The sequence below is a fragment of the Candidatus Hydrogenedentota bacterium genome, from assembly GCA_019695095.1.
Classification (GTDB): Bacteria; Hydrogenedentota; Hydrogenedentia; order Hydrogenedentales; family SLHB01; genus JAIBAQ01.
The window spans coordinates 1-57,671 of sequence record JAIBAQ010000006.1; the positions used below are offsets into that span (position 1 = coordinate 1).

Below are 57,671 nucleotides of genomic sequence, written 5' to 3' on the forward strand. Positions count from 1 at the left end.
TTCGCGTCGTTGCCGCGAATCTCACCCCAGGCTGGAGTCTGCCGTGCCTACGGCACTCCGGAGAATGAGACGCGGCGAGTCATTGCGGCAGGGGGCTAACGTGTCCTCGTCACGCCATGGAAGAGACCGCGCCACAACAAGCTATGGTTGTCTTGCGCGGGTTTCTCAGGGCAAACAAAATCAAAAGAGAGGAGGGAATCGCTCCCCTCCTCTCTCGTGTAAATTGAGTTTCGGTGCCGGTTACATCTTCTGCATCATCTGCAGGAATTCGGAGTTGCTCTTGGTCTTCTTGAGTTTGTCGACCAGGAGTTCCGTGGCTTCGGTGACGCTGAGCGGGCTGAGCACTTTCAGCAAGAGCCAGATGCGCTGCAACTCGTCGTCGTTGACCAGCAGCTCTTCTTTGCGTGTGCGCGACTTGAGCACGTCGATGGCCGGGAACACGCGTTTCTCCATCAGGCGGCGGTCAAGGTGGATTTCCATATTGCCCGTGCCTTTGAATTCTTCGAAGATGACGTCGTCCATGCGGCTGCCGGTTTCGATGAGGGCCGTCGCAAGAATCGTCAAGCTGCCGCCTTCTTCGATGTTGCGCGCCGCGCCGAAGAAGCGCTTTGGACGTTGCAGTGCGTTTGCGTCGACACCACCCGACAAGACCTTGCCGCTGGCCGGCACGATGACGTTGTAGGCGCGGGCGAGGCGCGTAATCGAGTCGAGCAGAATGACCACGTCGCGCTTGTGCTCGACGAGACGGCGCGCCTTTTCGAGCACCATCTCGGCGACCTGCACGTGGCGCTCTGGCGGTTCGTCGAATGTCGATGCAATCACTTCGCCCTTCACCGAACGCGACATGTCGGTCACTTCTTCGGGGCGTTCGTCGATGAGCAGCACGATCACGTGCGCTTCGGGGTGGTTGATGGTGATGCTGTTCGCAATCTTCTGCAGCAGCACGGTCTTTCCGGTAAACGGCGCGGCCACGATCAATCCGCGCTGGCCCTTACCGATGGGAGAGATCAGGTCCATGATGCGCATGGCCGTTTCTTTGGGTTCGGTTTCCAGGCGCAGCCGTTCGTTGGGATGCAACGGCGTCAGGTTGTCGAACAGGACGCGTTCGCGGGCGACTTCCGGGCTTTCGTAGTTGACCGCCTCGACTTTGAGCAAGGCGAAGTAGCGTTCGCCTTCTTTTGGCGGACGGACATGGCCCTGAATGGTATCGCCGGTACGCAGGCCGAACTTGCGGATTTGAGAGGGAGACACGTAGATGTCGTCGGGGCCGGGCAGGTACGAATACGAACCCGAGCGCAGGAACCCGAATCCATCGGGGAGGATTTCGAGCGTACCTTCGCCGTACAACGACCCTGTCGCTTCGATGCCCTGTTGCAGGATTCGGAAGATGAGATCCTGCTTCTTCATGCCGCTGTAGCCTTCGACGTTCAGTTGGCGCGCGGCTTCGAAGAGCTCTGCCATCGTCATCTTTTTGAGATCGGCGATGGACAGTTCGGGGCCCGTCCGTTCGATCATCTCGCCATTCTCGCCTTCCAACTCGTTGGCGACATCCAACACGGGTTGGTGGCTCCGGGGGCGGTCGCGATTAGGGCGTCCGCCTGGGCCGCGCCCACCGCCGCCTTGTCCGGGACGCCTCATGCGATTGTGCGATTTCGATTGGGGTCGGTCGTGCATAGTTCTCTCAGCCATTCAACATCCTTTCGTCGCCCCGAGCGACAATAGGCCCACAGGCCTTTGGTTCCTTTTCATTCTCCCCAGTAATCCTCAGTGTATTTCCGCCCAATTCGCGCCTACCCCAACGTCTACCTTCAGAGGAACACTCAAGGTAACGGCGCCTTCCATAATCGTTTTCATCTTTTGGGCCGTCTCGTCCGCCGTATCGGCTGGAGCTTCGACGACCAATTCGTCGTGCACTTGTAAAATCATTCGGGCTTCCGAGTCCCGCAAGACTTCGTCCAACTGGACCATTGCCAGTTTGATGATGTCTGCCGCGCTGCCCTGCACGGGCGTGTTCATCGCGACGCGTTCCGCGGCTTTCCTGACGCCCACGTTGCTGCTGGTCAAGTCCGGCACATACCGGCGCCGGTTGAGCAATGTCGTGACGTATCCATCCGCGGCGGCGTTAGCCAGCGTTTCGGCAATCCATTCCTGAATACGTGGATACTTCGCGAAATACTGCTCGATGAAGCGCGCGGCCTGCGCGTTTGCGATACCTAGGTTGCGGGCAAGACCAAACGCGCTGATTCCATAGACGACGCCGAAATTGACCGCTTTGGCTTGCCGCCGCATTTCCGGTGTGACCAATTGGGGCATCACGTCGAAGACTCGCGCGGCTGTTTCCTGGTGGATATCCGCGTCGTGTTCGAAGGCTTCGCGCAAATGTTCGTCGCCGGACAGGTGGGCCAGAATCCGTAATTCAATTTGTGAATAGTCGGCAGAGATTAATCTGTGGGACCGGTCGCCTGGAACAAATCCCTCTCGAATGCGCTTGCCGATTTCGGTCCGAACCGGGATATTCTGCAGATTCGGGTCGCTGCTGGACAGGCGGCCTGTCGCCGCAACGGCCTGATTGAACGACGTATGAATACGCCCGGTTTCCGGATGTCTCAGTTTGGGAAGCGCCTCGATGTAGGTGCTCCGCAACTTCTCGAATGTGCGGTACTCCAGGATCTTCTCAGGGAGTGGATGCTCCCTCGCTAACTCCTCAAGGACTTCGACGTCTGTCGAGTATCCCGTTTTCGTTTTCCGGAGCGGTTTGAGCCCCAGCTTTCCAAACAGAAGTTCCTGCAATTGCTTGGGGGAATTGATCTGAAACGGCTCACCGGCCGCCTCATATATCTCGCTTTCCAGGGACCGCAGCCGCCCTTCAACTTCTCGCTGCAGACCCGCGAACACGTCGAGGTCAATCGCAACCCCCGTCATCTCCATCCGCTTGAGCACGCCGATTAATGGAAGCTCGACGCGTTCGAACAGGTCCATCAGTCCCCGTTCGCGAAGGATCGGACGGAACGTATCCCCCAGCCGTCCTGTCACATCGGCGTCTTCACTCGCGTACGCGCAGGCTTGATCGACGGGAACCTCGTCAAAGGTTATGGTTTTGGATCCCTTGCCGATTACGTCGGAGATAGGGATGAGCTTGCGCTTGAGGTAGTGAAGACTGATTTCGTCTAGATTATGCCTCAGCCGGGATGGGTCTGTCAAATAGGATGCAACCATCGTATCCAGGCGAATTCCGCGAATTTGGACCCCGGCGCGTTCGAGCACAATCAGGTCGTATTTGATGTTCTGGCCGATCTTCCCGATCGATTCGTCTTCAAGAAGCGGACGCAAGAGATCGAGCGCACGCTGCATTGGTATCTGCTCGGCGGGTCGCCCGGTGTTGGCCAGCACGGACATCGCCATGAGGGAATGCCCCAGCGGGATGTAGTAGCCAGTATTGGGCTTGCAGCTCAGCGATATGCCGACCAAGTGCGCGCGCATCGGGTCGGTGTGCGTCGTCTCCGTATCGACGGCGAATTCACCGGCGGCCCGCATTTCGGCGATGGCCGTCTTGAGCTCGTCTTCTGTGAGAATCAAACGGTAGTCGAGTTCCTCAACGGTGGCCGCTTCGGGCAGGTACTCCTGGAGCAACGATTGAAACTCGAGGTTGCCAAACACTTCGACTAGCTTCTCGCGGTCAGCGTCGCGCCGCGCACAGTCCTCAATACTGACCTCCAGCGGCACATCGGTCTTGATGGTTACGAGCTTGCGGCTGAGCATTGCTTGATCGTGGTCTTCCAGCAAGCGTTCCTTTTGCTTGCCTGAGATCTCGTCGATGTGTGCGTAGATGCCCTCGATGGTGCCGTATTTTTCGAGGAGGGTACGCGCGGTCTTGGGTCCGATGCCGCGCACGCCGGGAACGTTGTCGGCGGTGTCGCCCATAAGGCCGAGTGCTTCGACCACGCGCTCGGGGGGCACGCCAAAGCGCTCTCTAACCTCATCGATACCGATCCATTGGCCTTCGTCTTCCTTGTTCGGATCGAACACGGTAACGGAATCGGTCACGAGCTGGAGCATGTCCTTGTCGCCGGTCACAACGGCCACGCTAAAACCCGCTTCGGCTCCCTGGCGCGCGAGCGTTCCGATGACGTCATCCGCTTCAACTCCCGGCTCCATGAGCAACCGGATGTTGAATGCCTTCACGACCTCGTGCATCAGCGGGAATTGCGCGCGGAGGTCTTCGGGGGTCTCCGGACGCGTCGCCTTGTATTCGGCATACATATCGTCGCGGAACGTCTTGCCTGGGGCGTCGAACACCACCGCGATATGGCTGGGATCGTGTTCGCGCAGAATTTTGATCAGCACGCGCGCAAACCCGTACACCGCGTTGGTGGGGACCCCTTTCGAGTTGGTGAGATTGCGAATCGCAAAATACGCCCGGTAGGCGAACGCGCTGCCGTCTATGAGGAAGAGCCTGTCAGCCACGGGTGGCATCCCGCGCGACCGCTAAGACGGCCAATGCGGCGCGTTTGCTGGCGCCTGGGCCTCCGATTTGGACGCGCACCTTGTTGAGATCTTCAATCATCTGGTTCCGCCTGGGTCCGTCTTCGAGCAATGCGAGGGCTTCGGGCAATATCGATTCCGCGGTTGCCGCGCCTTGTATGAATTCGGGCACGATTCGCTTTCCCGCCAGAATGTTCACCATACCGATGTGTTCGACGTGCACCAGCAGCCGCGCCAAGGCGTATGTGACGGGGGCCACCTTGTACATCACGATCATGGGCACGCCCAGGAGCGCCGCTTCGACGGTAGCCGTACCAGACGCGACAAGACAGAATCGGGCGCCGCCGAGCACTTCGTAGGATTTTCCGACCGTCGTCTCAAGAGGGAAATCCCCGGCCATGGCACGAACTTGCGTTTCGCGTTCCGCATCTACGCACGGTACAACGAACCGGGCATGGGGATATCTGTCACGTATACCACGGGCGACGCCAATCATCACACCCAGCAGGCGACCGATTTCCTGTTCCCGGCTTCCGGGCAGCAGGCCGATGGTCAGCCCGTCGCGGTATTGGCCAGTCAGCGTCAATGAGGCCAGGTGATCGACCAGGGGGTGCCCCACGTATTCGCACGACACACCCGCATTCCGATAGATGGCTTCCTCAAACGGAAGGATGACGAGCATCTTTCGAACGATTTGAGCGATGGTCTTCACGCGTCCCTTTTTCCAAGCCCATACCTGGGGGCTGATGTACCAAACGACCGGGATGCCCAATCGTTTTGCCTCGCGCGCGAGCCGAATGTTAAACCCCGGGTAGTCCACCACCACAAGACAATCGGGGCGTTCCCGTTCCAAGCGCGCCACGGTGTCGTTGAAGAGCGTGCGGATGAATCCCAAATGCCGAACGACCTCGACAAACCCCATGATGGCGTGTTCCGCGAGATTAAAATCGAGCCGCATGCCCGCATCGGCCATCTGACGCCCGCCTACGCCCGCGCATTCGACGGAGGGATCTTCCTCTCGCAGGGCGCGAATCAGATTGGCCCCGTGTATATCTCCCGAGGTCTCGCCTGCGAACAGATAGATTCGAGTCACGATGGTTTCCGAATGGATTCGACGACACGCGTAGCCAGGCGCAATGCGGCCAAGGCGTCTTCGCCGGTTACGACGGGACGTTGCCGCGTGCGCACACAATCGAGAAAAGACGCCAGCTCACGTTTTAGAGGTTCGTCCTTGTGAACTTCCAAGGGTTCGACCGTAATGAGCTCCATGGGCGACATGCCCGGCTCGAGCTTACCGGCCTTCTTTTTGTAAACGATGACTTCCTGGGCGCTGTAGTCGGTGGAGACGTACATGTCTTCGGCGAAGATGCGGATCTTGCGCATGCGCTCCATGGACACGCGGCTGCTTGTGATATTGGCCACACAACCCGACGCAAAACGTATGCGGGCGTTTGCGATGTCTTCCAGTCCGGAGAATACGGAAACACCCACGGCATCGACGGAGGCCACCTCGGAGCGGACGAGCGCCTGCACAATTTCGAGATCGTGAATCATCAGGTCCAAGACGACACTGACGTCGTCTCCGCGATTGGGATAGGGGCTCAGGCGGTGGCATTCGATGAAGCGCGGTTGAGTGACCGCATCCATCAGGGCGACGACCGCGCCGTTGAATCGTTCGATGTGCCCGACCTGCAGCAGACGTCCCGCGCGATTGGCGGCGGCAACGATCTCCTCCGCTTCCAGCACCGAGGCCGCAATGGGCTTCTCCACGATGATATCGACACCCGCTTCGAGCGCCTTCAATGCGACGGCATGATGAAAGCTGGTCGGGGCGGCTATCGACAGGGCATCGACTCCCGCTTCCAGCAGGGCTTCAATGGAGTCGAAACCCTTTGTCTGAAAGTCTTCGGAGGCTTTTGTCCTCTTGCCTTCGTCAGGGTCGGCAACCCCTACGAGCTTGACGTTGGGTAATGAGGCATAGATGCGGGCATGGTGATAGCCGAGGTGGCCTACGCCGGCCACGCCGGCGCGAACGGTGTTCATACGAGTGTCCTTCAGGCGGGCGCCACGAAGTGTTCCGGGTTTACGTTCCTGCGGCCGGTCAGGCCGCTATGGTTACGGCGTGATGCCGCGAATCGACTTGCCGATGAAGTCCAGGAGATAGCTGCGTTCGTCGCTATCTTCCACGGTGGCTTCAATTTCGTGCGTGGCCTGGGTCGTGTTGAGGCCCGAACGATACAGGATCTTGTACATTGCCTTGATGCGGGCGCGGGACTCGTCGGTCAGGCCATTCCGTTTGAGGCCAACGACGTTCAGACCGCAGCATCGGGCCGGGTTTCCGTCCACCAGCATATACGGCAGCACGTCGTGCCAGATGCGCGTCATTCCGCCGACCATTGACATGGTTCCCACAACACAGAACTGATGTACGGCGCTGAGGCCGCCGATGTTGGCCCGGTCTTCGACGCGCACGTGCCCCGCCAGCGCAACGCTGTTGGCCATGATGACGTTGTTGCCCAACGAGCAGTCGTGCGCGACATGAGAATTGGCCATGAGGAGGCAACCGTTCCCGATGGTGGTGATTCGGTGCTCGTCCTCGTAGCTGCTCATGGTGCTGGCGCTGATGGTGACGTATTCCCGGATCATGTTGCCGTCGCCCAGTTCGCAGCGTCCGATGAATTCCGACTTGTGTTTCAAGTCCTGGCAACGGACGCCAATCTGCGCTCCCGCGAAGAAGACGTTGTTCTTTCCGATGATGGTCCGGCCGTCGATCACGCAATGCGGGCCGACCACGGTGCCAGAGCCGATGCGGACGTGGGGTCCGATAATGCTATACGGCTGAACTTCGACGCCCTCGTCCAACTCCGCTTTGGGATCGACGATGGCCGTAGGATGTATCTTCATACGTTGAAAACTTCCCGAATTTGCCGGTCACTTGCCCCTGTCATACGGTCCGCGGTACGCGGCCCCATCCGCGAACTGTCCCGTTCCCCAACGTGCGGACTCGTATGCCGTGCCAATTGAACGAGTGACGCCGCCGTCATTGCCCGTTCCCGACGGACCGGACACCCGCTGACGCTGCGTCAACACCTTGCACATAACTCCTGGATGCACCGTTGGACTTGGGATTGTGTACCGGGACATCTTAGGAGGTCTGTTAGGCTTGGGTAGCGATGGAATAACACAATTGGCCGTAGAATTCAAGCCGACTATCCAATCTCGGGCTGATGTAAGGGTCCTTTTGGTCCGAATTTTGACAGAAACGCGGGACCCCATTTCGCGGCTTCGGGTTGGCCGGAAGTCCGCAATTTGCACCGGCACGATTGAGCACCGACGCAAATTGCTCACGTGCAAGACGTTAAGGTTATGCCATGAGGATTTCTCGCGAACGCATTGGTTACGAAAGGGGATCAAGAGTGTTCGTGAGAAATCCGGGGAGTTGTTGCCTACCGTGTACAGGCGATCGAGCGGCGTTCGCACGTATCAAATGAAAGCCACCCGGGGAAATCTCCGCCGGGTGGCTTGATTGCTGTTTATATGGGGTATGAGGACTTAGCGTCCGCGATAGCCGCCGCGGTCTCCGCCGCGTCCGCCGCCGCCGCCACCTTCAGTCTTCGGTCGGGCTTCGTTCACGCGGAGCGAACGGCCACCCTGTTGTTTGCCATCAAGCCCGCTGATTGCTGCCTGAGCTTCTGCTGCATTCGGCATCTCGACAAAACCGAATCCTTTGGACTGATTCGTGAACTTGTCGAAAATGACGCGCGCGGAGTCAACCCGGCCGAACGCCTCAAAGTTTTGCCTCAGCTCTTCCTCTGTTGTGGAGTACGGCAGATTGCCCACATAAATGTTCATCACGCGATCCTTTTCCTTTTCTTAAACCAAAAGACATTCCACGGGTTCAGGACTACTGTGGTAGAGGATTGACCAAGGATGAGCATTGAGGTAGGATTCACGTCAAGCAGGACTTTGATAGCAATCAACACCAATAGTCACGAACACCAGACGCCCCCACGGCGTCTCTTCATTGGATGTTATAGCACACGTCTTTCTTTCTAGCAAGGCTTTTTTCACAGATTGAGACCCCTTTATCCCAATCGTGACCGGCTGTTTTGCTTTGAAACCGAGGGGAGCCGTCTGTGGGGGAAAAGCAGTGGTCTACGCTGACACCTGCATCGCTTGCATAGTCTGGAATTCCCGCAAACGCACCCAGACGCGTCGGGCGACCGTTGCGTACACGAGCCTTCCAGCGAAAGGGAAGGTAGTCCTACGTACGCAGAGTGTGTTCCCGAGAAGTCCTCATGGCATAACTCTAACGTCTTGCACGTGAGCGATTTGCGACGGCGTTCCGGCGCTGCAAATTACGGCACGGTCGCAGGGCTACTCCTGGGAGGCGGGCAAGTGACGCCGAATCTGGGCCACGAGTTCCGCGGGCGTAAACGGTTTCAGGACCAAGGTGGCGGCGCCGGCGTTGATGCTTTTGACCAAGGCATCGTGACTGTGGGCGGAGGAGAGCGTGAGCACCGGGATATTCTGGGTTTGCGGGTTAGCTTTAAGTTGTTCGCAGACTTCGTACCCGCTCATCATGGGCATCATGATATCGAGCAATACGAGATCCGGTCGCTCGGTTTCGGCCAAGTCGACGGCGCTGATGCCATCATAGGCGCTCACGACGTCAAATCCCTCGGTCTTGAGGGCGCGCGCAATCAGCATGACAGTATCGGGTTCATCATCCACAACGAGGATCTTCGGCGCTTTCACGGGCCTCCTATCCCGCAACCTGCACAAGGATGGCAGGGTGCGAATACGCGAATCCTACACTCCACACTTCAGTTTCGCCTCGTCATGGGTTGCTGACCGCCCCCTTGCCGGCGAAGCTGCTCACTTACGGCGCTTTGGCGTTCCCCCAATCCGAATATCGATCGTATGCATTCGGGTGCGGCTGCGTTTTGCGGGGGTAGACGACCTCTTTGCGTATAGAGGACGAGTCTCCTGCCGCTCGATCTGTTTTTGCAGCAACTGCACCCCGTGGTCCAAGAACCCCTCGGGATCGTCCGCGACGCGGACAATTAATCCGTCGACGGGCGGTGACAGCGGTTCGTTGAATTGTTCGTCGCGCATCAATTGAACGGAGACTTCCGTTCCCACGGGAAAGCTCTCCATCATCCGTATGCACATTCCGTAGGGCGTAATGTTGATGATCACGCCTTGGGTAAACAACTCAGCCGCATCTTTCGGCCACATACGGCAGGGCCTGCACGTTTCCGTGCGCTGTGCGCGGCGACGCCCCCGACGCAGCGACTTATTGTCGTCGCTCAGGAACATTTCGTCCGTCATAAGGAGACCTCGTAGTTTCCTCTACGTCCTGACTGCAATATCGGCGCACCTCGTCCGGGTATCTCTCGAACTCGCGCGAACATTGCTGACCAGCAGTCGTTTGCGAGACTTGCAGCGAACAACAAGGCCGTTCCCCGCAAACGGAATGCGTTCGCGAGAAGCCCTCCTGGCATAGCCTCAACGTCTTGCGCGAGAGCGATTTGCGCCGGCGCTCAGTTAGGCCGGTACGAATTACGGGCCAGACTTTTGCCGGTCATACTTTAACACACCATGCACCGCGTTGTATGCCATTAACTTACGAGCTTCTGCAAATAACCCGGACTTCTCTTAGCGCGGCATAGCCGCAACCAAAGGGTTGGCAATTTTGGATTTTAGATTTTCGATTTTGGATTAAAGAGAAGTGGGGCACGGTCAGGACATGGGGTGCAGTGGGGCGCGGCGTTGAGTCTCCCGAAGAGTGCCTGCGACTCATCTTCCGCGAAAGAAACGAGGAAGTTGCCAGATAGTAGTACGAACACGCAGATGGCCATCTCGTGAGGAATATGTTTGCGGGTTTGGGGCCAAGACAGAGGCAGTTCTCCACAAACGCTTCCGTTGTTGGACGGCCCGCGTTGGAATTAAATGGCTTTGACTCGTAAACTGACCCAATGCGAATCATGTGCACATCGCGCCGCGTCTGCTCCATGATGGCGGCATCTTTGCTGTTATTTGTGTACGCGTTAAATGCGCACGCTCTGCAACTGCCTTTGTTGGGAATCGGGGGCGAAAAGGAGGATCCGCGCGATACGGCGTTTGCCGGGGCCGCGCTGACTCCCGCCGCGGAAGGCGTTGTGTGGGGAAGACCGTTGGACGCCGGCCCCATCCGCGTCTTGTTTCTCGCGCCACGATTTACGATGCGGGATGCCAGCGAACTCTTACGACGGCTCGACGTGGAGCTGATTCCGGTTTCCCTTTGGAGTGACACGCAACTTGGCCAACCGGAGAACTCGGGTCCAGCCGTTGCGGGATGCTCAGCCCAAGAGACGTTGTCCCGCCTTCATGACGCGCTGCAACGCCGGATAGACGTAATCGTCGCCGCGGATTTCGATTTCCACGCGCTGCCCCAGGAAGATTTTGCCGCCCTAACGGAGAAAGTGCGGACAGGGACGGGTTTGCTTCTCGCCAACCATCAATATGATGCCCCTGAACACGTGATGCAGTTTCTCAACGCGCTCACGCCGGCGGAGGACGGGGACTACGTGACGCGAGGGGTTGGTGAGTCGTTGTCGCCGGAATGGCGCAAGGGGCTCGACTTTGTCGTGCTTGAGCATCACGGCGAGGGCCGAGTTGTCGAATTGGACTACTCCGGTGGCCGCCCGCTTTCGCACTGCCTGCTGCCGGTGCTCGAGAACCCGACGCTTGCCGAGCCCGAACATCTGGATACCTACCTTTCGCTAATCGCGCGGGCGGTGCGGTGGTTGGCAAAGCGCGAGCCCGCGGTTGCGGTGGAGTCCATTACGGCCTTGGCGCCCGCGGCTCCGAACGAGGCGGAAATTCCTCTCAACATTGCGGATGAGCCCGCGCAGGTGCCGCAGATGACTGCGCGTTCGCAGTACTTCCGCCCGTATGAGCTTCGGCTGCGGAAACCTGCCGAGCGCGACTACTTAGTGCGCTCTCAATTGAGGCAGCCAGGCCGAGCGCACCCCTTTGAGATCATCTACAAAGCGATTCTGCACAAGGGAGAAAGCACCTATCGGCTGTACGCGCCAGCGACTTCGGGCAAATTCTACATGGATGTTTGGCTGCTGGATGGCGAGAAGGTCGTGGAATGGCATACGGAAGCGATCGAAGTCGAAGGACGTCCATTCATCATCAAGGCCCGAGTCAGCAAGCCCCTCGTGCAGACTCAGGATACGCTCGGCGTGGAAGTGGCGTTGCTGTCGAGTCCACGGCCGTGCACGATTCACGTGCGGGCCATCGATTCGCTGGGGCGGCTGGTTGCGCGCGCAACAGAGACCATCGATACAGGCGTAACCGTCGCGCAAGTAGCGCTCAGTCTTTCCGATCTGCTTACGACCTCGTTAAAGATAGAAGCGTATGCAGTGGATCGAGAGACCTCGGAAGTGGGCGATTGGGATTTGAGGCAGGCGGCCTTCGCGTGCGAGTACGTGCCGGTGCGTCTCCCAATCGATCCCGGGGACTTTGCGTGGGGGGTCGTGGAAGACGGTTCCGCAGAGTACAACAAGCGATACGCGTACAGAACGCTGACCGAATTGGGTGTGACGTATGTCGATACTATCGGCAATGAAGTCGCCACGGGGGTTCTGGGACGGGCGGGTCTGCGTTCGTTCGCTCGCGTAACGCAATACCTTCCGGATAGTCCGGCCATCGATTTGGTTCGGCAGCCTTGCCTGAACGATCCGCGCTTTGTGCAGTCGGACACGGATTCGCTCACTTCGATGGCCACCGCGTTGCGCACACAGGGACTGGCCGGTTACTCCATCGGCAGCAGGAATACGCTCACCAAGAACGATGAAGATGTCTGCCATTCACCGGAATGCGTGGAGGCTTATTGGAATCGGCTTCAACAAACGTACGGCGGCTTGGAGCACGTGAATGCGAGGTGGGCGACGTCTTATCCCGATTGGGATTCCGTGCGGCCGCCGTTGCGCGATGCGGCGGCAACCTCGGGGAACTACGCGCCGTGGGTAGATTTTCGCGCCAGCATGAATGCGGTGTTTGAAGACACCCACGCACGTGCGCGCAAAACCTTGCGCAACGTCGATCCGCGCGCGTGGGTCGGATTCCGCGCGTATCCGAACGCGAGCGCCTTGCAGGGATACGACTGGGGGCGTTTGACGCCGGCGATGGACTGGATGACGGTCGACCCCGATCCCGTGTCTGTTGAGCGCGTGCGCTCGTTCAAGCGAAAGGATGCGTCGGCTGGCATGGTGTTGGACTACGGCGCGCATGAAAACGATGCGGTGTGGCAACGATGGGAGCCGTGGTACGCAGTTCTGCACGGCTTCGGAACCGTTTGGTATCCAGGCGCACTGGGGTCGAGCGCATACGCCAATCGGAACGTGCTGCTCAGTCCCGATGGCAATCCGTTGCCGTCTCCTTCCCCGGCATTGCCGGAAATCGAAGCGATACAGGGAGGAATCTCTTCGCTTGTTGCACAAGCCGAGAGGATGAACTCAGGGATCGCCCTGTTCGACGATGCCGCCAGCGAGATTCTGAGTTATGTAGAAGGCGAATCGAGTGGCCATAGTCAAGACGAATTGCTGGCGTTCATGGAACTGATCCATGGGCTGGGGTACCAATTCGATCTCGTAAACGACGAGCAGATCGCGAACGGGGCATTGAGTGCGTATCGAGTTCTCGTGCTTCCGAAAGCCCGCGCGTTGAGCAACAAGACCGTGGAAGCGATCGCGCAATTTCACCAACAGGGCGGAAGCCTGATTGCCGGGTACGCACCCGGCGTCTACGACGAGCACGGCCTTGTTCGGGCCGGGAACCCGTTGCCTGCTCTGTTTGGGGCAGCCATTTCCAAACCGGGGACGTGGACTCCCCCATCCAATGGCGAGGCCTCCGTTTCGCTCGACGAAAAGACATTCAATGCCAACTTGGAGGGCGCGATTGCCGAGACGGGGCTGCAGGCGCAAGAGGGAATCACGCCGGGCGGGACCGCGGGTGAGACTCCGGTGTGGTTTGTCCGGCGCGGCGAGCAGGGAGTCGCGGCGCTTCTAAATCACAGCGTAATACCGTGGCAAGCGAAGCCCGCGGGGGGCGACGCGCTGCTTCGCGCCCTGTTGCGCGCAGGGGGAGCGGAGCCTGTGGCCGAATTCGCGAAGAAAGGGACGAGGCTGTTTCGGGGAGAGGTGGTTGGGTACCGGCTGGGCAACGTGCGCATTTACGGCGTGATCGCGCGGCCGGATGCCGGCGAACAGAAGCTACAAATGAAGCTGGACGATCCGGGCGCGGTGTTCAACGTGCGAACCGGCACGCGAGTGGTGCGCCCCAAGTCGATGACCATGTCGCTGGGCGCGGGCATGTCGGAGGTCTACGCTTCGCTGCCGTATGACGTGACGGGGCTCGATTTGGAAATGCCGAAGAGTATGGTTTTGGGAGAACGCTTCCCGATGGTGTTCAAGGTCAATGCGCGCAAGGAGACGCCTAGAGTTCACGTTATTCACGTCGAGCTTCGTTTCGTTCAGGGCGACCAGGAAACGCTGTTGCGGCATTACACAAAAGACGTTGTGTGTGCGGAGGGAACGGGCAACGCCTTCATCCCGTTTGCCTTGAACGAACTGCCGGGAGTCTACAAGCTGACGGCCCGCGATGTTCTGTCGGGCAAGACCGCGGAGACCATCATTCAAGTGCTGAAGACGGGCGAAGTCATCAACGGTCCGGCGAACCTGATGTAATGTAGTTGAGAGGAAGAGAAACGCGCGCATGTTGGGTTCCATTCATCAATTGCACTATCTGCCGTGGCTGCGGTACTTCGAGAAGATCGCACGCGCCGGCGTGTTCATCGTGCTCGACAACATCCAGTACAACAAGAATGGCTGGCAGAACCGCAATCGAGTCAAGACGCCGTCCGGTCCGGTGATACTGACCGTTCCCGTACACGCGCCGCTGGCTTGTACGCTCGATGAAGTTGGTATAGACAACTCGCAACATTGGCGCCGGAAGCACTGGAGTACGTTGAAACAAAGTTACGGCAAGGCGCCGTACTTTGCTCAGTACGCGCCGTTTTTTGAGGACGTATACGGCAGGGAGTGGAGCAGCCTCAACGAGATCAACCGCCACATGCTCACGTGGTATGTGCAGACCCTGGGGATCGAGACGCGTATTGTATATGCTTCCGAGCTCAGCGTTCCGGGAATCGCAACCGAACGTCTGATCAATCTCCTCAAAGCCGTGGGCGCCGATTGTTACTACAGCGGCGCATACGCGTTGGAGCAATACCTCGATGCGGCGCAACTGGAAGCAGCGGGAATTGGCCTCGAATTGCAGCATTGGACCGCGCCCGTGTATCCGCAGTCGCATGGCGCGTTCGTAGCCGATCTGTCGATCGTCGATTTGCTGTTTCACTGCGGTCCGGATTCGCTGCGGGTGCTGCTGAGCGAGGACTTCAGGCCCAACGCTGTAAAGCGAGCCGCGGAATGAAGATTGGTCACAGCGCTCCGACGATTGGCCACGAAGAGCGCGAGGCCGCCGCGCGTGTGCTTGCCTCCGGGCGTTTGGCGCAAGGAGCGGAAGTTGCCGCGTTTGAGGCGGAGTGCGCCGCGGTTACCGGACGCGCCTATGGCGTGGCGACGAGCAGCGGCACCGCCGCGTTGCACTTGGCACTGGAGGCATTGGGTTGCACGCGACAGAGTCGCGTCGCCCTGCCGACGTACGGGTGCGTCTCGTTGGCAACCGCCGTCGACCTGGCAGGCGGACAGCCGGTTCTTTGTGAGGTGGGTCACGATTTCAATCTCGATCCGGCGGCGGTTCCTGTCGACTGCCACAGCGTCATTCTGGCGCACCTGTTTGGCGCGCGCGCGCAGATGCCGGACAACAAGCGCGTGATCGAGGATATCGCGCAGTCCATCGGGGGACCGACGGGCGGCGATTCGATTGTTGCCGTAGCGTCCTTTTACGCGACGAAGCTCATAACCGCCGGCGGCGAGGGCGGCATGGTCCTGACGGACGATTCCGGCATTGCGGAGTATGTGCGCGATCGCCGCGACTATGACAACCGAGACAGCTACGTCCGCCGCTACAACTACAAGCTCACGGAAGTACAGGCAGCGGTGGGACGTGTGCAACTACGACGGTTGCCGGAGTTTATCGAGCGCAGACGGTCCATTGCGGCGCGTTACGAAGAAGCACTTCGCGGATATCCCCTGCGTTTGCCTTCGGGCGACGGACACGTCTACTTCCGATACGTTGTGCAGACACCGCGCCGCGACGAGTTGGAGCGCGCGCTCAACGAGAAGGGTATCGAGGCCAAACGTCCGGTCTATCTCCCGGCGCATCGCTATCTTGGCGGGCATTTCCCCGTGGCCGACGAGGTTCACGAGCGATGCCTGTCGCTTCCCATCTATCCCTCATTGACAGACGACGCGGTAACGTTCATCATCGATGGGGTGAAGCGCTGCTTTTCATGAGCGGCGCAAGCGGGTTGGCAAAAGGGGCGGGGTATGCTGCAGCAATTGCACTATTGGCCGAGAACGTACATCCAGGTTGGGTGCATTGCGTTCTTGGTAGCGGTGGCGTTGATGCCGATTGCCATTCGCCTGCTGGGCCGCCTCGGCGTTTTGGACCAGGTCGCCGCGAACAAGATTCATACGAGGCCTGTGGCGCGCGGTGGCGGCATCGTCATCTTCATCGCGTTTGCCGTCGCTGTCTTATTCCCCAACTACCGAGACAACCCCATGAAGGGCGTGTTGCTGGGATCGGCGATTTGCCTGGTTGTCGGCGCCATTGACGATATCAGGGGAGGCATCCCCGCGACCTTGAAGTTCTTCACGCTTGTTGGAGTGACGGTCATCATGTCGCAATACGGGGTGCTAATCCGCGTAGCGGGTTCGTATCCTATCGATCTTCTTCTGACGATATTCTGGGTTGTCGGCGTCACGAGCGCGATTAACGGCATCGACAACATGGACGGGCTCGCGGGGGGCATATCCGCCATCGTGTCCACGATGTATTTGGTGATCGCCCTGCAAGCATTCATCGCGGCCGGCACCGAAACCAGCTTATCGTGGTTTGGGCTTCTTGCGGCGGGCCTGATTGGATCGAACTTGGGGTTCCTCGTCTATAACACAAAACCCGCGCGCATTTTCATGGGAGACTCCGGAAGCTTCTTCCTGGGGTTCACGCTGGCGGCATTGGGTGTTATGGGCGAATGGAGCCGCAATCCGGTCGTATCGTTCAGCATTCCAATGCTGATTCTCGGGGTGCCCATTTTCGACTTCATCTACATACTGGTCGCACGCGTTATTCGGGGCGACACCCGGACTATTCGCCAGGTCATCGATCATTGTGCAACCGATCACCTTTCGCACCGACTGGTGTGGATGGGGTTTGGCCAGTACCAGGCGGTCCTCTTCATCTACCTGCTGTGCGTGGTGATGGGCGTCAGCGGCGTTTTGCTGCGCAATAGCACGAGTCTGGTTGATACCGCTCTTGCATTGTTTCAAGGCCTGACTATCATATCGCTGGTTTTCATACTGATGGCGATTGCGGCGCGCAAGCCTCGCGAGCAATTCGCCGAACGGGAACCGGTTGCTTCGGCAACTGTTTCGGATATACGAGAAACGGACAATCACGGGTTCAAGGGGGGAAAGTCATGAGTCGATGGAACGCAGTGTTGGGATGTTCGCTGATGGCGTTATGGGGGACCGTTGTTTTGTCCGCCCAAGAGCCGCAGGCGAAGGAGGGGACCGCCTTGGACCGCAAGACTACGTGGAGTGTCATGGAATTTGGAGCCGTACCTGACGAGACTACCGACAATACCGCGGCCTTTCAGAAGGCGCTAGAGGCGGCGTCGGCTGTGGGAGGCGGCATTGTTGAAGTACCCGCGGGCAAATTCGGATTCGACGGTTCGCTGAAGTTTCCGAAGGACGTCACCTTGCGCGGAGTGTTCGCGTACTCGCCTGCCCACGCGGGCATTCGCGATAAGCGCGACGACGAAATGCCTGTATTCGGCACCGTGTTGTTGCCGCGCGCAGGCGCCGGTTCCGAGGAGGGCGCACCGTTCATTTCGCTGGATTCGAACTCCGTGCTGCAGGGCGTGTGCGTACACTACCCCAATCAGAAAGCCGACGCGGAAGTGCCGACGCCTTATCCGTATACGGTTGCGATGCGCGGCAACAACTCGGCGGTGATCGATGTTGAGCTGCTCAATCCTTTTAATGCCATTGACGCCAGCCAGAACCAGCGCGTACTCATTCGCAACGTGCACGGACAGCCTATCCACATCGGCCTCTACATCGATCACATCTACGACATCGGGCGCGTCGAGAACGTGCACTGGAACCCGTGGTGGTCGTTGAACACGCCGGTATTCAAGTGGCAGATGGAACACGGAATCGCGTTCATCTTCGGGAAGAGCGACTGGCACTATGTGCTGAACACGTTCTGCTTCGGCTACAACATCGGCTATCAGTTCATCGAAACCAAGTCCGGTGTCACGAACGGAAACTTCGTTGGCATTGGCGCGGACAACTGCCGGATTGCCGTGTCGGTCGAGAATTCGTCGCCCATCGGCATCTTAATTACGAGCGGCGAGTTTGTGTCGTTCGATGGCCCCGACCCGACTATGGTGCGCGTCGAGAAGACCAACTCGGGGGCGGTCCGCTTCGTGAATTGCGCGTTCTGGGGGCCCTGCAACCGTATCGCCGTGATTGATGGTACCGGCGTAATCGGATTCAGCGACTGCACATTCCAGAACTGGGGCCACCGCGACAAGCCCGTTCACGCGATTGAGGCTGTTGGCGGCACGGTGCTGGTGCGCGGGTGTGAGTTCCACGAGGACAAGCCGCAGGTACTGCTCGGCGAAGGCGTCAAGCGCGCGATTGTCACGGAGAATGTTGTCGAGGGCCAAGTGCGAATCGCCAACGAATCCAAGGGCAAGACCGTGGTAGACCAGAACATCGGCACGGAATAAGCTCGCGTTAATCCGCACTCCAACGGCTTCCGTCGGCGAATACGGTAACGAAATCGAATCGCGCGGAAGCCGTATCTATTTCCACGAGCGTGGCTCCCTTGCGCAGACGGTCCGCGCCGTAACCGCCGTGTCCCGCAGCGCGGCCATACGACAATACGATGCCATCCTCTTCGAACCAGAAGTCATTTGCGTGGCTGTGCCCGACGAAGCATGCGCGCACGTTGCCCGCGCGGCGTATGCCGTCGAAGAGCGTGCCGTCATCGTCCCAATACAAGACCTCCTCCTGGGCATAGCCTCGCGCGCGACCGTCGAGCCGCGCGGACTCGTATTGCTTCAGCGGAATGTGGAAGTACGCGATGGCCGGAATCGCGCGGCCGCGTAGTAGTTGCAGGCGGTTCGATTCGTGCTCCAACCACGCGACGTCTTCTTGCGCGAGGGACCGGGCGCGCGAGTTCAGGAAGAAGATGTCCCAACACGCGACGCCCTCCGCCTGCACTTCCACGCGATAGTCTCCGTCGCCGTTCCCCAACGGCAACGACGCTCCCAGGGATGCCGCGCTGCGTGCCAACGCTTCGGCAACGGTGTCCGGATGGTCGTGATTGCCCGGCGTGAACGCCCAGGGGACGCCCAGCGACTCCACGAAGGCAAGGTCGCGCCGCATGACGAACGGCGCTCGCTCCGCGTCGTCGTCGCAGCACCAGATGTCGCCCGTCACCGCGAGCAGGGATGGCTGTGTGTGGTCCACGATGGCACGCACGTCGGCGTAGGTCTGCTCCGCCGGTTCGTCTCCCTTGTCGCTGTGGAAGTCCGTAAGCTGCAGAATTCGAACGGATCGGTAACCGGAGGCATTTAGGACGGCATATGGATGTTCCAGTGATGGTGACATGATGCCCTTCACCTTATTTCGGATAGCGAATGGTACCGGAAACGGAGAGTCTGTTCGACTTGGCCAGCCTCGGGACCCGTTCTGCCCTTTCCGTAGTTGACAGTTCCCCGGCTCCTTTCAGATGGCTTTCAGATGGCTGTTGACCTTTGGCGTGCCAATGCTTACCCTATGCCAAATGTAATGACAATTTTTTTGGAAGGTCCGCAGCATGAAGCACACCGTAGTCTATGGCGCTAACGCAACTCCCTTGGAACGAAACGCTTGCGAAGATCTGAAGGCCGACCTCGAGAGAGTCGTAGGCGTTCCAGTCGCGCTTCATGAAGAGAGCGCCGGAAATCGCGACGAAGGAGCGGTCTACCTCGTGGGTACCCCAGCGTCGTGCGGATGGGTGAGCATGTTGGCCGACCGCGGCGAGATTGAGATCTCGCGGGATATGCCCGGCAGCCAGGGCGGCATCATGAAGCGTATTGAGCGCCCGGGGCTGGGGCCGCTCGTTGTGCTTGCCGGCAGCGACGCCAAAGGGGCGCAAAACGTCGTCTACGACTTCTCGCGTGACGTGCTTGGCGTGGACCCCTACCAGTACTTCACCGACTACTCGCCGGCGCTGCGTCCCGAGTTTCTTCCCAAGACGCTCGACCGCACCGTTGCGCCCCCCAAGGTTCCCATACTTTGCTATTTCGACAACGACGATGATGAGTTGGCCAACATGACGCAGCCGTATCTCCAGTTCGACAAAGCGACCTGGAAGGGCGTGCTCGACACGCTGGCGCGCACGCGCTACAACGCCATCGACCTGCACGACCATTTGGGGCGCAGCGAGTTCTTTCTCTGGGAGGACTACATCAAGTTGCGGCCCGACTACCACACCGATCTGGAGTTGCTGGATTGGGTGATCGACTACGCCCACTCAAAAGGGATCATGGTGCAGATCCCCATGTATCTTGCCTGGGAGTTCAAGCACATCACCGAAGAAGAGGGCGTCTGCTGGTCGAAGTACAAGCACCGCTGGATCGAAACGTGGCAGTACTACATGAAGGATTCGCCGATCGGCAAGGCCGACCTCTTCTTAGACCGTCCGCGCAGCCAGATTTGGGATTGCCAATACAAGAGCGCCTGCGGTGAAGACACGGGCGCGGTGATGACGGAGGCGTTTACGGCCTTGCGCGACGTGGTGTTGGAGCACAATCCCCGCGCAACGCTCCTGTGCGATTTGTACGCGCACGGGCAGGACCTTTGGACCTCGGGCGCGTTTAGGCCTCCGAAGGACTACATCCTTCTGTGGCCGAACAACGGCTGGGGGCTGTTCAAACCCTTCCCGAAGGACAAGCGCGGCTATCGATTCGGCACGTACATGCACGCGGGGTTCTGGCTGAATCACGTGGTTCAGGACCCCTATCCACGGCGCATTGAGCAGAGCATGAAGGAACTGCTCCTCACGCACGAAGCCGCGGAGTACTGTCTCGTTAACGGGCAGACGTTTCGCCATTTCATCCTCAACCTCGAAGCCTATTCGCGCGCCACGTATGCGCCGGAATCCTTCGACGGCGACGCCTTCTTCCGGCAGTGGGCCGCGCGTTACTTTGGGGACGCTGCGGCTCCGCACGTGGTCCGCGCGTTCGACCTGCTGCATGAAGTCAGCGGCGAAGGCTATGTCCGCCTGATCCACGAAGTCGTGGCCGCGGAGAAGGCGTGTCTCGCGAAAGAGGTTCCGGCAGATCTGGCGGCGCTTGAGAAGTCGGTAAAGGACACAGAAGCGCGGCTGGAGACGCTTCGCGCGGCGTTGCAGGAGGCTGAACAGGCCGATCAGGCAGCCAAGGACCAGGCGCATTTCTGCCACGACCACGTTGTGTTGCCGATCCGCGTGTTTGCCGAGACCGTGGCGTTGCATTTGGAGCTGCAGAAGGCGTTGCTCGCGTGGGGACGCGACACGTCTACAGAGAATGCCAACGCGCATCTTCGCGAAGCGGCGCGGATTCTTCGCGCGCATTTAAAGACGCGCGAGGATGGCGATAAGAATCCCATGTGGAAGACGTGGTACGACCCGAAGAAGCGCAGACCGAACGGGGGGTTCCCGGATTTGGGGAAACTGGAAGCCGCGCGCTTCTGATTGGGATTCTGCGGTAATGTTTCAAGCTAGGTCCTTCGTCCGCCTGAGGCGGACTCAGGATGACAAGCTGGCGTAACGTAGCCTCGTTGGCTGCAGTTCGGTAGCGCCCGCGATCGGCGAACAATGCAGTTGTCGTCATGCAGGACTTGTAGCGGAATGGAGACCTGACGGTCGTAAGAGTGGCTGGGTCAGGAGACCCCGCCACAGCGTGGTGAGACTTGTAGTGGAACGGAGACCTGACGGTCGTAAGAGTGGCTGGGGTCAGGAGACCCCGCCACAGCGTTGTGAGACTTGTAGTGGAATGGAGACCTGACGGTCGTAAGAGTGGCTGGGGTCAGGAGACCCCGCCACAGCGTGGTCGTAAGAGTGGCTGGGTCAGGAGTCCCCGCCACAGCGTGGTTGCGGTTTGGTAGCGTCCACGCTTGTATGAAAGAGGCAGGCAGGATGCCTGCCACACGTTGTTCGGAGAGCGGTGGATGGCGGAAGCGGTTGACACGTTTCGCGGTGGTGCCTAGACTGGCTCGGGGGCGATGCAAGGAGAAGGCGGCATGAGGTCGGGCGGTGTTGTGTGGGTATGCGGGATTGCGATGGTTGTCGCGCCGTCGGTGGTCAATGCCCATGATTCGCTTGAGCGGTATGTTCAGCATGCGGCCGTTGTGAGTGTCACTCCCGAGAACATCGACATTACGCTTGAAATCTCGTTCAACTCGCATGATTCGCAGGATGAGCGTCGCATCATGGATACGAATCGTGATGCGGTCCTTTCGGATGAGGAAAAGAAAGTCTATCTCAACCAGGTCCTCGCGGACGTTGCGAAGCGCGTGGCGCTTCGCGTCGACAACGAGGAAGTGCGGTTGGTTCCGCTGTATGACCCGGAGTTGGATTTCTACGATTCGAGCGATCTGGAGGAGCATCCCCATCTCCTTCGAATCTTCTTGTTCGCGCGAACGCCCGCGACGTTGAACAAAGGCAGCGATATCCAACTGGAAGATCGCCTTTGGGAAGCCAAGCCTGCGATGCTTCAAGCGCGCGTGAAAGACAGCAGCGGCATTAATTTGGTTGCCAAGCAATCAGGTACCGCCTTGCGTCTGGATGACGGAAGAGACAAGCGGTTTTTGCATTGGACGTGTACCGCGTTTCGCAAGTAACTCGCGGCGAGTGGTCGCCGCACACGAGGAGAATGCCCATGAGACGGATAGCGCTGGTTCTTGCCTTCCTTGCAGGTTCATCGTGTTTTGCGCTCGATGAAGTGCTTAAGGGCGCCACCGACATGACCGGCGAGCTGTCACGTGCCGGGAAACATCTGTTCGATGGGGCGGTCCAAGGAGAATTGGACGCGGTGAACCGCGAGCTGCGCGAGTCGCAGGACGCGTATAACCAGGCCAACGATGAGGCAGGCAAGACGGCCGCGATGGAACGGCGCAATCGGATGGCGACACACTTGCAGGAACTTTTGGAAGCGTGCCCCGGTAAGCTGCCAATCGGTTTTGGCGAGACGTACACGGTTCTTCCGGCAACGACGCCGCCCGCGTTTCCGGGCGATGCAGGGGTGATGTTGTTTCGTGTGGATGCGGGAGATGGCCCGCAACGGTGCGCGCGCGTCGATTTCGATTTCTCAAAGGTGTCGCATCCGCATTTGCAGGTTAAGGTAAAGCCGGGTTGCGTGACGTGGGTATTGCTGAACTTCACGCACGTCCCTTTGCTGAAGACGCAGGCAGAACTTGAGTTCGCCGTCGAAGACAGTGAGAAAAAGACGCTGCTTCCGCTGACCATCACGTCGCAGGCCCCGGGAACATTGCGCATAAGCGTCCTCTCGGAAGCAACAGGCAAGCCGGTCCCCGCGATGGTTCGTATCGTGCGGAAGTCCGATCAGCATTTTGTCGAGCCGCCGAACGCCGTGGATTTCGGGCCGCTGTTCGATAGTCAAGGAATGGCAACCGCGCGGCGCAACTCGAACTTGCCGGGAAAACTGGCGGGGTCATGCTGGTGTGTGCCGGGTCCTTTCGACGCGACGGTGTCGCCGGGCGAGTACGAGGTCGTGGTCCATCTGGGTATCGAGCACTTGCCGGTATTCGACACGGTCGCGATTGCATCGTGTGAGACCGTGGAGCGAACGTACCGGTTGCGGCGGTGGGAGAACATGACGAAGCGGGGCTGGTATTCCGGCGACGACCACGTGCATTGCCAGATTCTCAGCGACTCGGACGCGCGGCGGCTTATGACCTGGATCAAAGCGGAGGACGTTCACGTCGCCAACGTCGTCAAGATGGGGGACATCTATCGTACGTGGTTTGAGCAACGCGGGTTTGGTCCCAAGTACCGCGTGCAGGACGGCACCTACGTGTTGTCGCCGGGCCAGGAGTGTCCGCGCACCCACGATGAGCTTGGCCACACGTTGCACATGAACATCAAAGACATGATTCGCGACACGGGCCAGTATTATCTGTACGACACCGTCTTTGATGAAGTGCAGCGGCAAGGCGGGCTTTCCGGTTACGCTCACGTGAATTCCGGAATCTTCTACGTTCACCGCGACATGACTCTCAACATCCCCAAGGGGAAAGTCGATTTCGTCGAATTGCTGCAGTTCGCGGCGTTGGGCACGGACATCTACTATGACTTTCTCAACCTGGGGTATAAGGTGACGGCATCGGCGGGCAGCGACGTGCCGTGGGGCGGCACGGTCGGCGAGGTGCGCGCATACGCCTATCTCGGGAAGAAGAAATTTACGGTCGACCGCTGGTTTGACGCCGTCGGCAAAGGACGGACATTCGTCACCAATGGGGTGATGCTTGAATTGACGGTGGACAAAGCCCTTCCCGGCGACGAGATGGAGATCGATGGAGAGCGGGAACTGAAGGTTCACGCCAAGGCGTGGGACAGCGGCGAGTATGCGACGCCCACGGCGCTGGAACTCGTTGTGCTCGGTGACACCTTTAAGCGCGAACAGTCCGCCGATCCCAACAAGACCGAATTGAGCATCGACTGCACGATACCCTCCGGAAACGGGTTCTGGATCGCGGCGCGCGCCGAAGGCAGCGATGGATCGCGGGCGCATACCACGCCGATCTACGTTGTGCGCAAAGGGCTGCGTTTCTGGAAATACGATGCGGTGGATGACCTCATCGCGAAACGCATGGCGAGCCTGGCGGAGATTGAGACCATCGTTGCCGAGGCTGTCGATAAAGACAAGCGCGGAGAACTCGAAGGCAAGCGCGTGAAGAAATTGCTTGCGGAACAGGGTCCGGCATTGTTGGAACGTGTCGCGGCCGCACGGGCGATCTACGAGGATCTCAAGGCCGTGGCCGCGAAAGAAGCGTCGTTGCGGTAAAGGCTGGGATCAAAGGACAGCAGGGACAGCAATGACAACAAAGACGATAAGCAGGTAGGAGTTGTATCCGGAAGAGTCTCTCGTCGTGAGTCTGTCAGACTCTGTGCCGGTCCGTGTCAGTCTTTGTTCGTCTGTGTGAGTCCGTGGCGGTCCGTGTAAATCTACGGCTATCGGGAAGTCTCTTGCTTTTCGTTGGCCCCGCAGCCTGAACAATGGCAGGACTTGCCGCTGAGCGTGCGGCTTACCGACCACACGACATAGGCCACGCTTGCTGCAACGATGATGAGGGCAACGGCAAGTTCCATGACTATGCCCCCCACCCCATCCACGTGGTCGCGTGGTATGTGACCATCGCGCCGACGTAAGCCAACGTGGTCATATAGGCGAAGGTGAACAGCGGCCACCGGAGCGAGCGGGTCTCGCGGCGGATAATGGCAAGCGTGGCGCCGCACTGACAGCACAGCGCAAAGAAGACCATGATCGACAGCGCGACAGGGATGTTGAACAGTTTTGTTCCGTCCGGGCGCTCCACAGTTTGAAGCACAGTCCGAAGATTGTCCGAATTCTCATCGACTTCGCCGCCGATATAGAAGATGGTGCCCATGGTCGCAATGACGACCTCGCGCGCGGGGAACGACGAGATGGCGGCCATGCCGATGCGCCAATCCCATCCCAGCGGGGCCACCGCCGGCTCTATTGCGTGACCCATCGCTGCCAGATAGCTGTTGTGGATGTGCGCGCCACTCTCCTCGTTGTCAATCGCCTTGACGGCCTCTTCGCGTTCCGTATCGCTCATCACGGCGTGTTCCAGCGCGGCGCGCTTTTGATCGAACTCTTGCGTGATACTTTGCGAATGCGGGAAGTACGAAAGCGCCCACACGATGATGCTGATCGAGAGAATGATCGTGCCCGCGCGCCACAGGAACTCCCGGCCCTGCGTGTAGACTTTCCGGCCCACGGTGCCCCACTGCGGCAGCTTGTACGAAGGCAATTCCAGCAAGAACGGCGGGGTGTCGCCCTTGAGCAAGGTTTTCTTCACGATCCAAGCCACGGGGATGGCGATGGTGATTCCAAGGCAATACATGAGGAATAGCGTCAGTCCCTGCAAGCCGATGAGGCCGCCCGCGATTTTGTGCGCGGGAATGAACGCGGCAATCATTACCGTGTAGACCGGCAAGCGCGCCGAACAACTCATCAGCGGAGCAACGAGGATGGTCGCAAACCGGTCGCGGCGGTTGGCGATGGTGCGCGTGGCCATGATGCCTGGAATTGCGCACGCGAAACTGGACAACAGCGGGATGAACGATTGGCCCGATAGACCGCACTTACTGAGCAGCCGGTCCATCAGAAACGCGGCGCGCGCCATGTAACCGCAGTCTTCGAGAATGGCGACGAACAAGGTAAGGATGAGGATCTGCGGGACGAAGATGACCACGCTTCCGACGCCCGCGATGATACCGTCGACGATGAGGCTTTTCAGCACGCCATCGGACATGTGACCGCCGACCCAGTCGCCCAGTCCGCCAAACGTCGCATCCACCAAGTCCATAATTGGGGAGGCCCACGCGAAGATGGCTTGGAACACCGTGGCCATAAGCAAAGCGAACAGGAGCGTACCGTAGACTTTGTGAGTCAAGTACGTGTCAATTTTGTCCGAGGTTGTTGTGATGCGAGTCGAAGGTTTGCGCACGCCGGCAGACACGATGCGCCGGATCCACGCGTAGCGGCTGCGCGCTTCGACCGCCGCCAGGGATCCATTGAACCCGACGCGCGTGCGCCGTTCGTCGAGGGGCGCGCCCAGGAGATCGGGCACGCGGTGCTTCAAGCGTTGTTCGGCATATCCGCCGCGGTCGACCAGCAATCGGAACGCTTCCATGTTCTGGACCGGCCGGCCCAGGGTATCGCGGCGCGCGTTGAGTTCCTTCTCAAGCGCTGCCACTTCATCCAATAGCGCTTTCGGATACTCGGGACCGTCAATCGAATCCGAGCGTCCCCGGCACACGGCTTCGATTACCGCTTGCTTCAAGGAGTCGATCCCGATGCGTTTGTGCGCGCAAATGGGAACAACCGGTGCGCCGATCTCGCGAGCGAGGGTCTCGGCGTCGACGACGATTTGCCGCTTCTCGGCGAGGTCCGTCATGTTCAACGCGATGACAATTGGTTTGCCAAGTTCTTTGACTTGGGACACCAAGTAGAGATTCCGCTCAAGGTTGGTCGCGTCTACCACGGCCAAGACGGCGTCGACGGGCTTTTCTCCCGACTGCTGACCGAGCAACACGTCCACCACGATCATTTCATCGGGAGAGCGCGCGGCAAGGCTGTAGGTGCCGGGGAGGTCGATCAACTGGGCCGTGCATCCCCCGGCTTTCATCTGACCGCTCTTGCGTTCCACGGTTACGCCGGGGTAATTGCCCGTGACTTGATTGAGGCCGGTGAGGGCATTGAACAAGGTCGTTTTGCCGACGTTGGGATTGCCCACCACGGCGACAACGCCCACAGAACGGGATGTGCCGGATTCGGGTTCCATGGTCTTCAACATCCCTGTTCCACCTCGACGAAAGCCGCTTCCGCTTTGCGGAGAGAAAGATGATAGCCTTGAACGATGATTTCGATAGGGTCGCCCAGCGGGGCAATACGGACTACTTCCACTTCGGCGCCTTCAATGACGCCCATTTCCTGAAGCCGCTGATGAAGCGAACTGTCCCCAAGAAGACCCTGTACGACGCCTCGGTCGCCGGGACGCAATTGATTCAATGTGTGCATGGGTGTGTTACTGCCGTTGACCGCTGTGCGCGCCTACACCCACTCCGCGCGTTCGGCGTAGTGATGCGGCTTTGAGGTCTCCGACGGTATGGGTACTTCGAGGAACTCGGCGGGCAACTGCGGGCGCACGGTGACGCGCGCGGCGTCTTCGCCACGAAGACAGAATCGCGATTCGCCCACTTCCAGAATCATCGGAGAACCGGCCCGCGCGACGCGCACCGGCGCTCCGGGAACCATTCCCAACTCCCTCAGACGCGCGCATAATGCCGTGTCCGCGGTCATCTCCACGACTTCAACTTCTTCCCCCGACCCACAATCGGTAAGCGGAAGGGTGAACAGGTCCGAATCCTCCATGAATCCTAACTCTCCCGGCCGGCAAACGCCCTGGCGTTTCCTGCCTTCAACAAGCGGAATGCAGAGCCTTAAAGCATGCGCTTGCGGCCCCATCTCCGTTAATCGTGCGAACTTCTACCCAGCAGCTTGTCGTACGCCTCGCAGGAGATGTTCCCTGAAAGGCATTCACCCGACTCGCACAGGGGGCACTGTTCCACCGATTCGCAGCCCGGTTTGAAGCAGGCCATGACATCGTGGATCTTTGCCGCGCGCGACTCGTCGCTCAGGATATAGCGCATGAGCCACACCATGCGGCGGCCTGTTTCCAGGCTCATCAAGTGTTCCATTTTGCAGGCGTCAGAAAGCGCCACGTTGGGCGAAACGCCCAGCACTTCCTGGAAGAATTTCGATAGGATGCGGAAGTTGTGCTCCACGAGGCGGGCAATTTCCCGGCCTTCTTCGGTAAGCAGGAGGAAACGATTCGGGTCTTCCGTCACCCATCCCCGCTTCTTGAGCTGGGAGATTGACATTGACGCTGCGCCGCGCGACACTTCGAGCATGCGGGACACATCTGTAACCCGGGCATAGCCGAATTCATCCTTCAAGGCGTCAATGGCCATAAGGTAGTGCGCCGCGGAGTGCGTGACGTCGTTCTTTTCGAACTCACGCCAGTATGTGGAGTCATTAATGGGCTTTGTCATGAGGTCGGCCTCTTGTTTAGCATACTAAACCGCCGTTCAAAGGTATTATAATCCGCTCACACCCCCTCCGTCAAGGTCTTTACCTAGTTCCTCTTTGGGCTGCTCCTATCAAACGCTAATTATCCAAGCCCAAATGTCCGGTACTTCTCGACGGTGCTAATCGGAGAACAACGTGAAGGTGTGCCCTGCGGACTGCTTTTGGGTTCGTGACAATTCCGATTCTTGATACTTGGAATGGCATTCCATCCGGCAGTCCGTGAAGAGTCTATTCAGGGCGAAACGAAATGATCGAGCGCGATTTGGCATCTCATAGCAAGCTCGGGGCATTGCGGGAAGGGTTCGCGCTGGAGACAGCCGCGCGCATGATCGGCAAGAGAGGCGAGGAGCTTTACTTCTGGTCGACCCACGCGGGCGCAGAGGTAGATCTCTTTTGGCAGAGTAGCGGCAAGAACTGGGCAATTGAGGTCAAGTACGCGGATGCGCCGAGTTTCACACCGTCCATGCAGAGCGCGCTGAAGGACCTGCAACTGGAACACCTCTGGGTCGTACATCCGGGAGACCGTGCATATCCTCTTGCGCAGAACGTCACTACGATTCCTTTGACGCACATTGGATACACCTGGCGCTACGCGTGAATCTTTGCCGACCTGATGGGCGCTCCCTATAATGGCCCGATAAGGAGTACCCGCCATGACATCTAGATGTAGCCTCGCTCTGCTTATAGTGCTTTCCGCAGCATGCGCCGTCTGCGGTTTGGCGCATGCCCAGGATGAAGCCTTGATGACCCCGACGAATCTGCTCTGCGAATACCGCGTTAACCCGATGGGGATCGACGCGACGCCACCGCGCTTGAGCTGGACACTGCAGTCCGACCGGCGAGGGGCAAAGCAGACCGCCTACCAGATTCTGGTGGCGTCTACGGAAGAGGGGCTTTCAAAGGATCAGGGCGACCTGTGGGACAGCGGAAAGGTCGCGTCGCCGAGTGGGACGTTGCAGCCGTTTGGCGGGGCGGCGTTGCAGTCGCGGCAGCGCTGCTTTTGGAAGGTGCGCGTGTGGGACGAGAACGATCGCGTTGGAGCTTGGAGCGAGCCTGCGCGCTGGAGCATGGGGCTGTTGAACGCCGCCGACTGGCAATGCTCGTATATCAAGTTCAACGAAGCGGACGGGGATCCGAATTGTCCGTGGATGCGGAAGACGTTCACGCTGGACTACCAGCCCTCCGACGCGCGCGTGTATGTGAACACGCTCGGATACTACGAGTTGTACATCAACGGCGCCAAGATCGACGAAAATCCGATGACGCCCGCGCCAACGCAATTTTCGAAGCGGTCGTACTACCTCGTTCATGACGTCGCGAAGTACTTGAAGCCGGGAAAGAACTGCATCGGGCTCTGGATCTCGCGTGGATGGTTTGCGCCGGGTCTCTTTGGCGTCACACACAATGGGCCTATCGCGCGCGCACAGCTTGAAATCGGAGGACCGGACGGACAGAAACAGACGATTGGCACCGGGGCCGATTGGAAGACGCGGATGAGCAGCATTACCGTGCTTGGGAAGGGCAGTAGCGGGCATTACGGCGGCGAGAAGGTGGAGATGGTGAAATATGAGCCGGCATGGGCAACGCCGGATTACGACGACAGTGCGTGGCTCGCTGTGCAAGTTGTGAACGATGTACCCGAGCATACGGTGTGCGCGCAGCGCGTGGGGCCGAACCGCGTGAGGAAGTCGTTTGCGCCGCGCGTCATCCGCCCCTTCGGCGAGAAGACGTGGCTCATCGATTTCGGCACCTGCCTGACGGGATCGTTCGATATTCGATTTGTGGCGCCCAAAGCGGGCGAGGAGGTCGCGTTCGACTTCTACGACAGCATCGCGAATGAAAACGATCTGCACAACTTCAGCCAGCGCGACGTGTACGTGAGCGACGGAAAAACCGAAGGACATTTCGCCACGCACTTCAACTATCACGCTTATCGTTACGCGCGTGTGACGGGTATCGAGACTCCGCCGCGCGAGGAAGATGTTACGGCGGGGTTGATCTACTCCGAGCACGAGCCGCTGACTACGTTTGCGTGCTCCAATCCGCTGCTGACCGATATCCACGACATGATCTTCTACACGTTCCAGTGCTTGAGCCTTGGCGGGAATCTCGTTGACTGCCCGCACATCGAGAGGCTGGGATACGGCGGCGACGGTCACGCGAGCACGCCTTCCATGCTGACAATGTACAACTCTGGAGCGATGTATACCGGCTGGCTGGAACACTGGCAGGATTGTCAGCGCGAAGACGGCGATATGCCTCATACGGCGCCCAATACGGAGAACGCGGGCGGCGGTCCGTTCTGGTGCGCGTTCATCATCGGCGCGTCGCGGCACGTGGCGACGTTGTACAACGATCATCGCATCCTGGAATCGAACTATCCGGCAATGCAGCGCTGGCTGGACGGGTATGTAGAGAGCCGGTGCAAGGACGATCTTCTAATGGGCTGGGAGAACAAACCCTATCGCAATTGGTACTTGGGCGATTGGGCGCAGCCCGGACGCCTTGAGAAAGAACGCGAGAAGTCCACGCATCTCGTGAACAACTGCGTGCGAATCATGTGTTACGACTACATGGCGAGCATCGCCACGGAGTTGGGCAAAGCGGACGATGCCAAGCGCTACAAGGTCAAGGCCGACGCGTTGCGGCCCAAGGTTCACGCCAAGTTCTACGACGAAGCCAACGGCACCTATGCCGACGACACGCAGATCGATCTTGCGTATGCCCTGTTGGTCGACGTTGTTCCCGAGAATCTGCGCGGGCAGATGCTCAAGCGTCTTGAGGATGACATTGTCGTGAAACGGCAGGGGCACCTGGATGTCGGACTGGTCGGAATCCCGATTCTTGTCGCATGCGCGTTGAAATACGACCGGAGCGACCTGATTTTCACGGTGCTGAATCAGGACACCTTCCCGGGTTACGGCCACATGTTGAAGAACGGCGCAACGACAACGTGGGAGCATTGGGACGGAGACCGTTCGCTTATTCACAATTGCTACAACGGCATCGGCGTGTGGTTCTATCGCGGCCTGGCGGGCATTCTGCCCGACGCGGAGGCCGGCTTCGTGCGGCCCACCTTGCGACCGGCCATCGTTGGAGATCTGACCTGGGCACAGGCCCGCCAAGAGACGGTTGCGGGAACATTCGCCAGCCATTGGCGAGTCGAGCAGGGAAACCTGGTTTGGAACATCGAGGTTCCGCCCGGCGTCGAGTCTGCAACCGTGATGGTCCCCGCGAGCAAGGCGGACGCCGTGCAGGAATCGGGCAAACCGGCAGCGGAGAGCGAAGGGGTCAGCGCCAAGGGAATGCAAGGAGCGTACGCGGTTTTCGAAGTGAAGTCGGGAAAGTACGAGTTCACCGCGCCACGGTAGTGACAGGTTTCGCGAATGACACAGGCCATAGGACGAATCGGTCGGATCCGATTGATCCGTCCCATCGAGGATCTAATTCCGTGAATCGCAGACAATTCATGCAAGCAGCCGCTGTGGCCGCGAGTGCAGTCGTAACCATGAAAGGGGAAGCGGTCATGCGATCATCTCCTGAGTTTGCGGAGTACCAGAAGAAGCGCCGCGAGGAGTTATGGTCGCTGCTGGGTGATCTGCCGGAGAAGCGTCCGCCAACGGCGAGACTGCTCTCTACGGAGCGCGGCAATGGGTTCACGCTTGAGCATCTTGTACTGGACCTCAACGGCATTCAACCGGTCCCGGCACTCATGCTGATTCCGGATCGCATCCAGAAGCCCGCGCCAGCGGTGCAATACATCCATTGGCACGGCGGCGACTACTTCGTGGGTAAGCAAGAACTGTTGAAGGGCACGAGCGCGATGCAGGCGTATGCGCCGGTGTACGCCGAGAAGGGCATTGTGGCGCTGGCCATCGACAGTTGGTGCTTCGGCGAGCGTGCGCCGTACCCGAACGAGGGGAGCCGTGGCGAGAGCGACACCTTCAAGGAAATGCTGTGGAAGGGCCAGGTCCTTTTCGGGATGATGATGTTCGACGAATGGCAGGCGCTCAATTACCTGTGCACGCGGCCCGAAGTCGACACGAACCGAATCGGCAGTTTCGGGATTTCGATGGGGTCGACCAAATCGTGGTGGCTTGCCGCGATCGACGAACGCATTAAAGTCTGCATCGACCTTTGTTGCTTGACCGATTACGAAGCGTTGATCGCCGCAAAGGGGCTGTCGCACCACAGCATTTACTACTACGTGCCAAGCCTTTTGAAACACTTTCAGACCCACGAGATCAACGAACTCATCGTGCCGCGTCCGCGGCTAAGCCTGGACGGCAGGCAAGACACGCTTACGCCACCGCAGGGCGTCGAACGCATCCGCGATTACTTGCTGCCGCTTTATCGCGAGTACGGCAAGGAAGAAGACTGCCGTATCGAACTCTTCGATTGCGGACACAAGGAACTGCCGGAAATGCGCACGATTATTCTGGAATGGTTGGACAAGTACTTGGTAGATGCGCGCGGATAGAATTATCCCGAATGCAGTCCGTAGAACTCTTCGAGGACTATCTGTAGGCGTCTTTTCGATTTTCGAGCGACACGATGGAGACGACTTTGGTTTCCTCGCTAACAACGTAGAATAACCGGTAGTCGCCAAGGCGGTATCTCCAAGTGACCGGATCGTATCCGCGAAGCCTCTTGATATTGCCGCCGAAGTAGGGCTGCTTCCTGAGTTGTGGATATACGCGCGCCTTGAGCGTTGCTTCAAGCCGATTCCTGGTGGTTGAATCAAGCCGTTTCATGCAACGCGTGAACTCATCGGTCTCGAAAATCCTGAAGCTAGTCAACAAAACGACCCCTACCCATTTGGGCGTCGCGATACCCTTTCTTCAGGCTCCGATTCAAAGCGGGGTTGCTTACGATTTCACCCATCTCAAATTCGTCCACAAACTCACTATCCTCGATGTAGCGCTTTGCGGCTGTTTCTATGAAGTTCGATAGAGGACGATTGTCGTCCTTGGCCATTTGTCGAAACAGTCGGTACGTTTCGTCATCGAGTCGCAACGTAACGGTCTTCGGCATAGAGACACCTCGCATGAATACATTCGAACATATTCCTAGATAAAAGAATACGTGTTTCTTCATCCGTCGTCAAGGACCGCTAGCTGAGCTGCATCCGTCTCGATGACGGTTTCAAAGATCGCTGTTTGAAAGAAAACGCCGTCGTTATTCGTGTCGCATGTCCCGCGAAGCACTCGATTTGCGGCCGGCGGCGGTGCGCAATACGAGGAAGCGTGCGACTGCAAAGGATACAATGAACAAAACTGGGCTCTCGCGCGACTTATCTTCTGAAGTATGAGCAAGCAGGAACACATAGCCAACGATTTGCTGGTTCTGCGGGCGCAGGACGGCGATGCAGGCGCAATGGAACAGCTTGTGGATGCGTGGCAATCGCGGTTGTGGGCATTTGCACGGGTGTTGACGCGAGATGATGCGGAAGCCTGGGACGTGCTGCAAGAAGCCTGGCTGGCCGTGGTGAGCGGCTTGCGGCACTTGCACGACCCCTCGCGGTTTCGTCCGTGGATTTTTCGAATTGTGCGGCACAAAGCCACCGACCGGATACGCATGCGGCAACGCCAGCGCAGACTCGAAAGCGAACAGATGGAGCGGGTTGCGAGTGAGAGAACCTATGCAGACACCGATATGCGCGACATGCTGGGCGCGCTGCCCGATCAGAGCGGCAGTCTTCTGGCGCTCCATTATCTCGAAGGCTTCGACTACGAGGAACTCGCCGCGATACTCGAGGTGCCACTCGGCACCGTGAAGTCGCGCCTGTATAAGGCAAGGCAAGACCTCAAAACCATGTTGGAACAGGGCCATGGATGAATTCGATCGACATATTCGCGAAAGGCTGATGACAATGCCTCCCGCTTGGGAAAGCCGTACATCCGATGTTAAGGAAAGGGTAAAAGCCATGTACGAGGAAAAGAGAAAGAAAGCGGCTACGTGGACGTGGATTGGCACGGCAATCGGCATCGCCCTGCTGCTGCTAGGCGTGGTTGCGCTCATCATCGGTCTCGTTGAAGGCAACGCGTCTGTCACGGTAATTGGCGCCATGATGTTTCTCTTTGGCGACGGATGGATGACCGGAAGCAAGCTGCTTTATTGGACGTGGAACACGCGATTCCAGCTCGAACGCGACATCAAAGAGGTTCACGTGGACGTATTGAGCGTGCTCGAGCGAATCGAACGCCTCGAACATGCCGCGACTGCGAAGACCGCTCCGAACGGCAACTAGTCCGCACTTCCACGCACAGCATCGCGGCGTTGCATCGCAAACGCACATCCTCCAGAATGGGCGCCGTAATCCGAAATACAGCTGACTAAAGGCGACCCTATCCATGAAGAAGACCGCTGTGACGTTAGTCTGCTTTATCTTCGTGTTGACGCCCCGGGGGGATTCACAAACAACGTCACTCTCGGGAGAGCTTCGGAAGTGGCGGCCGGTGACGCTTACATTTCACGGACCGGATACCTCCGAAACCGCAGCGCAGAATCCGTTCGCGGACTATCGGTTGACAGTCCGCTTCTCGCATGAAGGCCGGACCGTTGCCGTGCCCGGGTTCTTTGCCGCGGACGGCGATGCCGCGGAATCGGGCGCGGAAAGCGGTAGTGTGTGGAAGGCGATCTTCGTTCCGGACGAACAAGGGAAGTGGGAGTACGTCGCCGAATTCAGAACTGCCCCTGGAATAGCTGTGGCATCCGAAGACGAGAAGGGGCAACCTGCCGATTTTGATGGCACGACTGGTTCATTCGAGGTAGGCCCGATCGACAAGAACGCACCGGGATTCCTTGCTAAGGGGATGTTATGCAATTTAGGATCGCGGTACCCGCAATTCGTCGAGACGAAAGAGTACTTCATTAAAGGCGGGGCCGACAGTCCGGAAAATGTCTTGGCGTTTGCCGATTTCGATGGGACGACGCCCACGCACCGGTTCGATCCGCACGCAGGCGATTGGAAAGAAGGCGATCCCACTTGGCGAGGAGGCAAGGGCAAGAACCTGATCGGCGCGTTGAATTATCTCGCGTCGAAGGGTGTCAATTCGGTCTACTTCCTGACGATGAACGTGGGCGGGGACGGCAACGATGTGTGGCCCTGGGCCGGCGCAACCGACCGCAGTCGTTTCGACTGCAGCAAACTGGACCAGTGGGAGATCGTATTCTCGCACATGGATCGTCTGGGGCTGATGCTGCACGTGGTTCAGCAGGAACAGGAAAACGATCAGCTTCTGGACGGCGGCGATCTCGGGCCGGAACGCAGGCTCTACTACCGCGAACTTGTTGCGCGGTTTGCGCATCATCCCGCGCTTGTGTGGAACCTTGGCGAAGAGAACACAAACACCGATGAGCAACGCAAGGCGTTCGCCGAGTACACTCGGTCGCTCGATCCCTACGATCATCCCATCGTTGTGCACACGTATCCGAGCGAATACGAGAACATCTATCGTCCACTGCTGGGCTTCGCCGCCATCGACGGGCCGTCGCTTCAGATTGCCAACATGAAAACGACCCACGACGAAACATTAAAGTGGGTAAGCGAATCCGCGCGGTCAGGGCACCCGTGGATGGTGTGTCTTGACGAAATCGGTCCGCCCGATATCGGCGTCAAGCCGGATTCAGAGGATCCCGCGCACGACGATGTGCGGCGTTTTGCGCTGTGGGGAAATCTTATGGCGGGCGGCGCAGGTTGCGAGTGGTTCTTTCAACCGGACGTTGGGTGCGAAGATTGGCGTTCGCGCGACGCGATGTGGGACCTCACGCGGATTGCCTTGACCTTTTTTCAACGCGACATTCCCTTCGTGGAGATGGAAGCGCACGACGAGTTAGTCCACGGCGGCAACGCGTGGTGCCTTGCGAAACCGGGCGACGTGTACGCCGTCTACGCGGCGACGCCGGCCGAATGCCGCATCAAGCTCGCGCCGGGTGAATACGATCTCTTCTGGTACGATCCCCGAAAAGGCGGCGCACTTCAAAAGGGCGGCGTAATCCGGGGCGGGGAGTCTCGAGAACTCGGGACTCCTCCCGCAGACGGCGACAAAGACTGGGCCGCGGTGATACGCTCGAAGAGGCGGTAAAGCTCCTTACTTGCCAGGTTCGAGCGTTTGCGTCTTGACCCAATCCGCCAGCAGTTGAGCTGCCGGAGTCGTATTGCCCCCTTCGCGCACAACCGTTCCCAGATCCTGTGCGCGAATCAGGCGGCGCGCGATTTCGTCTTTGGCTTGTTGTTCCGGGGATAGTTCAGGCTTTGCCAGCGAGGGCGCGAAGGCAACAACGTCCCACTCTTGATATCCGAAGCTTAGCGCGTGGTTCATCACCCAACGATACGATCGCCCGTACTGGTCCGGAGTATCCGCGTCTGCTTCGATGGGAATCGCAACGACGACGAGGTCCACACCTATCCCGCGTATGGCCTTCGCGTCTTCTTCCAGTTGCGGCACGGTCTTTCCGTCAGTCTGCCACGGCGTTACGACTAGACTCGCTGACGGGAAGCTGCTCCGCAGCGCGTCGGCGATGAGCGCATCATAGGGCGGCATTGCGTACACGCGAACGGGCTTGCCTTCCTTCAGCAGGGCCAATGTCTTGGGGATTGCGGGAAACGGCGAGGGCTCGTCGCTCAATGACACCGGCTTGCCGGTGATGGTCTCGGCCATCATCTCCGCGAAGTACTTGTGTCCATCCATGTTGGGATGGATTTCATCGCTCATGAGGAAACCGAAGGCGCCTGCATCCTGTTCGCGCACCTTTTGAAATCCTGCGTAGCACTCCGCGACCGGCGCATTCTGCTTCTTGGCGACGTCATGCAGCGCGGCGATGTAGTCCTCCAGTTTCGAGCTTGGGCGCGACTCCGTATCGAAGACGGCGTTGGGCGTGCAGAGCAAGACTTCCGAACCGACGGCCCTGCACTTTTCGATAATCGTAGAGAGGTTGTTCGCGTAGTCTTCTTTGGCAACCCGGGTGATATCGTTCAAGCCGAACATGACGGTTACGAGGTGCGGCTTGTGAGCCAGCACATCCTTATCGATGCGGGCAAGCCCGTCCACGGTTGTATGGCCGCTGACGCCCGCGTTGATGACCTCAACCTTTGCGGAGGGATACAGGCGTTTCAGCGCGATCCCGAGCATGTCCGCATAGGCCCGCCGCCCGCCCGTGTGGTAGTAGACGCCGGTCACGCTGTCACCAAAGCACACAATGCGGACAGGCTCGACGCCTTGGTTGAGCATGTCCACGATCTTCGGGAACGCGGCCGGTTGAGTAGTTTGTCCCAGTGCCAACGGAGATGCCGCCACCATCGCCAGGAGCGCGGCGAGAACGCGTACCTCGAATCTCATGGAAATGTCCCCCCTGTTGGAAAAGCCGTGATTGAACCGGCAACTCAGAACGTTACCTCATTGAGTTGGCTGAGGAACGAGAGTTCCCAGACAAGTATCTTGTAAGCGGAATATACGCAGAACACGCTGTAGATTGCGATCATTATCGCCATGACCGCCTTCACGGGCGGAGTCATCCTTTGCGATCTCCATACCAATGGAAGCGCAAAGGGACCTATCGCGAGGAAGGCAAGAAGCAGAATAGAGACCGGATGGTAGTACCACGATTCGCCAACTCGCTGTCGTTTGCCGCAATAGGGGCAGAAGGCATACGCCGGATTGATGAACGCTCGGCACGAATAGCACCCCACGCTTCGCGGCGTGTGTTCCAGCGGGGGCGGCTGTGCGCCCGATTGTGGAGTCACCTCGTTCGACATACGGCATACCCTCCTAAGGCGCTTCTACGGAAGCATCGTTCCCTTGTCGAGATGCCGGGTAATGGATGCGTACGTGGACGCTTTGGGGTCGTGCGTCACCATGATGATAGTCTTGCCGAAGTCCTGATTCAGCTTACGGAGGATCGTCATCACGTCCTCGGCGGAGTGCGCGTCGAGATCCCCGGTCGGCTCATCCGCGAGGATCATGTCGGGATCGGCGATTAGTGCCCGCGCGATGGCCACGCGCTGCTCTTGTCCGCCCGACAGTTGGCGCGGGTAGTGGTCCATGCGATCGCCAAGGCCGACAATGCCGAGGGCGGTGCGCACGTTGGCTTCGCGCTCGCGTCTCGTCAGACTGGTCAAGAGAAGCGGCATTTCGACGTTTTCGAACGCGGTCAGCACGGGGATCAAGTTGAACGATTGAAAGATGAAGCCGATGTGCATGTTCCGCCACGCCGACAATTCATCTTCCGAAAGCGATTGGATGTCGTAACCCAGCACACGGCACGTGCCGCTGGTCGCGCGGTCGATGCCCGCGAGTATGTACAGCAGCGTGGACTTGCCCGAACCGGAGGGGCCCATCAGGCACACGAACTCTCCCTGGTGGACATCGAGGTCTACATGGTCCAGCGCAATCACGTCTGTGCCGCCGTGCTCGAAAACCTTGCACAGGTTCCGCACGTGAACGATGGGCTCTCCCGTTAACGGCTGCATACTGTTATTGTTCTCGTCTCATGAGGCGGCCGCGACACGGGCCTCTTCTTTCAAGTTTTTCGGCGGAGACACGATGAGCGTCTCGTCGCCCGTAAGCCCTTCGGCAACCGAAACGCCCTTCTCGCCCGACAACCCGAGCGTCACGCGTTTGGAGCGTGCCATGCCGTTCTCAATCACGAACACGGTCGTCTCCGAACCGTTTTGCACGACCGCGGACTTGGGAATCCATAGCCGCACACCGGCTTTCGCAGCGGATTCCTCAGGTTCAGCGTCGCCCAGGAACGTCACCCGCGCGTTCAATTCCGGACGTATCAGGTCGTCCGGGTCCTTCACGCGGACCTTCACTTGAATCGAGCCTTTTTGGCGATCGCCTTGAGGCGCAATCTCGTCGACTTCGCCCGCGTAGGCCTTCTCGGGATTGATGTCGAGACGAACCGTTGCCGCCTGCCCCGGCTTCACCTTTGGCAGCTCCGATTCGTTGAGATCGACTTCGACCTGAAGGTCCTTAATATCTGCCATGGTGACGACGGAGTTCTTGGCGCCGCGCGTCCCGCCGAAGTTGGTATTCGTGACCAACTCGCCCACATCGGCGAGCTTTTCCAGAATCGTGCCGCTGATGGGGGCGTGTATGACCGTATAGCCTAGCTCTGTCTTCGTCAATTCCAGATTCGCCTCGGCTTCGCGCAACTGGGCCTCGGCCGCCTCGATCTGTTCTTTGCGCGTGCCTATCTTCAGCAGCTCGGCGGTGCTGCGGCGCGAATCCAAATCCGCCGCCGCCACATCGCGCGCGGCGCGAGCCCGGTCCAGCTCTTGCTTGGAAACGGCGCCCTGCTTTACCAAGGCTTCAAGTCGCTGAAGGTCCAGGTCCGCGCTCTTGAGCGATGCCTGAGCGGATGCGACCGCCGCATTCGCCGCTTGAATCTCCTGCGGGCGCGATCCCGCGCGCAGTTCCGCCAACCGCGCGCGCAATGTCGCCACCTGCGATTCGGCCGACAACACGCGCGCCTTGAAATCATCATCCTCGATACGAATGAGAACGTCGCCTGCGTTCACGTAATCGCCTCGGCGGATGTTCATCTCCACGATGCGCCCCATGATTTTCGAGCTGACTTCAACGTTGTGTCTTGGCACCACGTAGCCGCTCGCCGTCACCAGCGCCGGTCCCTGTCCAGGAACCACCGTTTCCTTTTCCACTCGCGCAGTCTGCACGGATACAGCGGCGTTCATCTGGCGAAATCCGCCATATGCAATCAGTACCGCCAGGACTGGCAAGACGATCCAGCGCAATCGGCCCCTACGGCGCACCGGCGACTTCCGGCCTTTATCAATCCGCAATTGGGACAACTGGTCTTCAAGATTCGGCTGTGTCATATCACGTTTGTACCTGTTGGAGTCACGCTCCAGTTCAAGGTTTCTACCTCAACGGCAGCCTTCAAAACAATTTCCTCGATAGTTCGCATTTCCCGTTGCCGATCAGACTTGCCTCAAAGCGGCCAGCACCGGTTGCTTCGATGCCGACCACGCCGGAGGGAAGCCGCCTGCGAGGCCCATGATAGCCGCGAACAGCATGCCTTTCATCATGAGCGAAGGAGTGATCGTAAAGTAAAACAGGACTTCGCTGAACGAATCGAAGTTTGTCGTGCCCGTGGCCAATCCATTGATAGGAAGCGCCATGACGCAGCCCAGTGCCCCGCCGATTAGCGCCAAACATACGGACTCCAAGAGGAAGCTCGCGAGCACGGCCGTTGGGGTGAATCCGAGAATACGCAACGTGCCGATTTCTCGCACGCGGTTCGCCACATTTGCGTACATCGTATTCATCCCGGCGAAACACGCGCCAATCGCCATGGTCATCGCCAGAAACGAGGCGAAGGCTTGTACCGGCCTCGCGGTCTTCGTTTGTTCCGCGTAGTATTCGACTTCATCCTTGGCTTTGAGCTTAAGCCGAGGGTCGCTATCCATATATTCGCGGATACGGCCAATCGCGTCGCGATCGATCGCCCGCGCCACGACGCTGCTGTAGTTCGCGCGATCGAACTCTTGCATCACTTCGCGCACGTCGCCCCACACCTCCGATTCGTAGGCGGTGCCTTCGGCCTCGAACAGGCCGACTACCGTGAATGTACCCCGCCCCAGCCGAGGCTGGTCGCCCAATCCAAATCCTTGAAAGCGTTGCGACACCGCCCGCGCCACGATGACTTCTCGCATGCCCGGCATCAATGCGCGTCCTTCTACTATCTTAAGTGCGGGCCGCATCGTGTACACCTGCGGATCGACGCCTCGTATAAGGATGTTGGATGTCTTGCCGTCGAGACGCGGCTTATTGACCAGCGTGATGACCTCCGGGGGCGCGAGGGGTTCTCCCCTCGCGTCGCGCGCAATGCCCGGCGCATTTCGGACTATCTCGTACTGCTGTTTGAGAATTTCACTTTGCGCTTCCGACTGTGCGCCCGAACGCAATATTACGACGTTCAGGGGGTGCCCCGTTTTCGTCAGGGCCCGGTTGATGCCTTCCGCGAGCGACATGGTGATCACGAACGTCGCCACGACCATGCCGAAGGTCGCGGCGGTCAGGCAGGTGCTTTTCCAGCGGACGACCAGGTAGCGCAAGTTGTATCGAATTGGCACCAGCATGGCTAATCCAGCCGCCGCATCGCGTGGGTGATGGTCAGGTTCACCGCTTGCCAGGCAGGAAGGAACCCCGAGAGGAGTCCGATGGCAAGGCCTGAGCCGATCACGGCGGCATAGGTCGTCAGGGCTGGCTCGAATCGCGTGATGAATCCCTGGGTAATGCCGGTAAGGTCGACCAGACGCAGGGACTCGCCCATCCCCACGCCCAACACGACCCCGACGAGCGAGATGAACATGGCTTCGCCAACGACGAGAATCAGTATGGTTTGCCGTGAAAACCCGATGGTCTTGAGGATGGCGACTTCGCGCATGCGCTCGCGCACGGTCATTGCCATGGTACTCACCGCGACGAGCAGCATCGTGAAGACAACGACGCTCGCAACCGAACCGATGATGGTCTGTATGTTTCCGAGCATGGCAACGAATCCAAGCACAAATGCCTTTTCCGTTTCCGTCTTCGTCTCGTTGGGCGAATTGCGGAACATCTCGTCGATGGTCTGTTCGATGACGGGCACGGACGCCATATCGCGCGCTTTTACGCTGAAGGCTCCGGAAATAGCCGGATTACCCATTGCCTCGTTCAGGTAGTCGAAATGGAAGTACATAGACTCCTGCGACAACGGATCGTAGAACGTGCCGACGAGCAGTAGATCAAGGTCCACCGGAAAGATGGTGCCTTGCAGCACGATGCGATCGCCGACCTTCCATTGGTACCGTTCGGCCAGTTTTGTACTCGCCACGCAGGCGGTGCGGTCGCCGATAAAGGCCGCTTTCTCCTCGGGACTGATGATCTGTTCGGTGTAGATATTGAAGATCTCTTTGGGATCGACGGCGAAATTCGCGAACAGGTAGTTGGGGTCCTTGTAGATGCCATTGAACCATTGCAGGGTGGAGACGTGTTCGACGCCCGGCACCCGCTTGATCTTGTCTCGGTATGCCAACGGCAAGATGTCGGCGATGGACGTCGCGGGGGCCACAATCAGGCGCAACGCACTATCCGCGTCGCTCACGGGATTCAGTAATTGCTCCATGAACGTGAGGAGCGCCATCAACAGAAAGAGCGAGAAGCCGATGCTGAGCATCGTCAGCCCGGTACGCCGCTTGTTGCGCAGTGCGTTCTTCCAGATGAATCGCCGTAACGTCACGGGAAAGTCCTTGATGCGGAATTACACCGAATAGACGCGTTACGCTACCACGCCGCCGCAACGCCCGTCCATTCTCACTTCATTGGCAGATAGTACGGACTATTCCGTCTGCGTCCACAAACCGTACACGTTGGCCTTCTCCGGCTCGCTCGCTTCTTTGTATGCATTCATAACACGCTCGAAGCCCTGGCAAATCTTCATCGCGGTATCCACATAGAGCTGATCCGCCGCGGCCCGGCGCGAGTCTTCGATCGGAGTAATCTTTCCGTCGGCGATTAGCCGTTGCCGGTCCACAATCGCCGTCACGGCATCCGCTGCAAGCTGCGCATGACGTCCCTCGTAGGTTTCGCCCAAGCCTTTAGCTTCGAGAGTTTTCGCGAGCGACGTCACCCGTTTTACCAACGCCACACCCGGTTGTGGCTCGCACGGCCTCGAAGCCACGCACTTCCCGTCGATGTAGATCCGCAGGTCGCCCGCGGCATCCCATGTCGCGGCAACAGTCGTCATCTTCTCCGCGGGAATCGCGACATCCGTGGACAACGTGCCGCTGCACGTGATCAACCGCAGCTTACGGTCGGCCCCGATATCGAGCAGGTATCCATTGTCCGACCCGACAGGAATCTTGTCGACGAGCCGTGCACTCATCTGGAAACCCTCATCTGCGGTTACCACAAGGAATATCGACCCACGATTGGCCAGACTGAGTTTTGCGTTGTGGGGCGTCTCCAGCCATCCATGTCCGGTGAAGTTGGCGCATCCGCGAATCCAGTCGAAGCCTGGTTCGGGGTCGATGGCGTATCCAACGGACTTCACAGAACCCTCCATCTTCAGGGCGAAATTCTGCCCAACCCAGTTCTTGAAGTGGCCGCTCTCGCCATACTCAAAGGTCCACGCGCATATAGGTTTCAGCGCATCGGCGGGGAGGGGAAGAGGTTCCCTACGCGCTGTCTTAAGTTGCTCCGCAGTCAATGCTTCTTCATAGATTCGCACCTGCCAAATCTTACCCACAAACTTGTTCCCGCCTTGGCTGTCTGCGCCAATCCGGAGAGGCAGCGTGTTCGTGCCCGACATCTTCAGCGCCTGCGCCAACGCATCCTGATCCAACAGCGCGACTGCCCGCTTAGGCGGTTTGCTGGACACTGCGCCAAGGGCCGCGCCGCCAAGCGCGACATCGACGAACGCCGTATCCGGCAGTTGATCGTAGGCCAATCGAATCGCCTGCCCATCAAATGCCGTCCACGCCTTGCCGTTCACATTCACCGCGGTCACCGGACCCTGGCCTGTCGTTGTGAAGTACAACAGCTTCGTGCCAAACCGAATCGGGAACTTCTGTTCCAGCCGCGTGATACCGGAGGGGATGTGCGGGTAGACGGTCAACGCATCGGCTTTGTAGACGTATTCGAACAGGCCGCGAATCAGTGCTGCCATCGGCCCGAGCGAATCGTAACAGAGGTTCGTCATTTCCTTGGGTTGATAGACTGCGTTACCGAAATCCACGAGCGGATTGTCGAGGCGGAAATCGCGCGCGAAGGTCATCATGTGCTTCATCGAGCGGCGCGCGTCTTCGTACTTGCCCAGCCGGTAGTAGCCCATGATCATCCGCGCCTCGCACGTCGACCAGTGTCCGCCGTTGACCCAGGTTCCGTGCTGCCACAGCCACGAAGTCGGCTCCTCGTACATATCGTCCAAGCCGGGTTCATTGGCGATGATGATGTCATGCCGCCTCAGAAGGGGTATCGAGGCAATCTTGTCATAGATCTTCGCGGCCTGCGCGTCGTCCACGACACGAAACGCAATCGCGTCATGATTCGGCGATGCCTCGAAGTATCCGTGCTTTGCCGCGCCATACACGCCGTGCTTCGTGCCGTCGGGGTCAAGCGACTTAATGAAGTAGCCCTCGTCAGTCGTCAGCAGCTTCAGTCCTTCCCTGGCCCGGTCGCGCCGCTCCGCATACAATGCCGCCTTGTCTGCCGCACCGGCGAGCTTTTCCACTTCAATCAACCGATCGAGCGCGGCGATGTACGTGATGGAGAGACCGGTCAGGTATGCCTTGTCGTAGGAGCCGTCCGGCTTTTTCCAGCCCGCGTAGCTTGGCGCAAGCAGGTTGCCTGCCGGACCGGCAAGAAACAGGTTGTTGCTTGGGTCGCGCCGCGTCTCGATGAAGTTCGCGCTGCGCTCAAGCAACGGCACGTAATGAGCTATTGCCTTTGCGTCCCGGCTGATGAGCAGCAGTTCCGACTGCATCAGGACGCCCGCCGCCGTGAATTCCATACCCCAGTCGTGAATGTCGGTGCGTCCGTCGCCTTGTTTGTAGACAATCCACCCCGGGGAGGCGGCATCACACAGGCAACCATCCGGTGCGACCCAGTCTTTATACCCCTTGCGCTGGCCGTCGCCCATTTGGCTGAACCAGAGGTCGTGCGAGTTTTGCAGGAAGGTGACGAACGGCTCCTCAAAGAACGGCAACGCGCAATACGTCGTGCCGTAGCTGTTTTGTATCCACCATGCGCCCCACGTTGGCCCTTCCACCAAACCGTTCCAGGAGGGCATGTACAACATGGTCAAGTTTTGAAACTCGGGATCGGCCGTAAACATGCGCCGCGCGATATCCAAGAGTTGAACGTATTCGACGTCCCCCTCGCCGGAATAGTATGGCCCCGAGAACGTCTGTGACGGCGCATCTTGCGCCGAAGCCGCCGGGGCACACCATGGCGCCATCGCCACCAATGTCAACACTGCGATCGTGTTCACGCACTTCATCGTGATCTCCCCCCTCAATGCCCTCTTCGGACTGCACACTTCATGGCTTCGTATCGGAATCGGGAACCGTCTTGATCAGCCACACTTCCGCGACTTGGCATCCCCGACCGGAACTGCCGCGGCCCGGCGTTTGCGTCCACGTTAATGTGAGTTTGCCGTCGGCTGTGGCGGCCTTCGGAACAGCGAATTCCACGGGCTCGATTGGCTGCTTCTTGTCGAGGAATGGATGCACCTCGATGTCCTCATCGGCCACCAGCCGCATCTGCGTGTCGAACTTGTCGCCCGCGTACACGGCCCGGACCTTGTACTCGGCATTTGGATCAAGGTTGTCGTACTGCATCACGAGTGGCGCTTCAAATCGCGTCTCCGCATCGCTGAACCACGAATAGCGCCTGTCCGCGGGGGCGTCCTCGTATCCCAGCAGCGGGTTCGCGCGGTTTTCAGGGTCAAACTCCGTAGTCATCGCGCGCACGAGATGCGGCTGGTTGAGCGGATCGCCCAGGTCATCGTAGAAACCGCCCGGACCCGGATCTGTCCACTCCGCAATGCAGCGCAGCGCTTCGAGCCGGTCGCGCTCGGTGGGCAAGGCCCGTACCGCGGCGAACCGCGACGCAAGCCACAACCGGTTGTTCAGCGGGCGGTCAATCAGATCGAAATTCGCGCCCCGCCCGACGTCGATGGCCTTGTATCTCGGCACGCTGAGCTGCATGTGGATGCTCTGATAGAGGGCTTCGGCCATGTCGCTTACGCGCCCGCGTAAATCCTGGCCGACGGGTTCCAACACGGCGCGATCGAGAATGCGGGCGGCCTCGTCCATCGCCAGTTGCGATCCGATTGCCTCCGCGCGCCGCAGCACGTCCATGGCTTGCGCTTCCAGCGCCGTTTCGTTAATGAGACGGCGGCGAACATACGCGTCGTAGTAAGCGCGATAGAGAATTTGTTGGAACCGCCAGTTCAGCAAGATCTGCGGCGGCACGTTGCGTTCCAGCGTCTGCACTTGTTGCAGGGTAGTATCCACGCCGGTGTTGGAAAGTAGCGGCCCTTGCCAGTTCTTTTCCAACGACATCAGTGCGTGCGCTATATCGTTTTCGAATTGCGCGCCGACAAAGTAGCGGCCATATTGCCGCAGGATATCGAATACGGCCGCATCGGGATCCCAACCCAACGCGCTCCAAAGCATCTTGTTGCAGTCGTCGTTGACGCCTTCCGAATAGGTGAGGAAGCCGCAGGTATATGGGTTGCTCCACCGGAAGATGTCCGCATACGCCTGAGGGCGCGGATTGATGACCTCCCGGTCCTGGGTAAGCTTGTATGCCGTGTCCCAGTCCTGCACGGCGTATTGACACGAATACGTGTGCGTGATGTCGGGATAATGCCGGATGGGATACTGTTCGGGAACGGCAGCGCGAAAGTCCGGGAAGCTCATGCGATTTTGTGGCGCAAAAACAACTCCGGTAAGCCACGCGGGTTTGTCCTTCTGCAGAATGCCCAGGAACTCGTCCATCCATTCCTTGGTGAACCCTTGCGGCGACACCCACATCTGCGCCTTCGGATGCGACCGGTGCAGCACTTCCGTTTCTTTCTCCAACAGCTCCATCAGCACCTTCGGCTGCGTGTGCCCGGGGTCGCCGCCCGGAACGAAGACCGCGTCGAGCCGCGGCAACTTCTCGAATACCTCCCCCCACTCCGCCAACGCGCGTTTCACGGTTGCCGCATCCGAGTAGTCTTTCTCCATCGCGGGATACCAGAGCCACACGTCGAGGCCGTAATCGCCGGCGATCTGCGAGGTGCGCGCGATCATATCGATCTGCGGCAGCGAAAAGTGCGGACTGTAATCGTCGTCGTCGCTTTTGGGCGGCATCATTTCGATGGCATTGGTGCCAAACACGGCCATGTCGCGGATGTACTGTTCCCACATCGGAACGGTCCACGCATCGTACGTGTTCACTTTCGGGCGATACCCGAATTGATGTCCGCGCAATGCCGTCTTGGGAGCGGTGGCAATCGAGAGCGATGCCGCCAGTTTTGCGGAGCCGCGCGACAAATCCAGCTCGCGCAAGAGCCGTCCAACACCGAAGAGTGCTCCGCGCGGATCGGCGCCTACCACCATCACGCCATTCCCCGTGGCGCGAAGCACGAACCCCTCGGGTCCGGGCGGCACAGCCTCCTTGATAGCGGCACTCATCGGCCCGGCCAACCCGGCAAGCGACGCGCTTGTCCCCACGGCGATTACGGGTTTCGAGCCTTCTGGCCAAGCGTTCTGTATCGTCCAATGAAGCGTTGTGCGCTTTTCGACTTCATCCACGAGCATCTCCGCCGCTTTCTGCTCGGGGCGCGCTGCTCCGTCCGGCAGCACGATGACCGCATTGCTCAAATCGGCCAAGGACTCGGCCTGCGCGCGACTTTCCGGCGCAAGCAGTGCCAATGCCGCGCACAAGCCCAGCGCGATCCTTTTCCCTCGTTTGCTGAAGCACGGTCGCATGATGTCATCCTCGCGTTGTTGGAGTCTGGTTGCCGCCCACGGAACAAATCCATGATGACATGGCCCCGGAGCTTGTTCCAGTGTTATTCGCCAATCGGCGAACCGTTGCGGACCTGCGCGCGCATGCGTAATGGAAATAAGAACGACGGATTCCCTGCGGTTCTTGTCTCCTTACATCGAAGGGGTTTTGTCTCCTTAGTCCGGCGCGGCATAGCCGCAACCAAAGTGACTCAACCACCGATAAACTCCAACGATTTGACCCGATACTCCAGAGCGCTGCAAGCGCGAAATACTCCAGCCTGGGGTGAGATTCGCGTCAACGACGCGAATCGAAACCCCAGGTACCCGCCCCGCCCAACGAGCGCCCTGTCAGGGCGCAAGCAACACGCCGCGGTCATCGACCGCGTCGCTACCGGCGCCGCGTTTCGCATAGGAGGCTCATGCAGTGTCTTTTGCGTTTGGGCTCACGCCGCGCCCGTACATTGAACGTCAGTCGCGAACTTTGTAGCGCCAGGTCTCCGCCGGCACACCTGTCGGCACGCCGGGTGTGCCCGGCGTTTGCTAGAGAATCTTCGCGCGCAGTTGGTACTATGGACCCTTCACTTAAGGGGGTACATCATGGTCCGTTCGGCATCTTTCGCGGCGGTTGTTATGGGGTTGGTCTTGAACATGGCGGCGCATGCAGCCAGCGTGACGAACCTTCGGTGCGAATTCCTTCAAGACCCGCTGGGGCTCGACACGAAACAGCCGCGGTTAAGCTGGGTAATCGACAGCAAGGCGTCCGGCGCGGCGCAGTCGGCCTATCGCGTTCTGGTTGCCAGCGACCCCCAGAGACTGCGCGCGGACTCTGGCGACAGGTGGGATTCGGGCAAGGTGGCCAGCGACCAGAGTCAGTTGGTCGCGTATGCGGGGAAGCCGTTGCAGGCCCGGGATGTCTGCTGGTGGAAAGTGAAGATCTGGGATCAGGATGGCCGCGAATCGGCCTGGAGCAAGCCCGCGCGCTGGACCATGGGTCCGGATTGGGCGCAAGAGGCCAAGTGGATTGGCTGCGATTGGATGCGCGATGGCGGACCGCTGCCGTGGCTGCGCAAGACATTCGACCTGCCGTCGAAGCCTGCGCGCGCGGAAATCAGCGTGTGCGCCCTGGGTTACTTCGAACTCTATGTAAACGGGAAGAAGGTCAGCGATGACGTGTTGTGTCCGGCAACGTCGGACTACTCAAAGCGCGGGCTATACCTCACGTATGACGTTGCCCGCATGCTCAAGCCGGGGAAGAACTGCCTGGGGCTGTGGCTGGGCCGGGGTTGGGCCAAACTGATTCTGGATAAGGTGGGACCGGATGGTCCCATGGTGCGCGCGCAGTTGGACTTGGCGTTCGCTTCCGGCGAGACGGCCCGGGTTGTCACAGACGAGTCGTGGAAGGTGCACAAGAGTTGTATCACGCCCATCGACACGCTTCAGAGCAACCATTATGGCGGCGAAGGCTACGACGCGCGTTTGGAGATGGATGACTGGAATCAGACGGGCCTAGACGATAGTCAGTGGGGTGCTGCTACGGTGTTCGCGCCGACGACCCCGGTGATTGCGGCGCAGCCCGTCGAACCCAACCGAATCATTGGGAAGATTAAGCCGGTGTCTATCGTGCCGCACGGCACGGGGTATCTCGTCGACATGGGCCGGAACTACACGGGTTGGTTCAAGATCAAGTTCCCTGGCCTCAAAGAAGGACAGGAAGTCCACATGCAGTTTGCCGACAAGCGGTTTCCCGACGGCAAATTCCAGACCTATAGCCAGCGCGACACCTACATCGGGCGCGCGGAAGGCAACCGCACATTCTGCAACCGCTTCAATTACCACGCGTTTCGGTATGCAATCATTGACGGCGTCGCGAGTGCGCCAAAGCTTACGGATATCGTCGGACTGCCCATCAGCACGGATTACGAAAGGACCGCGGATTTCGAATGCTCCAATCCACTGCTCAACACCATCTACGACACGACGGTTTGGACGTACCGCTGCCTGAGCTTGGGCGGCTACACCGTTGACTGTCCGCATCGCGAGCGGCTTGGGTATGGCGGCGATTCGGGCACGTCCATGGAAATGGGGATGACCAATTTCGCGCTGGCGCCGTTCTACAACAAGTGGGCGGCCGATTGGCGCGATTCGCAGAATGAAGCAGGCGATGTGCCCTACACGGCGCCCCATGCGCAGGACGCGGGCGGCGGCCCGGTGTGGAGCGGCTTCTGCGTCACGATGCCGTGGCAGGTCTATGTTCAGTACGGCGACCGCCGTATCCTGGAGCAATCGTATCCGACCATGCAGAAGTGGCTTGCCTTCATCGACACGAAGTTCAAGGACGGAATCCTGCAGCCTTATGTTGGCATTGGTTGCAGCATGCCGGAGTGGAACTTCCTGGGCGACTGGGTGCCGCCTGGCCGCAAGCAAGGCAGCGAAGGCCGCGTGGACGAGCGATCCACACTCTTCTTCAACAACTGCTATCTGGTTCACTGCCTGCAAATCGCATCCAAGGTAGCCGCGCTGATGAATGATGACGCCAATGCCCGTGCCTACAACGAGAAGGCAACGGCGCTGGCCGCGCGCATCCACGAACAGTTCCTGAATCCGGGCGAGGCCACCTATGTCAACAGGGAACAGCCCTATCTCGCGATGCCGCTGCTGTTCAACATCACGCCGGAACCTCTGCGCGCTCAGGTGTTGTCGAACCTCGCGCAGGATATTCTCGTCACGCACAAGGGGCATCTGAATTCCGGTATGCACGGCACGTATTACATGACGAAGTATCTCATGCAAAACGGCCGCAACGATCTCGTGTACTCCATGGTGTCACAAGACACGTACCCCAGTTGGGGCTTCATGCTCAAGAACGGCGCCACGACGATCTGGGAAGAATGGGACGGCGACAATTCGCACATTCACAACACGCTCATCTCGATTGGCATGTGGTTTATTCAGGGGCTTGGCGGCATACGCTGGGACGAAAACGAACCCGGCTACAAGAACATCATTATCAATCCCGGTGTTGTGGACGGGCTTGACTATGTGAAGAGCAGTCAACGATCCCCGTACGGACAGATCGTCAGCAATTGGGCCAGAAAGGGCGATCAAATCGAATTCGACATCACCGTGCCGGCGAACAGCCGTGCCACAATCGTGCTGCCCAACAGCGAGACGATCAAAGTGGGCGCGGGCAAGCACACGTTCCGGAGGTAATTGACACCTCTGCTAAAAGGTAGCGATTCCCCGCATAAAATGGACTATAATGCGGCTGGCAGTCCTGGAGTCGGAGTTGCCAGTTCTATAACACCCAGCGTGCCCACGTGAAAGGAAGGGTGTTCTTGAGGGGTTTTGCCTATACTGCCCGATCTGTGCATCGCCCGCGCAATAGGGAGTTGCTATATCTTTCGCGCGTCTCTGTCATGCTCGCGCAAGTGCTCGTTTTTGTCGCGCAGAGTCTGGCTCAACCCACGGCATCGGGCGATAACCTCGATGACGTCACCCTTCAACTGAAGTGGAAGCATCAGTTTCAGTTTGCGGGATTCTACGCGGCCATCGAGAAGGGTTTCTATCGCGAAGCAGGCTTGAACGTAACCTTGCGCGAGGCCGAATCCAGCGAAGGTTCTGTAAAGAACGTGTTGTCCGGAGAAGCGCAATTTGGTGTGGCCTCATCCGAACTGGTTGTGATGCGCGCCGAGGGTAAGCCTGTCGTGGCCCTTGCGCCTATCTTTCAGCACTCCCCGCTGATTCTTCTTGTGCTCCGGGATTCCGGAATCGAGAACCTGCACGAACTCTCCGGCAAGCGCATCATGCTCGAACCACAGGAAGCGGAACTCTACGCGTATTTCGAATCGGAAGGTATCTCGCTGTCGAAATTGATCGTCGTGCCCAACACCTTCGACGCCGCCGATCTGATTGCCGGGAAAGTCGATGCCATGTCGGCCTACTCGACGGACGAGCCATTCCGACTAAGGGAAGCGGGAAAAGAGTACCTGGTGTTCAATCCGCGCGCGGGGGGCATCGATTTCTACGGCGACACACTTTTCACGTCGGAAGACCAGATTCAGCGGGATCCCGATCGGGTGCGCAGGTTTCTGGACGCCTCTCTCAAAGGATGGGATTACGCACTTCATCACAGCGATGAGATTATTGAACTCATCCTGGCGAAATACAGCACGCGCCACAGCCGCGAACACCTGCAATTCGAGGCTGAAGCAGCAAGAAGACTGATAGAACCGGATTTGGTGGAAATCGGTTACGTGAATCCCGGCCGCTGGCGCAGCATTGCCGAAACTTACGCGCGTCATGGGATGATGCCGGCCAACGCCTCGCTGCAAGGATTCCTGTACGAACGGTCTCCCAGTATCATTCCGAAGTGGATGACCACGGCGCTGATCGCTTCGATCATTGCTACCGTCGTCGTGCTCATAATTGCCATCTATCTGTTCAATCTGTACCGGATTATTCGCAAGCAAAAGGAACTGCTTCAAGCGGCCGTCGATGATATCAAGATCCTGCGCGGCATCATTCCGGTCTGCTCCTACTGCAAGAAGATTCGAGACGACAAGGGTGCGTGGCAAGGGATGGAAGAGTACATTACCGAACATTCCCATGTGCTTTTCAGCCACGGAATCTGCAGCGATTGCATGACGAAGGAATTTGGCGTTTCCCACCGCCCCGATATTCGCCCCAAGCAGGGTTAGGGGATCGCTTACTCGCCCCGCGCGTATTTCCTCAAGGCGTGCACGTTCTCCGGGGGTGTGTCGGCGGGGACTTCGCAGCCCGCGCTGACGATATACCGCGCGCCCGCTTCTTCGTGGCATTTCGCGATGGCGGCGCGAATCGCTTCGGGTGTACTGTCTCGCAACGCACGGACCGGGTCGATGTTGCCGAGCAACACTTGATTAGGACCCATCGCGGCGCGCCCCGCCGCGATTGACGGATAGTAGTCGAGGTCGACAATGTCGCAGCCCAGGCGCCCCATGCCCTCCAGAATCGGCGTGGTGTCTCCGCAAATGTGAAGGCGCACCTTTGTCCCCAAGGCGTGCAATGCGTCCACCATTCTTTTTTCGTACGACCAAACGTATTCTTCATATAGGGCGGGACCAATCAACGACGCTGCCGCATCGCCCACGCCAATAATGTCAACGCCCGCATCGACCTGCGCCTTCGCGAACTGCAATTCCATTTCCAGCACGAATTCGAAGAGATCCTTCACGAAGGCGGGGTCTTCAAAGAAGTCCGTCATGAGTGTATTGATGCCGCGCAAGTCAGCCGCTTCGGCTACCGGACCTTCAATCCACCCCTCGACGAGTTTGTCCTTGCCTACCTTCTCGCGCAGCAACGCCGCGCCCATCACGCGATCGTGCATGCGTCCGCCACCGAGGGGGTCCGGCATTTGAAGGCGCGCGAGCGCCGTCTTGTCGTGCAGCAGGGCGTTGGCCTCATTTACGGCAGGGGGTTGATCCTCGAAGTAGTGGATGTCCGCGCCGCAATCGGCGGCTTCGCGGGCCGGGTCGGAGATACACGACACGAAGTCGAAATCGAAGTCTTCTGCCACTCGAATCTGCGTTTCCGCGAGCACGCGGTAGTACGACGCATACCGCCCGTAGGCGACGCCGGCGTGTTTCGCGGCAAACATCATCGTAATCGGCATAAGCGGCAAACTGTCGGTGGGTTGCCCGGCTATCGTCGCAAGTACACGTTCGCGTCCGTTCATGATTCAATCCCCCTTCGCTCGACATCATAGCATGAGAGAGCGTTAAGTACGCCGCATCGATTCAGCGAAGCCGGCAACTAATCTGCCTCTCTGTTCACGTCCATGAGGTAGGCGCCGGCCCAGCGCGCCGCCGAGGAACCGGGCGCTTTCTGGAGAAGCAACCGCGCGGTGGCGCGAGCCTCGTCCGGGCGGTGCAGGTGGTTGATGCAAATTAACGCGGCACGGTGCGCGGCCAGCGCCCAGTCTGGCACATCCTGCGGAAACCTGCGCATGATTTCCCGGTACAGGGCATACGCTTCGTCCAGACGACCTTCGGACTCGAGCGCCACGGCTGCGGCCTTGATTGCGTGCGGTGAAGAAGGATGCGCGCGATCGATTTCCTGAAACAACCGAACGGCCTCATCGGTCATGCCCCTTCCCGCCATCGTTCGCGCGCGGTCCATCTTGAACGCGGCTTCCGAGCGCGACATCGCACTTTTGGAGGGTTGCGGTTCGCCGCCGCGTTTCGCGATCTCGGTTAGCAGGTAATCCGCGCTTTCGGGTTCATCGAAATGGTTTTGGAGAAGATCGGCAAGAAGATGCGCGGATGGCTTCCACTCGGCCGTGTTGTCACGGTTGATGCGCATGATTTCGCGCAGTAGATCCGCGGCCTCCTGATGACGCTGCTTACGCATCAACAATACCGCGGCATCGAACAAAGGCCGCGTGGACTGCGGATACTGGCGATAGAAACGCTTGTACGCCTGGACCGCACCATCGACATCGCCGGTCGTTACAAGGCGCTCCGCTTCGGCGCACACGGACGGTATAGGAGACGCGGGGCGATCTCCGCTGAGTGCCGCGGTGAAGCTGTGCGCGAATCCCGCGGCAACGAGATACCCCAGTATCATCACGGGAATGGCTCCGCCCGCCAAGCCGGCCATCGTGAGCGACAATTGTTCGGTTGCAGACCACGAGCCGTCGGTGAGTTGCGTTATTACGCCGCACGCAAGCACAGCCAGCGCATGTATGACCAAGGCTCCTACCAGCAACATGACGGACTCGAATGCGCGCAATGCGCCGACGGTGTTGGGCCCTCGGCGAACGAGAATCCACACGGCGCCGACTGCCAACGCAGCATCCACACAGAATAGAACTATCAAGCCGATGCCCATCGCGCGCGAGTTATCCCTTCGGCTCGATAACCGTGCCCGTGGCAGCATCCGCGCTGTGATGACGCAACACTCCGTCAACATACACACGGTAGCCCTTCAACGAGTCGGGGGTGGGCGATTCGTCGTTGGGCGGGTTCCAGGCAATCGTCACATCGTGGTTGTGATAGCGGATACCGTCGACGACGAACGCGGGCATCGACGGCGCAACAATCGGCCTGACCTCGATGAGCTCGTCGGATCGCGGGCGCAGGCCGGCAAGGTCGGCAATGAGGATGTCAATGTAGGTGGAGTGATCGTAATCGCGCTGGTCGGTGCGCCATGCGGCCGTGTCGCCGTTATAGAATTCGCCGGTCCACGGGTACGCAAGGTCGCCGTCCAGGAATTGCGCCTTCGTGAACGACAAGAGAAGGTCCTGGAAATCGCGCGGTGACAGTGGACTCTTCTCGAAATCGCGCAAGGCTGCGGCCATGGCCGACAACACGATACTGTTCGCATGCGGCCACGTGGGGCCGTTCCACATGCAGCCCGTCGCTTTCTTTCCGTGGAACAACTCGCCCTGGGAATACGCCGGGCACTTCTTGGAGGCGGAAGCGACGGGCCACGTGGTCCAGAATTCTTCGGAACTCAGGATCGATTTCCACGCCTCCGCGTAAGGCTGTTCCTCTTCACCCGCGAACATCGAGAAGTAGAAGGGATACACGCCGACTACTTCCTTGACCATGGCCTTCTCGTGCGAGTCCGGCGCGACGGAGTAGAAGTACTTCGAAGCATCGTCCCACAGGATCGCCTTGGTTGCCTCGCGAATCGTGTCCGCAATGGCGTCGTAGTGTTTTGCGCCCTCGGCGTCGCCGATGAGCGCGAGTATATGCGCGAGGCTTCGAGCGTTGCCGTAGACGTATGACGTCAGATCGACGCGCTCCAATTGCTGGTCTTGTTTTTCCGCATCAAACCCATTGAAGAAGAAGAACGACGGTTGCCACTCCATGCCCGTCCACCAATGGCTATCCACGAGCAACAATCCATCGTTGTCCTTGTCGTAGGTACTCAGCCACCCATCGACGTTGCGTTTCAGCGCATCGGCCCATTTCTTCAGCGCTTCCACATCGGGATGGACGCAATGCGCATCCCAAACCGTTGACGTGATCCAATCGGTATATTGTCCGTCGCCAATGCTGCTTGGGCGAATATGGCTCGGGAAAATGCCGTTGTCCTTTTCGTTCGCGCACCACGTCGAGACGATGCCGCGCACATACTGCGGGTCACGCAGCCAACGCGCCTCGCGGATCTGGTGGCCCGCGCCGTAGGAAATCATGTTGGCGTACCATTCCGACGTCCATCGCCCTTCCGAAATACCCCAATCCATAAGCCTCCCTTCGCCGACGCGAAAGAGGTTCTTTCGGAGGATACTGGTGGCTCGGTGCCAATACTGGCGCTGCAACGCTTCGTCCGATGAGGTGAACGAAGGGAGCGTCTCGTTATTCCAGCCGACGTATTCGTTGACGTGAGCGCCCAACGGGTCTTTCTGCGCTGCAACACGCCGCAGCGCGAAGTCGGCTTCGCGCGATTTCGTGCTCACGGCAAGATAGAGCGACACGGTCTCGGTTGCGCCGGATTTCAGGTCCACGTTTCGCAGGCAGATGGTTTCCCCGCCGGTGGCGTCGGGTAAGGCTGAACCTTCCGCGTGCACGTACAACGTGTCTATGTTCACGTTTGAGTTTGCCGCCAAGGATACGGCGCGCACGCGCAAGGGGCCCTTTTCCACGGCGCCCAACGGGAGGGTGACGATACCGAATTCATTCGTACGCGATCCCCAGCCGCCGGTACTGGCAAAGGCGATGTCCTCGGTGTGGCGTCCGTCGCCGATTTGCACTTTGAACGCGGCATCGCCTTCGGTTGCGCGCGCATACCGAACGGACAATACGGCCTTTTCGATAGGCTCAGTCACATCGATGGTCCATACAGCGTAATCATCGGCAACACTTCCGAACCCGCTACCGAGTACGCGCCCTCCGTTTGCCGCCGCCTTCTCGTCATCTCCCGAGCTTCCGCGTTGAATGCGCGGGGTTTCGCCTTCCGTCCAGAAAGCTTGCGTCAGACTGCCTTCATGGGGCTCCGCGGAGAATCCAGGGATCTGACCGCGGCAGTGAAGCGTCATTCCGTTGCGGAGCACGGTCCACGATACGGCGTCGTCTTTAAGACTGGGTGACGCAGCCGGTAGCGCAGCTTTCAATACAACGCGCTTGTCTTCGGTTCCGCTATTGGAGAGGGCGAGTTGAACGGCGAGTACGTTGTCGCGGGTGATCCATTTCGCGCCCGATACCGAGACTCCGCTGGCTGCGCCTGACATGCGGACGTGGCTCGGACGCAATGTGGCTTCGGAAGGAGCAATGGGCGATTCGTCGACGATGAGCGACACATCGAACCCAAGGCCCCACGAGGTAATCAGATAGTAATTCACTTCTTTCGAGGGAAAGGCCCAGCCATCCGGATGTGCGGCCCAAAGGCAAGTCCCGCTGCATGTCATGGGCACCTGCGGAAGGTAGGGGCGTTGCAGCAGCGCCTCGACGTCCGGTGTGTTGAAAATGCGTCCTCCCGCGCCGACTTCGAACTTTGCGTCATCGGCGCGCGAGATGGCGCAGGCGACAATGAGGAGTAGTATCGCAGTCAGCCCGATCGTGT

The 57,671-nt window shown here is 59.0% G+C and carries 44 protein-coding genes (1 of these 44 running past the window's edge); 16 read left to right on the top strand and 28 right to left on the bottom strand.

All coding sequences use genetic code 11. The annotated features are described in order from the left end of the window. Nucleotides 1–240: 240 nt before the first annotated feature. From rho to K1Y02_01975, 9 genes are all read right to left on the bottom strand, one after another. Complete coding sequence (rho, locus tag K1Y02_01935; protein MBX7255093.1) at nucleotides 241–1,491, bottom strand: transcription termination factor Rho; 1,251 nt, start codon at nucleotides 1,489–1,491, stop codon at nucleotides 241–243. 273 nt (nucleotides 1,492–1,764) lie between these two features. Further along, on the bottom strand, nucleotides 1,765–4,473 hold the full coding sequence (gene polA / locus K1Y02_01940) for a DNA polymerase I (GenBank protein MBX7255094.1): 2,709 nt from the start codon (nucleotides 4,471–4,473) through the stop codon (nucleotides 1,765–1,767). Continuing rightward, the gene (gene lpxB, locus K1Y02_01945; GenBank protein MBX7255095.1) at nucleotides 4,457–5,575 is read right to left on the bottom strand and encodes a lipid-A-disaccharide synthase; all 1,119 of its coding nucleotides are present in this window, start codon (nucleotides 5,573–5,575) and stop codon (nucleotides 4,457–4,459) included. Before lpxB ends, polA begins: the two co-directional genes overlap by 17 nt. Continuing rightward, nucleotides 5,572–6,525: a Gfo/Idh/MocA family oxidoreductase gene (locus K1Y02_01950; protein ID MBX7255096.1), complete on the bottom strand. Its 954-nt coding sequence runs from the start codon at nucleotides 6,523–6,525 to the stop codon at nucleotides 5,572–5,574. Before K1Y02_01950 ends, lpxB begins: the two co-directional genes overlap by 4 nt. A gap of 72 nt (nucleotides 6,526–6,597) precedes the next feature. Beyond that, nucleotides 6,598–7,386, bottom strand: coding sequence for an acyl-ACP--UDP-N-acetylglucosamine O-acyltransferase (lpxA, locus tag K1Y02_01955; GenBank protein ID MBX7255097.1), 789 nt, complete (start codon nucleotides 7,384–7,386; stop codon nucleotides 6,598–6,600). Between the two features lie 27 nt (nucleotides 7,387–7,413). After that, nucleotides 7,414–7,572, bottom strand: coding sequence for a hypothetical protein (locus K1Y02_01960; protein MBX7255098.1), 159 nt, complete (start codon nucleotides 7,570–7,572; stop codon nucleotides 7,414–7,416). Nucleotides 7,573–8,034: 462 nt separating this feature from the next. Beyond that, nucleotides 8,035–8,334 carry an RNA-binding protein gene (locus tag K1Y02_01965; protein ID MBX7255099.1) on the bottom strand — a complete coding sequence of 100 codons (300 nt, stop codon included), beginning with the start codon at nucleotides 8,332–8,334 and terminating at the stop codon, nucleotides 8,035–8,037. A gap of 525 nt (nucleotides 8,335–8,859) precedes the next feature. Then, nucleotides 8,860–9,240, bottom strand: coding sequence for a response regulator (locus K1Y02_01970; GenBank protein MBX7255100.1), 381 nt, complete (start codon nucleotides 9,238–9,240; stop codon nucleotides 8,860–8,862). Between the two features lie 120 nt (nucleotides 9,241–9,360). After that, nucleotides 9,361–9,816 carry a hypothetical protein gene (locus K1Y02_01975; protein ID MBX7255101.1) on the bottom strand — a complete coding sequence of 152 codons (456 nt, stop codon included), beginning with the start codon at nucleotides 9,814–9,816 and terminating at the stop codon, nucleotides 9,361–9,363. Nucleotides 9,817–10,499: 683 nt separating this feature from the next. Here K1Y02_01975 and K1Y02_01980 point away from each other — a divergent pair. From K1Y02_01980 to K1Y02_02000, 5 genes are read left to right on the top strand one after another with little or no spacing between them, the layout of a single operon-like run. Then, nucleotides 10,500–14,222 (top strand): beta-galactosidase, encoded by a 3,723-nt coding sequence (locus tag K1Y02_01980; GenBank protein MBX7255102.1) that lies wholly within the window; start codon nucleotides 10,500–10,502, stop codon nucleotides 14,220–14,222. A gap of 28 nt (nucleotides 14,223–14,250) precedes the next feature. Beyond that, nucleotides 14,251–14,967, top strand: a complete 717-nt coding sequence (locus K1Y02_01985) for a WbqC family protein (protein MBX7255103.1) — start codon at nucleotides 14,251–14,253, stop codon at nucleotides 14,965–14,967. Continuing rightward, nucleotides 14,964–15,953, top strand: a complete 990-nt coding sequence (locus K1Y02_01990; protein ID MBX7255104.1) for a DegT/DnrJ/EryC1/StrS family aminotransferase — start codon at nucleotides 14,964–14,966, stop codon at nucleotides 15,951–15,953. The genes K1Y02_01985 and K1Y02_01990 overlap by 4 nt, the downstream gene beginning before the upstream one ends. A gap of 33 nt (nucleotides 15,954–15,986) precedes the next feature. Beyond that, nucleotides 15,987–17,141: an undecaprenyl/decaprenyl-phosphate alpha-N-acetylglucosaminyl 1-phosphate transferase gene (locus K1Y02_01995; GenBank protein MBX7255105.1), complete on the top strand. Its 1,155-nt coding sequence runs from the start codon at nucleotides 15,987–15,989 to the stop codon at nucleotides 17,139–17,141. Next, a complete protein-coding gene (locus K1Y02_02000) occupies nucleotides 17,138–18,457 on the top strand; it encodes a glycoside hydrolase family 55 protein (protein MBX7255106.1) in 1,320 nt (439 codons plus the stop codon). Before K1Y02_01995 ends, K1Y02_02000 begins: the two co-directional genes overlap by 4 nt. Nucleotides 18,458–18,464: 7 nt before the next feature. Here K1Y02_02000 and K1Y02_02005 read toward each other — a convergent pair whose 3' ends face one another. Beyond that, a complete protein-coding gene (locus K1Y02_02005; protein MBX7255107.1) occupies nucleotides 18,465–19,343 on the bottom strand; it encodes a metallophosphoesterase in 879 nt (292 codons plus the stop codon). Between the two features lie 208 nt (nucleotides 19,344–19,551). Between K1Y02_02005 and K1Y02_02010 the strand changes: the two genes are divergently transcribed. The 3 genes from K1Y02_02010 (at nucleotide 19,552) to K1Y02_02020 (ending at nucleotide 24,781) form a co-directional block, all read left to right on the top strand. Further along, nucleotides 19,552–21,450 (top strand): glycosyl hydrolase 115 family protein, encoded by a 1,899-nt coding sequence (locus tag K1Y02_02010; protein ID MBX7255108.1) that lies wholly within the window; start codon nucleotides 19,552–19,554, stop codon nucleotides 21,448–21,450. A gap of 548 nt (nucleotides 21,451–21,998) precedes the next feature. Next, on the top strand, nucleotides 21,999–22,598 hold the full coding sequence (locus K1Y02_02015; protein MBX7255109.1) for a hypothetical protein: 600 nt from the start codon (nucleotides 21,999–22,001) through the stop codon (nucleotides 22,596–22,598). 38 nt (nucleotides 22,599–22,636) lie between these two features. Beyond that, entirely contained in the window at nucleotides 22,637–24,781 is a 2,145-nt protein-coding gene (locus tag K1Y02_02020) for a CehA/McbA family metallohydrolase (protein MBX7255110.1), read from the top strand. Between the two features lie 167 nt (nucleotides 24,782–24,948). On the opposite strand, the gene K1Y02_02025 is transcribed toward K1Y02_02020, so the two are convergent. The 5 genes from K1Y02_02025 to K1Y02_02045 all read right to left on the bottom strand — a co-directional run bounded on the left by K1Y02_02025 (nucleotide 24,949) and on the right by K1Y02_02045 (nucleotide 28,578). Continuing rightward, nucleotides 24,949–25,086 carry a hypothetical protein gene (locus K1Y02_02025; GenBank protein MBX7255111.1) on the bottom strand — a complete coding sequence of 46 codons (138 nt, stop codon included), beginning with the start codon at nucleotides 25,084–25,086 and terminating at the stop codon, nucleotides 24,949–24,951. Nucleotides 25,087–25,088: 2 nt separating this feature from the next. Continuing rightward, the gene (gene feoB / locus K1Y02_02030; GenBank protein ID MBX7255112.1) at nucleotides 25,089–27,308 is read right to left on the bottom strand and encodes a ferrous iron transport protein B; all 2,220 of its coding nucleotides are present in this window, start codon (nucleotides 27,306–27,308) and stop codon (nucleotides 25,089–25,091) included. A 5-nt stretch (nucleotides 27,309–27,313) separates the two neighbouring features. Then, on the bottom strand, nucleotides 27,314–27,544 hold the full coding sequence (locus tag K1Y02_02035) for a ferrous iron transport protein A (protein MBX7255113.1): 231 nt from the start codon (nucleotides 27,542–27,544) through the stop codon (nucleotides 27,314–27,316). A gap of 33 nt (nucleotides 27,545–27,577) precedes the next feature. Continuing rightward, entirely contained in the window at nucleotides 27,578–27,898 is a 321-nt protein-coding gene (locus K1Y02_02040; GenBank protein ID MBX7255114.1) for a ferrous iron transport protein A, read from the bottom strand. Between the two features lie 98 nt (nucleotides 27,899–27,996). After that, a complete protein-coding gene (locus K1Y02_02045; GenBank protein MBX7255115.1) occupies nucleotides 27,997–28,578 on the bottom strand; it encodes a metal-dependent transcriptional regulator in 582 nt (193 codons plus the stop codon). 284 nt (nucleotides 28,579–28,862) lie between these two features. Here K1Y02_02045 and K1Y02_02050 point away from each other — a divergent pair, with 284 nt between their 5' ends. From K1Y02_02050 to K1Y02_02060, 3 genes are all read left to right on the top strand, one after another. Next, on the top strand, nucleotides 28,863–29,213 hold the full coding sequence (locus K1Y02_02050) for a DUF4143 domain-containing protein (protein ID MBX7255116.1): 351 nt from the start codon (nucleotides 28,863–28,865) through the stop codon (nucleotides 29,211–29,213). Between the two features lie 55 nt (nucleotides 29,214–29,268). Further along, nucleotides 29,269–31,986: a glycoside hydrolase family 78 protein gene (locus K1Y02_02055; GenBank protein MBX7255117.1), complete on the top strand. Its 2,718-nt coding sequence runs from the start codon at nucleotides 29,269–29,271 to the stop codon at nucleotides 31,984–31,986. Between the two features lie 155 nt (nucleotides 31,987–32,141). Beyond that, nucleotides 32,142–33,095, top strand: a complete 954-nt coding sequence (locus K1Y02_02060; protein ID MBX7255118.1) for an alpha/beta hydrolase family protein — start codon at nucleotides 32,142–32,144, stop codon at nucleotides 33,093–33,095. A 37-nt stretch (nucleotides 33,096–33,132) separates the two neighbouring features. Here K1Y02_02060 and K1Y02_02065 read toward each other — a convergent pair whose 3' ends face one another. Together K1Y02_02065 and K1Y02_02070 are read right to left on the bottom strand one after the other, a co-directional pair. Further along, nucleotides 33,133–33,414: a type II toxin-antitoxin system RelE/ParE family toxin gene (locus K1Y02_02065; protein ID MBX7255119.1), complete on the bottom strand. Its 282-nt coding sequence runs from the start codon at nucleotides 33,412–33,414 to the stop codon at nucleotides 33,133–33,135. Next, entirely contained in the window at nucleotides 33,407–33,649 is a 243-nt protein-coding gene (locus K1Y02_02070) for a ribbon-helix-helix protein, CopG family (GenBank protein MBX7255120.1), read from the bottom strand. Before K1Y02_02070 ends, K1Y02_02065 begins: the two co-directional genes overlap by 8 nt. Nucleotides 33,650–33,922: 273 nt before the next feature. On the opposite strand from K1Y02_02070, the gene K1Y02_02075 reads away from it, so the two are divergent. The 3 genes from K1Y02_02075 (at nucleotide 33,923) to K1Y02_02085 (ending at nucleotide 36,702) form a co-directional block, all read left to right on the top strand. Then, nucleotides 33,923–34,453, top strand: a complete 531-nt coding sequence (locus K1Y02_02075; protein ID MBX7255121.1) for a sigma-70 family RNA polymerase sigma factor — start codon at nucleotides 33,923–33,925, stop codon at nucleotides 34,451–34,453. Between the two features lie 88 nt (nucleotides 34,454–34,541). Beyond that, the gene (locus K1Y02_02080) at nucleotides 34,542–34,865 is read left to right on the top strand and encodes a hypothetical protein (protein MBX7255122.1); all 324 of its coding nucleotides are present in this window, start codon (nucleotides 34,542–34,544) and stop codon (nucleotides 34,863–34,865) included. 103 nt (nucleotides 34,866–34,968) lie between these two features. Further along, on the top strand, nucleotides 34,969–36,702 hold the full coding sequence (locus K1Y02_02085; protein ID MBX7255123.1) for a DUF5060 domain-containing protein: 1,734 nt from the start codon (nucleotides 34,969–34,971) through the stop codon (nucleotides 36,700–36,702). A 6-nt stretch (nucleotides 36,703–36,708) separates the two neighbouring features. Here K1Y02_02085 and K1Y02_02090 read toward each other — a convergent pair whose 3' ends face one another. From K1Y02_02090 to K1Y02_02125, 8 genes are all read right to left on the bottom strand, one after another. Then, nucleotides 36,709–37,956, bottom strand: coding sequence for an SGNH/GDSL hydrolase family protein (locus K1Y02_02090; protein MBX7255124.1), 1,248 nt, complete (start codon nucleotides 37,954–37,956; stop codon nucleotides 36,709–36,711). Between the two features lie 44 nt (nucleotides 37,957–38,000). After that, on the bottom strand, nucleotides 38,001–38,372 hold the full coding sequence (locus tag K1Y02_02095; GenBank protein ID MBX7255125.1) for a hypothetical protein: 372 nt from the start codon (nucleotides 38,370–38,372) through the stop codon (nucleotides 38,001–38,003). Between the two features lie 24 nt (nucleotides 38,373–38,396). Further along, nucleotides 38,397–39,086 carry an ABC transporter ATP-binding protein gene (locus K1Y02_02100; protein MBX7255126.1) on the bottom strand — a complete coding sequence of 230 codons (690 nt, stop codon included), beginning with the start codon at nucleotides 39,084–39,086 and terminating at the stop codon, nucleotides 38,397–38,399. Between the two features lie 18 nt (nucleotides 39,087–39,104). Beyond that, nucleotides 39,105–40,457, bottom strand: a complete 1,353-nt coding sequence (locus tag K1Y02_02105; GenBank protein ID MBX7255127.1) for an efflux RND transporter periplasmic adaptor subunit — start codon at nucleotides 40,455–40,457, stop codon at nucleotides 39,105–39,107. 102 nt (nucleotides 40,458–40,559) lie between these two features. Further along, the gene (locus K1Y02_02110; GenBank protein ID MBX7255128.1) at nucleotides 40,560–41,720 is read right to left on the bottom strand and encodes an ABC transporter permease; all 1,161 of its coding nucleotides are present in this window, start codon (nucleotides 41,718–41,720) and stop codon (nucleotides 40,560–40,562) included. 2 nt (nucleotides 41,721–41,722) lie between these two features. Then, on the bottom strand, nucleotides 41,723–42,862 hold the full coding sequence (locus K1Y02_02115; GenBank protein MBX7255129.1) for an ABC transporter permease: 1,140 nt from the start codon (nucleotides 42,860–42,862) through the stop codon (nucleotides 41,723–41,725). Nucleotides 42,863–42,961: 99 nt separating this feature from the next. Beyond that, nucleotides 42,962–45,622, bottom strand: a complete 2,661-nt coding sequence (locus K1Y02_02120; protein MBX7255130.1) for a hypothetical protein — start codon at nucleotides 45,620–45,622, stop codon at nucleotides 42,962–42,964. A gap of 40 nt (nucleotides 45,623–45,662) precedes the next feature. Next, the gene (locus tag K1Y02_02125; GenBank protein ID MBX7255131.1) at nucleotides 45,663–48,047 is read right to left on the bottom strand and encodes a hypothetical protein; all 2,385 of its coding nucleotides are present in this window, start codon (nucleotides 48,045–48,047) and stop codon (nucleotides 45,663–45,665) included. Between the two features lie 675 nt (nucleotides 48,048–48,722). Between K1Y02_02125 and K1Y02_02130 the strand changes: the two genes are divergently transcribed. Together K1Y02_02130 and K1Y02_02135 are read left to right on the top strand one after the other, a co-directional pair. Next, nucleotides 48,723–51,335 carry a glycoside hydrolase family 78 protein gene (locus K1Y02_02130; protein MBX7255132.1) on the top strand — a complete coding sequence of 871 codons (2,613 nt, stop codon included), beginning with the start codon at nucleotides 48,723–48,725 and terminating at the stop codon, nucleotides 51,333–51,335. A gap of 206 nt (nucleotides 51,336–51,541) precedes the next feature. Further along, the gene (locus tag K1Y02_02135; GenBank protein ID MBX7255133.1) at nucleotides 51,542–52,822 is read left to right on the top strand and encodes an ABC transporter substrate-binding protein; all 1,281 of its coding nucleotides are present in this window, start codon (nucleotides 51,542–51,544) and stop codon (nucleotides 52,820–52,822) included. A gap of 8 nt (nucleotides 52,823–52,830) precedes the next feature. Here K1Y02_02135 and K1Y02_02140 read toward each other — a convergent pair whose 3' ends face one another. The 3 genes from K1Y02_02140 to K1Y02_02150 form a co-directional block, all read right to left on the bottom strand. Continuing rightward, nucleotides 52,831–53,838: a uroporphyrinogen decarboxylase family protein gene (locus tag K1Y02_02140; protein ID MBX7255134.1), complete on the bottom strand. Its 1,008-nt coding sequence runs from the start codon at nucleotides 53,836–53,838 to the stop codon at nucleotides 52,831–52,833. A 77-nt stretch (nucleotides 53,839–53,915) separates the two neighbouring features. After that, on the bottom strand, nucleotides 53,916–54,992 hold the full coding sequence (locus K1Y02_02145; protein ID MBX7255135.1) for a tetratricopeptide repeat protein: 1,077 nt from the start codon (nucleotides 54,990–54,992) through the stop codon (nucleotides 53,916–53,918). A gap of 10 nt (nucleotides 54,993–55,002) precedes the next feature. Next, nucleotides 55,003–57,671 carry the 3' portion of a hypothetical protein gene (locus K1Y02_02150; protein MBX7255136.1) on the bottom strand. Its footprint extends 13 nt past the window's final position, so only the last 2,669 of its 2,682 coding nucleotides appear in the window; its start codon lies off the right edge, out of view — the gene reads right to left on this strand; it ends in the stop codon at nucleotides 55,003–55,005.

Bases quoted from the DNA above. Each gene is read 5' to 3' on its own strand.
- K1Y02_02035 (MBX7255113.1), bottom strand. From the start codon at position 27,544: ATGCACACATTGAATCAATTGCGTCCCGGCGACCGAGGCGTCGTACAG.
- K1Y02_02025 (MBX7255111.1), bottom strand. From the start codon at position 25,086: ATGGAACTTGCCGTTGCCCTCATCATCGTTGCAGCAAGCGTGGCCTAT.
- K1Y02_02100 (MBX7255126.1), bottom strand. From the start codon at position 39,086: ATGCAGCCGTTAACGGGAGAGCCCATCGTTCACGTGCGGAACCTGTGC.
- K1Y02_02010 (MBX7255108.1), top strand. From the start codon at position 19,552: ATGAAGCACACCGTAGTCTATGGCGCTAACGCAACTCCCTTGGAACGA.
- K1Y02_02135 (MBX7255133.1), top strand. From the start codon at position 51,542: ATGCTCGCGCAAGTGCTCGTTTTTGTCGCGCAGAGTCTGGCTCAACCC.
- K1Y02_01975 (MBX7255101.1), bottom strand. From the start codon at position 9,816: ATGACGGACGAAATGTTCCTGAGCGACGACAATAAGTCGCTGCGTCGG.
- K1Y02_02005 (MBX7255107.1), bottom strand. From the start codon at position 19,343: ATGTCACCATCACTGGAACATCCATATGCCGTCCTAAATGCCTCCGGT.
- K1Y02_01990 (MBX7255104.1), top strand. From the start codon at position 14,964: ATGAAGATTGGTCACAGCGCTCCGACGATTGGCCACGAAGAGCGCGAG.
- K1Y02_01950 (MBX7255096.1), bottom strand. From the start codon at position 6,525: ATGAACACCGTTCGCGCCGGCGTGGCCGGCGTAGGCCACCTCGGCTAT.
- K1Y02_02130 (MBX7255132.1), top strand. From the start codon at position 48,723: ATGGTCCGTTCGGCATCTTTCGCGGCGGTTGTTATGGGGTTGGTCTTG.
- K1Y02_02095 (MBX7255125.1), bottom strand. From the start codon at position 38,372: ATGTCGAACGAGGTGACTCCACAATCGGGCGCACAGCCGCCCCCGCTG.
- K1Y02_02070 (MBX7255120.1), bottom strand. From the start codon at position 33,649: ATGCCGAAGACCGTTACGTTGCGACTCGATGACGAAACGTACCGACTG.
- K1Y02_01985 (MBX7255103.1), top strand. From the start codon at position 14,251: ATGTTGGGTTCCATTCATCAATTGCACTATCTGCCGTGGCTGCGGTAC.
- feoB (MBX7255112.1), bottom strand. From the start codon at position 27,308: ATGGAACCCGAATCCGGCACATCCCGTTCTGTGGGCGTTGTCGCCGTG.
- K1Y02_02060 (MBX7255118.1), top strand. From the start codon at position 32,142: ATGCGATCATCTCCTGAGTTTGCGGAGTACCAGAAGAAGCGCCGCGAG.
- K1Y02_02110 (MBX7255128.1), bottom strand. From the start codon at position 41,720: ATGCTGGTGCCAATTCGATACAACTTGCGCTACCTGGTCGTCCGCTGG.
- K1Y02_01980 (MBX7255102.1), top strand. From the start codon at position 10,500: ATGATGGCGGCATCTTTGCTGTTATTTGTGTACGCGTTAAATGCGCAC.
- K1Y02_02085 (MBX7255123.1), top strand. From the start codon at position 34,969: ATGAAGAAGACCGCTGTGACGTTAGTCTGCTTTATCTTCGTGTTGACG.
- K1Y02_02120 (MBX7255130.1), bottom strand. From the start codon at position 45,622: ATGAAGTGCGTGAACACGATCGCAGTGTTGACATTGGTGGCGATGGCG.
- lpxA (MBX7255097.1), bottom strand. From the start codon at position 7,386: ATGAAGATACATCCTACGGCCATCGTCGATCCCAAAGCGGAGTTGGAC.
- K1Y02_01965 (MBX7255099.1), bottom strand. From the start codon at position 8,334: ATGAACATTTATGTGGGCAATCTGCCGTACTCCACAACAGAGGAAGAG.
- K1Y02_02055 (MBX7255117.1), top strand. From the start codon at position 29,269: ATGACATCTAGATGTAGCCTCGCTCTGCTTATAGTGCTTTCCGCAGCA.
- K1Y02_02145 (MBX7255135.1), bottom strand. From the start codon at position 54,992: ATGGGCATCGGCTTGATAGTTCTATTCTGTGTGGATGCTGCGTTGGCA.
- K1Y02_02020 (MBX7255110.1), top strand. From the start codon at position 22,637: ATGAGACGGATAGCGCTGGTTCTTGCCTTCCTTGCAGGTTCATCGTGT.
- K1Y02_02105 (MBX7255127.1), bottom strand. From the start codon at position 40,457: ATGACACAGCCGAATCTTGAAGACCAGTTGTCCCAATTGCGGATTGAT.
- K1Y02_02090 (MBX7255124.1), bottom strand. From the start codon at position 37,956: ATGAGATTCGAGGTACGCGTTCTCGCCGCGCTCCTGGCGATGGTGGCG.
- K1Y02_01995 (MBX7255105.1), top strand. From the start codon at position 15,987: ATGCTGCAGCAATTGCACTATTGGCCGAGAACGTACATCCAGGTTGGG.
- K1Y02_02000 (MBX7255106.1), top strand. From the start codon at position 17,138: ATGAGTCGATGGAACGCAGTGTTGGGATGTTCGCTGATGGCGTTATGG.
- K1Y02_02075 (MBX7255121.1), top strand. From the start codon at position 33,923: ATGAGCAAGCAGGAACACATAGCCAACGATTTGCTGGTTCTGCGGGCG.
- polA (MBX7255094.1), bottom strand. From the start codon at position 4,473: ATGCCACCCGTGGCTGACAGGCTCTTCCTCATAGACGGCAGCGCGTTC.
- K1Y02_02140 (MBX7255134.1), bottom strand. From the start codon at position 53,838: ATGAACGGACGCGAACGTGTACTTGCGACGATAGCCGGGCAACCCACC.
- K1Y02_02045 (MBX7255115.1), bottom strand. From the start codon at position 28,578: ATGACAAAGCCCATTAATGACTCCACATACTGGCGTGAGTTCGAAAAG.
- K1Y02_02015 (MBX7255109.1), top strand. From the start codon at position 21,999: ATGAGGTCGGGCGGTGTTGTGTGGGTATGCGGGATTGCGATGGTTGTC.
- K1Y02_02050 (MBX7255116.1), top strand. From the start codon at position 28,863: ATGATCGAGCGCGATTTGGCATCTCATAGCAAGCTCGGGGCATTGCGG.
- K1Y02_02080 (MBX7255122.1), top strand. From the start codon at position 34,542: ATGTACGAGGAAAAGAGAAAGAAAGCGGCTACGTGGACGTGGATTGGC.
- K1Y02_02040 (MBX7255114.1), bottom strand. From the start codon at position 27,898: ATGGAGGATTCGGACCTGTTCACCCTTCCGCTTACCGATTGTGGGTCG.